This is a genomic window from Pseudomonas sp. SWRI154 (assembly GCF_014268645.1).
In the GTDB taxonomy this organism is placed as follows: Bacteria; Pseudomonadota; Gammaproteobacteria; order Pseudomonadales; family Pseudomonadaceae; genus Aquipseudomonas; species Aquipseudomonas marvdashtae.
In genome coordinates, this window is record NZ_JABWQW010000007.1 from 171,893 (window position 1) to 219,644 (window position 47,752).

A 47,752-nucleotide genomic window follows, 5' to 3' on the forward strand; every position below is an offset into this window, starting at 1 on the left:
TGCAACATCGCCAGGGTCGGGGTGATGCCGACGCCGCCGCTGATCAGCACCAGTGGCTTGTCGCTGGCCGTGAGGTAAAAGTCCCCGGACGGCGGGAAGAGGGGGATGCGGCTGCCAACCTGGAAATCGTCGTGCAAGTAATTGGACACGCGACCGCCCGCCTCGCGCTTGACGCTGATGCGGTATTGACCGTTGTCCGCCAGGGCCGACAGCGAATAATTGCGCCGCACTTCTTCGCCGTCCAGGACCAGCTTCAGGCCAATGTATTGGCCTGGTTCGGCTTGAAGGATCGGCCCTTTGTCCGCCGGTTCGAAGTAGAACGAGGTGATCTCCGAGCTTTCCGGCACCTTGGCCGCCAGGATGAACTCGCGCTCGCCGCGCCAGCCGCCTGGGGCCGCGGCCTTCTGGTCATACAGGCCGGCTTCGGCGCCGATGAGGATATCGGCCAACTGGTTGTAGGCGGCGCCCCACGCCGAAATCACTTCAGGCGTAGCGATTTCCTCGCCCAGCACCTCGGCGATCGCCCGCAGCAGGCAGGCTCCCACAATCGGGTAGTGCTCTGGTTGAATCTGCAAGGCAACGTGCTTGTTGACGATTTTCGCCACCAGGTCGCCCAATTGATCGAGCTGATCAATGTGCCGCGCATACATAAGCACACCGTTGGCCAAGGCACGCGGCTGATCGCCACTGGCCTGGTGGGCCTGATTGAACAGCGGTCGCACTTCTGGATACTCGGACAGCATCATGCGATAGAAGTGAGTGATCAGCGCTTCACCACCGCTCTCAAGCAAGGGGACGGTGGAACGGATGATGGCGCGTTGCTCTCGACTCAGCATAGGTGATTCCTCACATGGAACAGATAAAGATGCCTAGGCTTATCAGTTTCCATGCCAAGAATTTATTCGTTCAATTTCAATAGGTTGAAGACAAGGTAGTCATAAAGACACGATGGCGTTTATAGTCGCTATGACCAGATGGAGTCATTATGACCGCAACCTCCTTGCTCACCTCGCTGCTGCCCCTGGTGGCGGACTTGTCCCGCGAATTGCCAGAGGGCGAGCGCTACCGTCGCCTTCTTGGCGCCTTGCGCGCCCTGCTGCCATGTGACGCCGCCGCGCTGTTGCGCCTGGACGGCGACTGCCTGGTGCCACTGGCGGTGGATGGCTTGAGCACCGACACGCTGGGTCGGCGATTTCGCATCAGCGAGCACCCGCGCTTCGAGGCGCTGTTGGCCAGTTCGCAGCCAACGCGCTTCGCCACCGACAGCGACCTGCCCGATCCGTACGATGGGCTGGTCGAGGGGCTGAACGAGCATCTCGAAGTCCACGATTGCATGGGGTGCCCGCTGTTCGTCGATGAACGGCCTTGGGGGCTACTGACCCTCGATTCCCTGGACCCGGAACGTTTCGAGCCCATCGACCTGAGCGCCTTGCAAGCCTTCGCGAGCCTCGCCGCCGCAACGGTCAGCGCCGCCCAGCGTATCGAGCACCTGGCCTTGAGGGCCGAAGACGAACACCACCGTGCCGAGGTTTATCGCCAGGCCAGCGGCCAGCAGCACCGCGACATGGTCGGCCAGAGCAAGGCCCATAAACGCTTGGTGGAAGAAATCAATCTGGTGGGTGGCAGCGACCTGACGGTGCTGATCACCGGCGAAACCGGTGTCGGCAAAGAGTTGGTGGCCCAGGCGATTCACGCCGCGTCCCAGCGCGCCGACCAGCCGCTGATCAGCCTCAACTGCGCGGCCCTGCCGGACACTCTGGTGGAAAGCGAGCTGTTCGGCCACGTACGCGGCGCCTTCACCGGGGCCACCAACGACCGGCGTGGAAAGTTCGAACTGGCCGATGGCGGCACGTTGTTTCTCGATGAAGTCGGTGAACTGTCCCTGACCGTCCAGGCCAAGCTGTTGCGTGTGCTGCAGAGCGGGCAGTTGCAGCGGCTCGGCTCGGACAAGGAACACCGCGTCGATGTGCGCCTGATCGCGGCGACCAATCGCGACCTCGCCGAGGAGGTGCGCAATGGCCGTTATCGGGCCGATTTCTACCATCGGCTGAGCGTGTACCCATTGCAGGTGCCACCGCTGCGTGAGCGCGGACGCGATGTGCTGTTGCTCGCCGGGTTCTTCCTCGAACAGAATCGTTCGCGCATGGGCCTGGGCAGCCTTCGCCTGACCAGCGATGCCCAGGCCGCATTGCTGGCCTACGATTGGCCGGGCAACGTGCGTGAGCTGGAACACCTGATCGGTCGCAGCGCCTTGAAGGCACTGGGTAATTGCAAGGTACGACCGAAGATTCTCAGCTTGGGCGCCGGGGATCTTGACTTGCCCCATGCAACCGCAGAAAACGTCCCGGCGATCAGCCTTGCGCCGGAGTCCACGGTGACAGTGTCCGGTGACTTGCGCCAGGCCACGGAAAATTATCAGCGGCAAATGATCGGCGCCTGCCTGGAACGCCACCAGCACAACTGGGCCAGCGCCGCCCGGGAGCTGGGCCTGGACCGGGCGAACCTGGGGCGGATGGCGAAGCGGTTGGGCCTCAAGTAGTGGCCTGTGACGCCACCTTTCACCAGTGGCCGTTATAGCGATCCTCGTTATTGACTGGTTTTCGCCCTAAAGCCTGCCCCCGACAAGTCGATAACCCATTATCAAAGCTGTCTTGGCGATGTTCACGCTCGCCTCACCTTTTTCCATAGAAGGTTTTTATGTCTTCAAACAAAGCCCGCGCAGATTCACTTTCGCTTCTGCTGTTTACCTTGCGCAGCGGCAAGCTGATGGCGATCAACCTGCTCAAGGTCAGTGAGATCATCCCCTGCCCGCCGCTGACCAAGCTGCCGGAGTCGCATCCACACGTCAAAGGCATCGCCACGCTGCGCGGGGCATCGCTGTCGGTGATCGACCTGAGCCGCGCCATCGGCGAGCGGCCGCTGGAAGATCCGGACGGCGGCTGCCTGATCGTCACCGATGTCAGCCGCTCCAAGCAGGGCCTGCACGTACAGGCCGTGAGCAAGATCGTCCATTGCCTGACCACTGACATCAAACCGCCGCCCTACGGCTCCGGCGGTGTGCGGGCGTTCATTACCGGCGTGACCTCGGTGGACGGTACGCTGGTGCAAGTGCTGGACATCGAGAAAGTAATCCACGGCATCGCCCCGGCGCAGATCGAGACAGCGCCGACCGAACTGAGCATGGAAGACGCCGAAGTGCTGGGCAACGCACGCATCCTGGTGGTCGATGACAGCCAGGTGGCGCTGCAACAATCGGTGCATACCCTGCGTAACCTCGGCCTGCAATGCCACACCGCCCGCAGCGCCAAGGAAGCCATCGACTGTCTGTTGGAGCTGCAGGGCACTGCGCAAGAGATCAACCTGATCGTCTCCGATATCGAGATGTCGGAGATGGACGGCTACGCCCTCACCCGCACGCTGCGCGAGACGCCGGACTTCGCTCACCTCTACGTGTTGCTGCATACCTCGCTCGACAGCGCCATGAACAGCGAAAAGGCCAGGCTGGCCGGCGCCAACGGGGTACTCACCAAGTTCTCTTCCCCGGAATTGACCAAGTGCCTGATCACGGCGGCCAAGGCGGTTGCCGAACAAGGTCGCTGACCGCTGCCCGCTTCGAGGCTGCGGTGTTTGCAGCCTTTGAGCCGGGTCATCCTCAGGCATACTCCAGTCCTTGCCTTCGCGAACAAGGACTTCACTGATGAAAACCCCGGCCCTGATACTCTTCGGTCTGACCGCCGCCCTGACTCTCCAGGCTCACGCTTCCAGCCCCGACGCCTGGGCTGCCTACGACAAAAAAGTGCTCGCCAGTTGCCTCAAGGCCAGCGGCCTGAAAAACCCCGAACCGATTGGCACCGCCGCGCAATTCGACGACCGGGTGGGCTACACCGCGCTGTTGCTGCAAGGCCAATACCCGCAGGCCCATATGAAAGGCGCGAGCGGCACCGAGCTGTGCCTCTACCGCAAGAAAACCAAGACCTCCTTCGTGACCGAATGGGACTCGATCCGCCCGGCTGGCAATCCATGACGAATGGCGCATAACTTGCTTCGCACGGCTCATCGCGGCGCTTTTCTGTCGCTGCTTTCAGCCTATTGCTTTCGGTCGATCAATGAACACAACGTTTTCCTGTGTAGGGTGCGGTAAATGCTGTACCGGCCATCACGTTCCCCTGACCCTCGACGAAGCCAGGATGTGGGCGAATGATGGCGGGCAGGTGATCGTCCTGGTCGAGGCCTTCCTGCCCAATGGCCTCGGCCTTCCGGTGGCGCAACGCGAGCACGCCGAACGGCGTTCGGCGGTGGTGCGCAGCGGCACGAGCGAAGCGCTCGTGGCGATCACGTTTGCGGCCTACAACATCAGCCGTTGCCATAATCTGGACGCCGACAACCTGTGCCGCATCTATGAGCGGCGCCCCTTGGTGTGTCGCATCTACCCGATGGAAATCAACCCGCACATCCCGCTCGACACCGCCACCAAGGATTGCCCGCCGGAGTCGTGGGAAACGGGGCCGCAGTTGATTGTCGGCGGTGAATTGGTCGACCAGGAACTCGCTCGACTGATTGAGCGCTCACGCCAGGCCGATCGTCAGGAGATCGGCATGAAGGAACGCATTTGCGTGGCCCTGGGCATTCACACCACTGCGCTGAAAGGTGATGGCTTCACCGCGTACCTGCCGGACATGAGCGCGTTCGCCGCTGCCATCGATCAGGCCCGTTCGCAGCCGCTTGAGCAAGCGGCAGGAGAATGGCAGTTCCATCTGTCCGGTGATGACATCGCCAGCCAGGTCACTGCCGCCGGCGCATGCGTCGTCACTGAAACGCCAGTGAACTACGCCTTTATTTCGCTGCGGGCGGCATAGCTTCCATAGGGACTCGCGGTGCACCAAAAACACCGCCCCCTCTCGCCTAACCCGCGCCAGGAATGTTAGCGTGCTTGGTATTCCCTGCAGAGAGCCTTGCACGATGAAAAAAACCGTACTTGCCTTCAGCCGCATCACGCCGCCTATGATCGAGCGCCTGCGACAGGACTTCGACGTGATTGTGCCCAACCCGTCGAACGGCGACATCAACGCGCAGTTCAATGAAGCCTTGCCTCACGTCCACGGGCTGATCGGTGTCGGCCGCAAGCTCGGCCGCGAGCAACTGCAAAACGCCGCGAAGCTGCAAGTGGTGTCCAGCGTGTCGGTGGGCTACGACAACTATGACGTGGCGTACTTCAATGAACGCGGAATCATGCTTACCAACACCCCCGACGTGCTCACCGAAAGCACCGCCGACCTGGCTTTCGCGCTGCTGATGAGCAGTGCCCGTCGCGTCGCTGAACTGGACGCCTGGACCAAGGCCGGACAGTGGCAAGCGACGGTCGGGCCACAGCTGTTCGGCAGCGATGTGCATGGCAAGACCCTGGGTATCGTCGGCATGGGTAATATCGGCGCAGCCATTGCCCGACGCGGCCGGCTGGGGTTCAACATGCCAATCCTGTACAGCGGCAACAGCCGCAAGACCGAACTGGAAACCCAGCTGGGTGCGCAATTTCGCGAACTGGACCAGTTGCTGGCCGAAGCCGACTTCGTCTGCCTCGTTGTGCCGTTGAGCGAGAAGACCCGTCATCTGATCGGCCAACGCGAGCTGGGCCTGATGAAACCCAGCGCCATCCTGGTCAACATCTCCCGTGGCCCGGTGGTGGACGAGCCGGCGCTGATCGAAGCCTTACAGAACAACCGCATCCGCGGCGCCGGGCTGGATGTCTATGAGAAAGAGCCGCTGGCCGAGTCACCGCTGTTCCAGTTGAAAAACGCCGTGACCTTGCCGCACATCGGTTCCGCCACCCATGAGACCCGGGAAGCGATGGCCAACCTTGCCGTGGAGAATTTGCGAAGCGCCTTGATGGGCGAACGACCGAAGAACCTGGTCAACCCGCAAGTATTCTCCTCCCAGTAAAAGCGTGGGCAGGGACATAACTTGATAATCAGTTTCCCTGCCAACTTAACCGGCAAACTATAACCTCCAGTGCAACTGTACTAAACCTACACCACTGGAGTTTTATTATATGCACAGCCTCACCACAGCCCAACTTCTTCGCAAGAGCAAGGTAATCATTGTCATAATGGCCGGCCTGTTTGGCGTTCTGGTCATGATCAGCAACCTGACCGATTACACTAATAATCATGAGTATGTTGGCCATATCCTGAGCATGGATAGGACCGTTGGAAATGAACGACTTATGTATCGTGCGGTGACGTCGCCAATTGCCCATCACCGGATCTATTGGATGCTCATTACATTGGAGTCCATCTTTACATCCTGCTGCCTGTTGGGCGCCTATCAGATGTTGAGAAACTTGAATGCGCCACACAACGCCTTTCATGAAGCCAAAAAGTACGCGATTATCGGCTTAACCACAGCATTGTTCGTTTATTATTTTTGCCTTCAAGTCATTGCCAACGAATGGTTTGAAATGGACACTTCCGAACAATGGAACATGATTCCGTGGACGAAAGTTGCTACCGATTTTCTCTTGCCGGCACTGATTTTCGTCAGCATCAAGAATGACCACTAACGGACTGTATCAATCATCGGTGCCAATACAATCGGCTTCGGCTTGCGGAACACCAGCACGTTGCCCAGCATCACCAGCACCAGCCCGACCAACGCTGGCGCCGTCCATTGATAACCTTCGGCAAACGCCGAGACGTTCAATGCCACCACCGGGAACAGCACCGTGCAATACGCTGCCCGCTCCGGGCCCATGCGTCCGACGAGCGTCAGGTAGGCGGTAAAGCCGATGACCGAACCCGGAATGACCAAGTACAACAGCGAGCCGACGTAACGCGTGTTCCATTCCATGTCGAACGGGATGCCCTGGAACAGACACCACACGGACAGCATCGCGGCCCCGTAGGCCATGCCCCAAGCGTTGGTCGTCAGCGGCTTGAGGCCGGCTTTCTGTTGCAGGCTCGACAACATATTGCCTGCCGAGAAACACAACGTTCCCAAGAGCGCCAATGCCAATCCGAGCAACGTTTGCGGGCTTGCGCTGTGACCGGCCAGCTCCGGCCAGAACAACAGCGCCAGCCCGAACAGCCCCAGCGCACCGCCCAGCAACACGTTACGGGCAATCCGCTGACCGAAAAAAACCCGCGCATTCAGGGCGTTCCAGAGGGTGGCCGTGGAGAACACCACGGCAATCAGGCCGCTGGGAATCCACTGACTGGCGGTCAGGAAACACATGAAGTTGATGCAGAACAGGCACAAGCCCTGGGCGACGCAAATCAGATGGCCACGCCGATTCATTACTTGCAAGCGCCGGCTGAGCAAAAGCATCACGAACAGAATCAGCGCCGCGAGGCCAAAGCGATAAACGATCGACACCGGGATGGCGACCACGCCCAATTGCAATTTCAGCGCAATCCACGTGGTGCCCCAGATGATCACGGTAAGCAGGTACAGCGAGAGGTTCATGACGGCGACTCCTGGCAATGGTCCCCAGTGTCACGCCGTCATTGACCTGGCGCTTGCGTAAACTTGCGGTTTTGTCGGCTGGCAGGCTGGCACGGATCGGCCGACGGAGTAGGATGCAAGGCGTTGGAGAGAACCGATCATGTCCACACTGCAAACCTTGCAAGTCTTTCAAGCCCTCAACAGCTCGCCCAACGCTCGCCTTGAGCACAGCGCCGAGCTCGGGGACGGCTTGGCGGCCGCTTTGTGGAGCAATCACCACGACGCCCGTGACTACGAGGCGCCGACTCACCATACGCTGTCGTGCTACATCGCTGGCGGCACCGGCACGTTTCGCCGCGAACGACCCGACGCCACCGGGGCACCAGACAAACTCTGCGTGCTGCCGGCCGAGCATGAGTCGGCCTGGGTCATCAATGGTGATATTCGCCTCGCCCACCTGTATTTCAGCCCCGAACAGTTCGCTCTCGGTTGCGTCACGTTGCTGGATCGTGAACCCCGGCAAGTCCAATTGCACGAGGCAACGTTCCTTGACGACCCGCAACAGGCCCAGCGCTTTCGCCAGTTGATCGCGCTGAACTGGAACGAACCCGCCGAACGCCTGCTCTGCACCAGCCTGGCCCATGACCTGCTCAGTCATTTGCTGCTGAGTCAGGTCGGCCTGCGCCAGGGGCTTCGCCTCAAGGGCGGCCTGGCTGCCCATCAACGACGGATGCTAGTGGACTACATCGACAGTCACCTGGCCGAGGCTATCAGCCTTGGGCAATTGGCGGCGCTTTGCGCCTTGTCCGAATACCATTTCGCCCGAATGTTCCGCGAGAGCTTTGGGCTGCCTCCCCACCAGTATGTGCTGGCACGACGCTTGTCACAGGCGCGACACTTGCTGCGCAGCACTCCACAAGCGCTGGGCGATGTTGCGCTGGCCTGCGGGTTCGCCAGCGCCAGTCATTTCGCCAACCGTTTTCGCCAAGTCGTGGGCGCCACGCCCGGGGAATATCGACAGGCGTTTCTGCGCTAGACGCCGTCGCGCCCCGACCCGACAAAGAAGCAAACACTCATCCCGATTGCCGTAGCCCCCGCCGCACCCCTACAATGCGAACAATTCTTGTTCTCTAGCGCAGCCGATCGCTGTCGGAGTGATCCTGGTGCCGTCCGCCCCTACCATCGAAGTGCTTTATATCGCCCATAACAACTGGCTCAACGGCTGGTTGCGACGCCGGCTCGGTTGCCCCGAAAGCGCCGCCGACCTGGCGCAAGACACGTTCATACAGGTAATGGCGGCACGCGATCCCCAGCCGATCCTCGAACCGCGGGCCTTTCTCACCACCATCGCCAAGCGTGTGTTGTTCAACCATTACCGCCGTCAGGACCTGGAGCGCGCCTACCTTGACGCGCTTGCCCAATTGCCCGAACAGGTGGCACCTTCGGAAGAGGACCGCGCGATCATCCTGCAAACGCTACTGGAGCTCGATCAACTGCTCGACGGTCTGCCGCATGCGGTCAAGAGGGCCTTTTTACTGGCCCAGGTCGACGGTTTGACCTACAACGAAATCGCTCGCAAATTGGGTATCTCGCTGGCAACGGTCAAGCGCCATTTGAACAAAGCGGCGATGCGCTGCTATTTCGCCCTGTGAACCCGCCGATGCCCAGCGCGCCGAACGTCAGCGCGCAAGTCGCCGAACAGGCGGTGCACTGGCTGCTGGAAATGCAGCAAGGGCCGCTCGATACGCGCCAGCAGCAAGCCTGGGAACAGTGGCTCAATGCACATAGCGAACATCGCCGCGCCTGGGAGCACATCCAGCGGGTCAACCAGCGGCTGCGCAATGTGTCCGCTCCGTTAGCCCATGCGACGCTCAACCCCCCCAGGGCTGCAACGCGGCGTCGGGCGCTCAAGATGCTGTTGCTGCTGGGTGCCGGCTCGGCGGTGACCTGGGGCCTGCGTGAACGCCAGTTGTTACCGCCATTGCTCGCCGATTTCCGCAGCCCTGTGGGCGAGCGGCGGCGCCTGGCACTGGATGACGGCAGCCAGTTGCAGCTCAACAGCGGCAGCGCGGTCGATATTCGCTTCGACGCTCAACGCCGCCTGATCCGCCTGCTGGAAGGGGAACTGTTGTTGACCGCAGCCCAGGACCCGCGCCCCCTGCAAGTGCTGACTGCCCATGGCCTGCTGGAAAGCCGCAACGCCCGCTTCAATGTACGCGAGTATGCAGACCACACTCAGGTAGCGGTGTTTGCCGGCCAGGTGGACATTCGCAGCGGGCACGGCCCGGCTTTTCTGCTGACGGCTTCACGACAAGCGTCCCTTGGCATCAACGGCACCGGGCCCGCCACCGCGCTGGACGCCAACAGCGGTGCCTGGACGGAGGGCATGCTGGTCGCCGCGCACATGCGCCTGGCGGATTTCCTTGATGAACTGGGCCGCTACCGACGCGGCCAGCTGCACTGCGACGAGGCGGTGGCCAACCTTCTGGTCTCCGGGACTTATCCGCTGGACAACAGCGAACGAATCCTCGATCTGCTGGAAATCAGCCTGCCGGTAAAGGTGCGGCGCTTCACTCGCTATTGGGTCACGGTCGAAGCTCGCGCTTGAGTCATCGTCACCCACCGAAAAAAATGCTGCGCCAGTGAGCCGTTTTCCACACCTCGGGTGACAGAGAAGGAAAGCCACTTCATAACCTTCTCGGGACTCCCATCCATGTCGCAGCAACCCACCCGTCTAACTCCGCTCGCTCGCGCCGCGCGTCAACTGTTCCTGGGGGCCAGCTTGAGTTTCGTCGCACTGCCCGCCGTGCTGGCTGCAGAGACCAGGGCTTACCACATCGCGCCGTCATCACTGGAAAACGCCCTCAATCAGTTCGGCCGTGAAGCCGGGGTGCTGATCTCCTTTGGTTCGCAAATGACCGGTGGCCTGCAAAGCCGTGGCCTGGAAGGCAACTACAGCCTGGAGCAAGGCCTTGGCGCGCTGCTCGAAGGCACCGGACTGCAAGCCCGGTCCGAAGGTGATAACGCCTACAGCCTGCAACCGGCCGACAGCGCCTCACTGGATTTAAGCACCACCACCGTGGTCGGCGACTGGCTCGGCGACGCCGCACAGACCAATGTGTTCGAACACCCGGGCGCCCGCGACGTCATCCGCCGTGAAGAATTCGAGCGCCAGGGCGCGACGCAGGCACGGGATGTGCTCAATCGCATTCCCGGCGTCAACGCCCCCGACAACAACGGAACTGGTAGCCACGACATGGCGCTGAATTTTGGCATTCGCGGTCTCAATCCGCGCCTGGCCTCGCGCTCCACGGTGCTGATGGACGGCATCCCGGTGCCCTTCGCCCCTTATGGCCAACCGCAGTTGTCGTTCGCCCCGGTCAGCATGGGCAATATGGACGCGGTAGACGTCGTGCGCGGTGGTGGCGCGGTGCGCTACGGCCCGCAAAACGTCGGCGGCGTGGTGAACTTCGTGACCCGGGCGATTCCCGATGCGCCGACGGTCAAGGGCGGCTTGCAGACCGAGACGAGCCCGTCATCCAGCCACGACGGCTTCAAGACGACTTCCAATCTGCTGGCCGGTGGCACCGCCGACAATGGCTTGGGCGGTGCGCTGCTGTATTCCGGCACCCGTGGTGGGGACTGGCGCGAACACAGCGACACGCAAATCGACGACCTGATCCTGAAGGGCAATTACCAACTGGACGAAGCCAACAGTTTCAACGCCATGGCCCAGTATTACGAAGGTAAGGCCGATATGCCCGGCGGCCTGAATGTCGCCGACTACGACGCCGACCCGTACCAGTCCACCCGTCCGAACGATCGATTCTGGGGCCGTCGCACCCTGGTCAATTTCGGCTACCGCTACCAGCAGGACCGTCGGGAATTCACCGCCAGCACGTTCTTCACCAAGACCTTGCGCAGCGGTTATCTGGACCAGGGCTCTTTCCTGTCCCTGTCGCCTCGCGAATATTGGGTACGAGGCCTGGAGACCCGCTTCGCCCAAGGCTTCGACCTCGGCCCTACCCGCCACGAAGTCGGCGTCGGCTACCGCTATATCAACGAAGCCGGCCACGAGCTGCGTTATCGTACGCCCGTCGCCAGCAACGAACTGCCAACGACCTCCAGCCGCAACGACCGCGATACGCGTGGCGGCACTGAAGCCAACGCGTTTTTCATCGATGACCGGATCGACATTGGCAAATGGACCATCACGCCTGGCATTCGCTACGAAATGATCGAATCGCAGCAGACCAACAACCTGACGAATGTGAAGTACAAGGGCGACTACAACACCGCCCTGCCGGCGCTGAACGTGCTGTATCACCTGACCGACGAATGGAACCTGTACGCCAACACCGAAGGCTCATTCGGCAGCGTGCAGTACAGCCAGATGCCCAACCGCGTCAGCAGCGGTGAAGTGAAACCGGAGAAGGCTCGCACCTGGGAGCTTGGCACTCGCTACGACAATGGCAACCTGCGGGCGGAAATCGGCGCGTTCCTGATCAATTTCGATAACCAGTATGAAAGCAACCAGACCAATGACTCGGTGATCGCCCGGGGCGAGACCCGCCATCAAGGCATTGAAACCAGCATCAATTATGCCCTCGACGGCCTGAGCCCGGCGCTGGCTGGTTTCGACGCCTACGCCACCTACGCTTTCGTCGATGCCACCATCCGCGAGGACGGCCCGAACAAGGGCAACCGCGTGCCATTCTCCTCGAAACACAAAGGCACGCTGGGGATCGGTTATACCGAAGGACCCTGGAAGCTCAACCTGGACAGCACCTACCAGAGCGCGCAGTTCGCCGACAACGCCAATACCCGTGCCGAAAGTGTGGACGGCAGCACCGGAAATATTCCTGGCTACATGCTATTCAGCAGCCGCGCCGCCTATGACTTCGGCCCGCAGTTGTCGGACCTGAACGTTGCGGTGGGTGTGAAGAACATCTTCAACACTCAGTATTTCACGCGCTCCTTCGACGACAATCGAGGCAAGTACGTCGGCGAACCTCGCACGGTGTATGTGCAGACCTCCGTAGCCTTCTGATTTCAGCGCTCGTGGACCGCTAAAACAAAACGGGCCTGCAATTGCAGGCCCGTTTTTTTAGGGTGAAAAAAAAGTGAGCCAGACTCAGCCGTTGAGTGCAGCCCGTTCGTTCTCCAGGAATTCTTCTTCCAGCATCGCATCAGCGAGGGCAATCGATTCGGTCGGTCCGTTGGTGGCGGCACGCTTGCCGCGCAGTTTGCCGAACAGATGCTCCAATGCATGCTCCAGCTTGGTGGCCGCGCCTTCGATCGCAAGTTCCAGCGATTCGGCCTTGTGGGTCACGGAAATGGGCTGGTGGCCCTTTGGCCGCGCTTCCAACTGGCACCGCAAATCATGGGGACCAGGCTTGTCGCCGTTCTCATCACCCAGATGAACTTCGATCCGTGTCAGGTCTTCTTCGTAACGTTCGAGCGTGCTCTCAATGGTTGTACGTACCCACTCCTCCAGTCGGATGCTGCTTTGAATATGGTTATCGCTATTGACTTGGATTTGCATAGTTCATCCCTTATTTCGGCTAGCTCGCCAGGGGCCAATCGACGGTAGCGCAACGACCCCTTGAATACAGAGTCGGGCTGGCGACAGAACAATTCAACCCCTCAAAAAAGATAAATATTGATTTGCAAATAAAGCCGGACAACCGACAAAAGCGCTGTTAATGTCGGGAGTTGCCTCGCCTTGCTCCCCTCGCCAATTCCCCCCCCCGACCTTGCACCGCCAGCGAACACTCATCCATTCCTGCCCCGAAACGGGCAGCGCACAGACCTGCATCCCAGAGCCCTTGGTATCAAGGCGCCGCGATCATTGTCCGACAGTTCTTCCGGCATGCCCCTTGCAAAAGCCTTGATAGAGCTGCCAAGGCTGCGAACCCCCGGTCCGTCACCTGCCAGCCCCGCTATTTGATGGATGAATACGATCATGGAACAGCCGATGGTCCGGTGTTGCGAACTAATCCCGATCATGGCCGGTCAACAACTGCACGTTCAATCAGGCGGTGACGCATCATGGACAACCCTTTTCAGATCATTACGGACGCCTTCGCGCCGCAGTACCAAATCAACCTGAGCATCCAGGGCCTGGATGGCAGCATCATGCTGACCCTTTCCAAGAGCGGGCGCGTCGTCGCCAAACGCATGATCAGTGCCCAGCAGCGCAACGACCCGGAACGGCTGCGGCGCCTGGTACAAAGCATTCAATTCGGAATTGCCATCGAACAAGGCCACAGCGCCGTGGCAATCCTCGAAGCCATGACCGGCGGCGACACCATCAAGGTGCCGCCACCGCAGGTCCAAGGCCAGGCCTCCAGCGCCGCCGGTCTCTAGATTTCGCCCTTCTCCACTTCGGCATGCTCGCTCGAACCCGCGCCGACCTTGCGGTGCGGGTGTTCGATCTTCACCGAGGGAAACTGCGAAGAGGCATAGCGTACGACCAGGATCGCAAACGCCAGCAGCAGGATGCCACCGCACAAGTAGATAATTCCCAGGTCCGGCGGACTGTGGTGGGAAACATTGGAAATCAGCAGGCGCGTCAACGCGGTGATCGCCACGTAGATCAGGAACCGCACCGGCATGTGATTGGTCTTGAAGTAAATCCCGACCATCGCCCCCAGCTCCAGGTAGATGAACAGCAGCAGGATGTCATCGATCTTGATGTGCCCCTCCTCGATCATCTGCAAGAACTCCATCACCGCCGCCCACGCGGTCACCGCTCCGATGGCGAACAGTGCCAGGTAATGGAACGTCTCGACGAACAGGTTGCCCAGGGATTCGGCCAGCTGGTGTACGTTCTGGCGCAGGTTCTCGGCCCAGTTGATTTTCACGATGTAGTTTCCTTAGGTCGACTCGACCGGATGATGCGGGTTGGACGTGACGGTTGTTCTGCATGCAGAAAAAAGGCCAGCCACTGGGGTGAGATGGCGATGGGCTGGTACACGACACGTTGCGACATGAACCGGCCTCGCCGCAGACGCGATTTGCCTGCGGGACAAACCGTGAAATCGGTCTACATTAAAAAGCCACTATCCAAAGCATCAGGATTCGCTTATTCTTTTGCCTGTATATAAATACAGTAGTCGCAAAGACAAACCAATGTGAAGGCATGTGAGGTGGTGAATGGCCGTCGAAGTGGTATACCGCAGCAGCCGAGATCTGGAGCGCTTGTTCATGGATAAAGCCGAAGCTGACCGTCATGACAAAATGCTGGAACTCGCCGAATTGCTGGCCGAGGTGTTGCAAAAAGCCGTCCCATCGCTGAGCGAGAAACAGGTGGAAGAAGCAGGGATCTACATGGCGAAGAATCGCGATGTGTTTGCCAAGGCCTTCAAGAGCCAGCCGGACGCCTTGTCCGAACTGCTCAATCCGTCGGACGAGTGAGCAAAAAGACCGCAGCATGTGATAGCGGATACACGAGATGTATTAGCTATCACATGCTGCGGTCTTTTTTATCGGTACAACAAACGCTCCGCCAGCTCATCGGCTACCCGGGCTGGTGAACGCTTCTCCGCCTGGGCGTGGGCGAAGACTTCAGTGAGCCGGGCACCGATCTTCGACAGATGCGCGGTGATGGTCGGCAGTTCCTCACCCCGATGTTTCAGGGCGACGTAGATCAGCCCGCCCGAGTTGATCACGTAATCCGGCGCATAGAGTATCCCGCGTCTCTCCAGCTGATCGGCTACCTGTAGATTGCTCAACTGGTTGTGGGCCGAGCCGGCAACCGCCGAGCAGCGCAATTGCGCCACGCTGTGGCTGTTGAGCACGCCGCCGAGGCCACAAGGCGCAAGAATGTCGCATGGAGTGCTTAGCAGCGCGTCGTTGGCGATCGGATGGGCGCCCAGTTGCTCCATCGCCAGTTGCACCTTGCCAGGGTCGATATCGCTGACCAGCAATTCCGCGCCCGCGGCGTGCAGCTGTTCGGCCAAGGCATAACCCACATTGCCCAGGCCCTGGATCGCCACCCGCAGGCTTTCCAGATTATCGCTGCCCAGGCGGGCCATGGCCGTTGCACGAATGCCGGCGAAGACGCCCATCGCCGCGTGAGGCGCCGGGTCTCCCGCGGCGGTCGTACTGGTGACATGACGGGTTTGCTGGGCGATGCAGTCCATGTCCGCCACCGACGTACCGCTGTCGATGGCGGTGATGTAGCGCCCGTCCAACTGTTCGATGCATCGACCAAAGGCTTCGAACAGTGCGGCCCGGCTTTCGACGTGCGCCGGGCGCATGATGACTGCCACGCCTCCGCCCACTGGCAAGCCGGCCAGGGCGGCCTTGTAGCTCATGCCCTGGGCCAGGCGCACGGCGTCGGCCACGGCAGTTTCATCGTCGGGGTAGGAAAGATAACGACAGCCACCCAGGGCAGGCCCAGGACGGCTGCAATGAATGGCAATCACCGCCTTCAACCCGGTCGCCGGGTCCACGCTCAAGTGCAGCGATTCAAGGCGGGAGCTTTGCATGAGAGCGAACATCGACAGGCTCCCGAATCACTTTTGTCTGTTTCGCCAGTATAGGCGTGCGACCGAAAATTGCTGGAGCACGCCGGAATAAGCCTGGGCAGTTGTCAGCTTTTTAGGCATAACCTGTCATTGCGTATTCGCGAGACTGGACGAAAGCCCATGGCAGCGCTAAAACGAGACATAGTCTGGAGACTGTGATGAAGCCGCGCCAAGCCTTTTTCGAATGTCTGCACCGCTCGCCACCGGCGCTGTTCGAAGCCGCGCTGTGGATCGCCGCCGAACATGATCCTGAGGCGGACATACCGGCGTTGCTCAAGGATTTCAAGGATCTGCAGCAGTTGGTCAGCCATGGCCTGCAGATGTTACCCGTCAGCGAACTGGGCCAACCTCTGCTTCGACGCCTCAATGACCTGGGTTTCGCCCAGGACGACTTCACACCCCTACGCCCCCGTGCGGCATTGCTGGACAAAGTCCTGGCCCGTAAACGCGGCCAACCCCTGGCCCTCGGTCTGATTGCGCTGGAACTGGCCCGGGGGCTGGAAATCCCGATGGCCGGCGTCAATTTCCCAGGTCATTTTCTGCTGCGCGTGCCCGGCGCCGATCATCTGCTCGACCCATGCGGTGGCCGTCGGTTGTACCCCAATGACTGCCGGGAGCTACTGCAACGCCAATATGGCTCGAACGTGCCGCTCAAGGCCGAGCATTTGGTCAACGCCGAGCCGATGCAAATGCTGCAACGGTTGTCGCGCAACCTGCGGCAATTGCACTTGGCGAACGATGATTACATTGCGGCGCTGATCGACGCCGAACGGGTGCTGGAAATGGGCAACGCCAATGCCGCCGATTATCTGGCCCGCGCCAGCCTTTACCAGCGGCTGGACTGCCCCAACGCCGAGCGTTTCGATCTTGAGCACGCCTTGATGCTCAGCGACGATCCGATCCAGCGGATCCGCTTGACCGAGCGACTGGGGCATCTGCCGCCGAACTCCGTCGTGCATTGAGCTCCATGCCGTCGGCAGACAATTCTAAGGAGTGTCAGGCTGATTCGCCGGATGCGCCTGCTGGAACGCAACATGCCCAGCCGCCAACGCCGCAACCCGACGGATCCGCGGGTACGCTTGCAACGAAACATTGAACCGCTCGGCGGCGTACAGCTGCGGGATCAGGTAAACATCAGCCAGCCCTGGCCTGGCGCCGAAGCAATAGCCGGCGTTGCCAATCAACTGCTCCACCGCTGCCAGCCCTTGGCCGATCCAATGCCCGATCCACTCCATCACCTGCGTTTCATCGTGGCCCCACTGCCGCAGCTTGTTGAGCACGCTGACGTTATGCAGGGGATGAATGTCGCAACCGATCAGCGCGGCGACGCCACGTTCGTGAGCACGAATCGCGAGGTCGCCGCTGAGTAGCGGCATCTGGGGGTAACGCTCCTCCAGGTATTCGATGATGGCCGGTGATTGCACCAGCAACGCCCCCTCCTCGGTGCGCAACGCCGGCACCCGCCCCTGGGGGTTGATTCCCAAGTAGGCCGGCTGACGATGTTCGCCCCCCGGCGGTGCGATCAGGTTAACCGGCAGGGCCTGGTAATCCAGGCCCTTGAGTGCCAGGGCAATACGCACCCGGTAGGACGAGGTGGAACGGTAGTAGGTGTAGAGTTCCATACCCGTTCCTCACCGCGCCGGCAGAATCTTGCCGCGGCACTCGCCGAAGCCTATGGACCCGCCCGCCTCGCCTCTGCAACGGGCGCGCAGGATGATCTCGTCGCCATCCTCCAGGAACTTGCGGACTTCGCCGGACGCCAACTCGATCGCTTTTTTGCCGCCCTCGGTGATTTCCAGCAAGCTGCCGAACTGACCGCTCTCAGGCCCCGACAACGTGCCCGAGCCAAACAAGTCGCCGGCCTGTAATTGGCAACCGTTGACGCTGTGGTGCGCAACCATCTGCGCCACGGTCCAATACATGTATTGGGTATTGCTCAGCGTCAATCGATGGGCCGGCAGGTTCTGCTCGCGCATGGCTTCGGTCAGCAGCAGCACTTCCAGTTCGATGTCGAATGCACCGCCAGCCTGGTCGCGCTTGTCCAGCAGATACGGCAACGGTTGCGGATCGCCCTCGGGACGCGCCGGTTGCGGGCGTCGGAACGGTTCAAGGGCTTCGGCCGTCACGACCCATGGCGAGACGCTAGTCAGGAAGCTCTTCGACAGGAACGGCCCCAGCGGTTGGTATTCCCAGGCCTGGATATCCCGGGCCGACCAGTCATTGAGCAGGCAGAAACCGGCGATGTGTTCGGCGGCGTCGCCAATAGCAATGGGCTCGCCCAGTGCATTGCCTTTGCCGATCCAGATACCCAGCTCCAGCTCATAGTCCAGGCGCGCACAGGGGCCGAACGTCGGCTCGGTCTGACCGGCGGGCAAGGTTTGGCCGTTCGGGCGGCGCACATCAGTGCCAGACGGACGAACCGTCGAGGCACGACCGTGGTAGCCAATGGGGACGTATTTGTAGTTCGGAAGCAGCGGATTGTCAGGCCGGAACAATTTGCCGACATTTTGCGCGTGCTCGATACCCACGTAGAAATCGGTGTAGTCGTTGATCTTCGCTGGCAGATGCATCTGGCAATCGGCCGCCAAGGGCAGCAGCGTTTCGCCCTGGGCCTGGATCTTGTCCTGCTGTGCACTGCCCTCGCGCAGCAGTTCCAGCAGCCGTTCACGCAAGGCAACCCGGGCGCTGCGGCCCAGGTCGAAGAACGCATTCAACTGGCCGTTCTCCATCGCCGCGACGGCTTCGCCTGCGGCGCCATCGAACAAGCCGGCTTGCAGCGCCGCCTGTAAATCGAAAATCCGCTCGCCAATGGCAACACCGCTGCGTGGAGCGCCGCCAGCAATACTGAAAATGCCCAGCGGCAGATTCTGCAAGGGGAAGTCGGTATGGCCATTGGCGGATTCGACCCAGCTACGGGTGAAGGAAACTTGGGACATGGGTTATCTCCGGGTCGGATCAAAATTGACCGGCAGCGAGGCCCAGCAGGCGTCGTAGTCAGTTTGCAGTTGCGGGCAGTTCAAGGCGAAACGGCTCGGACGCAGCACTTGGCTGGTCTCGAACATGAAGGCCATGGTGTTATCGATTTTTGCCGGCTTGAGCTCAGCATTGATCGCCTTGGTGCAGGTTTCGCCATCAGGACCATGGGCACTCATGCAACTGTGCAACGACGCGCCTCCCGGCAGGAAGCCTTCGGCCTTGGCATCGTAGGCGCCCTGGATCAGTCCCATGAACTCGTTCATCAGGTTGCGATGGAACCAAGGCGGACGGAAGGTGTTTTCCGCCACCATCCAGCGTGGAGGGAAGATCACGAAATCGAGATTCGCCAGGCCGTGAACACTGGTAGGCGATGTCAACACAGTGAAAATCGACGGGTCCGGGTGGTCGAAACTGACCGTGCCGATGGTGTTGAAACGGCGTAGGTCGTACTTGTAGGGGACATTGTTGCCATGCCAGGCCACCACGTCGAATGGCGAATGATCCAGCTCGCAAGCCCATAACTCTCCCAAGAACTTCTGCACAAGCGTGGTCGGCTGTGTGAGGTTTTCGTAATGGGCGACGGGCGTCAGGAAGTCGCGTGGATTGGCCAAGCCATTGCTTCCGATAGGCCCTAGATCCGGCAGCCGCAATGGCGCACCGTGGTTCTCGGCGATATAGCCGCGGGCTTGCGGGTCGAGCAATTCGACGCGAATTTTCAAGCCCCGAGGCAACACGGCGATTTCCAGCGGCGCCACTTCCAGCACGCCCAATTCGGTGGTGATCCTCAGCCGCCCCAACTGCGGGACGATCAGCCATTCGCCATCGGCATTGAAGAACACCCGCTCCATGGAACGGTTGGCCCGGTAATGATAAATGCTGATGCCAGCCGGTTTGTCAGCGTTGGCATTGGCCGCCATGCGCACCAGCCCATCGATGAAATCGGTGGGCTCGGAAGGGATCTCCAACGGGTTCCAGCGCAGGCGATTAGGCGTGACGTCACCCAGCGGACCACCCGCCAATTGAGCGCCAAGCTTGGCAAACGCCGGATGATGAGCCGATGGCCGGATGCGGTATATCCAGGTCCGGCGCGCTTCGCTGCGGGCCATGGTAAAGGCAGTGCCGGAAAACAGTTCGGCATACAGGCCATAGGGCGCTTTTTGCGGGGAGTTCTGGCCGACAGGCAATGCGCCGGGCAGCGCTTCGCTGGCGAATTCATTACCAAAGCCGGACAGATAAGCCAGTTCTGACGCGGTGGAATCGAGGTTCATGGAGCCTCCTGGGATGCGGCCCGTCATTCAACGAAAAGCTTGAGGCGCACCGGGTTGTTTTTATCGTAATCAAATTACGCATAACGTAATTTGCTCGACAGCGACCGTCAAGCTATAAAGACGCCCATTCGCCTCTCCGGACCTGCCTTCCATGGAAAACCCGCCCAGCAACGGTAAACAGAAAGTCCGCTCCGCTGAGGTCGGCACCGACATCCTTAAAGCGTTGGCCGAGCTGTCTCCCTCAACATCGCTGTCGCGCTTGGCCGAACATGTGCAAATGCCGGCCAGCAAGGTCCACCGCTATTTGCAAGCGTTGATCGCCAGCGGATTTGCTGAACAAAACACCGCCACCAATCACTACGGCCTGGGCCGCGAGGCATTGCGGGTGGGCCTGGCGGCGTTGAATGGCATGGACGTACTGCAAGTGGCTGCCCTGCCCTTGGCCGAACTGCGCGATGACTTGAACGAAACCTGTTTTCTGGCGGTATGGGGCAATCACGGCGCAACGGTGGTGCGAATCGAACCCGCCGTGCGAGCCGTGACCGTGGTGACGCAACTGGGCTCGGTGCTACCGTTGCTCAGCTCCTCCACGGGGCTGGTTTTCGCGGCTTATCTGCCAGAACGGGAAACCATCGAGCTGCGTGTGGATGAAGTAAAAAATATCAGCGGGCATGCACTGGCCGACGACCAGGCCTATGCGCTCTTGTGCGAGCAGATTCGCAGTCGTGGCCTGCACCATGTGCATGGCTTGCTGATGCCCGGCGTGGACGCCTTGTCCGCCCCGGTATTCAACGCCGTCGGCCAGGTGACGGCGGTGATGACCATCGTCGGTCCGACTTCGCTGTTCCACGCCGACGAAAACGGCCCGGCGGCGCAGCGTTTGTTGGCAGCGACGCGGGCAGTGAGCTGGCGGATGGGGTATGAGGCAGCGCCCGGATCAGTCCAGGAAGTCCGCGACGATCCGTATCACTAGATCATTCAGATGATGGATGCCCAACCGCGGATGCAGATCGCGGTCTTCCCCACTGAAGGCAGCCGTATAAATACCTTGGTGATTGCCTTTGACGTGGTAGGGAATATCGTCGTTGATAAAATGGTCCAGTAAATATTCAACCAACGATTTAGATGAAGATATCACCTGCGTGTCGACGTCATGCGGCACAAAATCGGTGACGTAAACTTCATTCAGATCACTCCCGGGCAAGTGAGCTTTCAATGCACCATGAAGCTCTTCGGCGGACAAAGACCTGATAGGACGCAGCGATAACTCCATGGGCGGCTTTTCGGTAAGTTCCAGGACGATATCAGTAACGATTTTTTCAAAGGCTATTATATCCAGCGCTTTGACACGGTCTTCATCGGCAAAGGAATAGCGCTTGTTGAAAATATTACTGATGCCTTGCGTGTAGTGAGGAAGCCGCTGTTTTTCCACGCAAGCCAGCGCCTCATCGAACAGTGTCCTGGAAGTCGCCGAGGTGACGTCCGCCAAGTCGGTCAATGTATTCAGATAAGTACTATGAGGGCTGAGATCCAGGACCTCCAGGCGATCACCCAACAACACCTGCACGGCAAAATCCACACGAGTGTTTTTTAGTGCCACAAGCCTTTCGGAATAAGAAGAAAATAATGGGGTATTCATAAGCGTCCTTGTCATGTTCATGATCTCGAACTTCCTGTTCGGTCGGTTACTTATACATAGTTCAACCTGCCAGTGCAGGAACACAAATGTAAGAATCCGTAAGGGCATCAGCGACCGCTTGAATTCAATTCATGACCCCCATGAGTTTTGCCTTCGCCACTGCTTGAGTACGCCGTTGTACACCCAACTTACTGTGGATTCGACGCGAGTGTGTTTTTACAGTGTGCAAGGAAATGAATAGTTGCTCGGCGATCTGCTGATTCGAATACCCCTGCGCAATCAGCTCGAGCACTTCCAGCTCGCGCTGGCTGAGCACGGTTTCTTCAGCCGTGGTTATGGGTGGCGCGACTTGCCCTGAGGATGGGATCGCGCCGCGCACCAGATCAGGTTGGCGCAGACACAGTTCGCGCAGCGCTTGTTGCGCCCGCCAGCAGGCGACACGCTCGATACCTTCTTGCAGGAGAGCGCGCGCCTGGGGACGGTCAGCAGACAACCAGACCACTTCCGCCAACACCAGATGCAGTTCGGTTTCCAGGGCATGCATCTCGTAGCGTTGCGCCTGGGCAATCATTTCCCTGAGGCGAGCCTGTGGGTCTTGGGCCCGACCCAGGTAGACTTCGGTCAGCACCAACAAATATTCAAGACGCGGAATCAGCTCCAGGGTTGCAGGGGGCGCCTGCTTGGCCTGCGGCCCGCTAAAATGCCGCAACACACGGGTCAAGACTTCAACGGCCAATTCCGGTCGCCCCTGCTGCAACCAGAATTGACAGCTGGTTTGCAGCAATACGCCTCGATATACCGTGTCGGGAATATGCCGTTGCTGCATGATCCGCTCGGCGTCACGTAGCTGCATGAACGCCTCGCCGTAATCACCCTGGTTGGCTGCCAGGCAGGCTTTGCCGAGGAAGCCATAGAGCACTTGTTTGTCATGATTGCGCAGGCCCGCTTCGAGGCCCGTCTGGAAATGCTCGGCGGCCTGCTCGTCAAAGCCCATGCGTAACGCCAAGCGCCCTCGTCGCAAGGCAATCCGCCCCAGCAGCGCGGAAAAATCCTGCCCCGGCTTATCGAGCAATGCCTGGACGGCATCCAGCAAGTGGTCGGCCCGGTGGGGGGCACCGCGCTGCTCGAGAATCTGGGCGTGATCCAACTCCAGCAGCCCTTCAAACACCAGTGAACCTTGCGCGCGGGCCACGCATAACGCTTGGCGGTTGATCCATTGCGCAGACGTCAAGTCACCTGCCAGCAGCGCCTGTTGCGTCTGTCCGATCAGGCACAGCACTTTCAGGGCCCAGGCCTGCGGATCCAAGCCGATTTGGGCCTGGAGGAAATGTTCACGCGCAGGCAAGCCATCGCCGCTCAGGTGCAACAACCAACCGCGCAAGACCTGCCATCGGGCGATCAGTTGGCGCTGCTGGCAAGCCAAGGGTTGCGGCACGAACCGGGCCAACTGTTCGATGCAAGCCTGCGCCTCGTCGAAGCGTCCGGCAAACAGCAAGGCGGTGGTGACCAACCCCACCGATTGCGGCGTCCCGAGTGACAGCGCGTCACCCTGCTGGTCATGCAAGGCCAGCAATAGCTGGGCGTTACTGCCCTGCAGCACATGTTCGAAGTTCAGATGCTGCAAGGAACTGACGGCGGCCTCGAACTCACCAGCCTGCATGGCCTGCGCGAACGCCATTGGCCAGTCCTGCTCGGCGGCGAACCATTGGCAGGCCCGTCGATGCCAGGAACGGCCCTGCGGCCAGGGTTCGTCCCGCACCAGCCGGGCCAGGGGCGGAAAAATCTGCAGCCAATCCGAGGATTGCTCCCAGGGCTCGATAAAACACCCCAGGTCCAGCAGCAATGGCAGGCATTCGGCGCCCACCGTGTCGCCGAACAAATGCGCGCAGAGGCGGGCGTTGAAGCGCGGCAGATGCGCCAGCACGCGCCAGGCTTGAGCCAGTTCTGGAGTCAACGTACCAAACAGTTCGTATTCGAGGTAATCGAGCAATGTGCCGGCCCGACCCGGCGCAGCGTGCCGGCGCGCCCATTCACAGCGTTCAAGCAATGTGATGCGCACCCCGGCACACCAGCCACCGCTGCGCTGGATCACTTCACGGGCCGTACGCGCCGCCAACGCATCGGGCAAGTGACTGAGCAATTGCTGGACATCAATATCGGTGAACACCAGGGCCTGGGCATCGAACTCGTACAATTCGTCATCGAGCAACAAGCGCGGCCAATTGCAGTGAGGACGACGGCGGCCATTCAACCACAGGTGCAGCAGCGGACTGCTGGCGTTCAACAAACGGTCGAGCAGTTGGTCGAGTTCCGGATTGGGCACCCGGCAATAGTCATCCAGGAACAGCCAGGTAGGCGTCTGCAAACGCGCCAGATGGGCCAACAGGCTCGACTCATCCGTGACCGGTAATCCGAGGGCCTGCGCGAGGCATTCACACAGTTGCGTCGTATTCATGGCGGCACCCGCCAACGGCAGCCAATGCAACCGGCACTCCGCTGGCGCCTGCAGGAAACACTCGGCGTACAAGGCGCTCTTGCCACTGCCAGCCGGTGCGCAAAGCAGCTTTACGCGGGCCTCGGAAGCCAACAAAGGTTCGCTCAACGACTTGCGCGGCACATGCGTCGAAGACAGCCGCGGCAGCAGCCCAGGACGGTCCGGACACGGGGTCATGGCAGTCATTGTGCGAGGTCCCTTTTATTGTTGTTCCTTCACCCTAGCCCTGTGTCGACCACCTTAGGAGAAGTATTCAGCGCGCTGATTGGCGCCCATAAAAAAATGACCGGCAGGAGGTGCTGCCGGTCATTCACAACTATCTCAAGTCAGGCACAGTTATCTTTCCAACAATCGGACCTTATCGAACCCCACTCGAACGCAACGCCGCCGGGGTGTAGTCGGCTGCCCGTGCCTCGAAACCGTACTCGTAGGCGTGTTTCTCTTCGTTCTTCATGCCCAGCGCAATGTAGCGACCGGCAATGATGTCGTAGAGCGCCTCGAGCGTGTAGCCCGGGTTCTGGTGGTCGTAGTAGAACTGGGCATGACCTTCCGCCACGCGCCACAACTGGCCGCGACCGTCATAGTGGTCCACCAGCGCCGCTTGCCAGCTGTCTTCGTCGAAGTACATGTGGCGCTTGGCATAGATGTGCCGTTCGCTGGGCTTGACCGTACCCACCACTTCCCAGACCCGGTGCAATTCGTAGCGGGTCAGGTCCTGATTGATGTGGCCGGCCTTGATCACGTCATCGTACTTGAGGCTCGGGGAATCGAGTTTGTAGCTGTTGTACGGGATGTACATCTCCTTCTTGCCGACCAGTTTCCAGTCGTAGCGATCCGGCGCGCCGGAGAACAGGTCGAAGTTATCGGAAGTGCGCAAGCCGTCCGCAGCGGTGCCTGGGCCGTCATACGCCACTTGTGGGGCGCGACGCACGCGGCGCTGGCCGGCGTTGTAGATCCACGCCAGGCGCGGCTCCTTCACTTGGTCGAGGGTTTCATGCACGAGCAACACGTTACCGGCCAGTCGCGCCGGGGCGGTTACCGACTGTTTGAAATAGGTCAGCACGTTGCTGGCCTTTTCCGGGTCGGCGTCCTTGATCAGGAACGGCACGGCGATTTCTTCTTCGAAGCGGATCGGCGTGAAGCTGCCGTTGGTCTGCGGCGTGGCCTGGGTGATGATGCGCCGCACGTTGCCGCCGTGATAGCGGGTGACATGGTTCCAGAGCACTTCCACGCCGTTCTTGGGAATCGGGAACGCGTAGTAACGGTTGCCAGTGAAGTTGGCCAGGCCGTTGCCCTCGTTGATGGCGTTCACATTGAGCGCACTGCGCTTGGCCGACTCATAGATTTGCGGCGGCAGGCCAACGCTGCGATGGGTCGGGTAGACCGGGATCTTGTAGGTTTGCGGATAGCGCTTGAACATCGCGATCTGGCCTTCGGACAGCTTGTCCTTGTACTTTTCCACGGTCGCGGCAGTGATGGTGAACAGCGGTTTTTCATTGGCGAACGGGTCGGCCAGGAAGCCTTTGCCGTCCACGGCACCGGCGTTTTTCGGGATGCCGCCGGTCCAGGCCGGAATCGAGCCATCGGCGTTGCCAGCCTTCTCGGCGCCCAGCGGCGTGAGGCTGGTGCCCAGTTTGTTCGCTTCCTCCGGCGAAACCGCCGCCATCACATTCGCTGCCAGCAGGCTCAAGGCCAGGGCACCGCATTGCAGGATCATCTTGCGCATTGGGTTTTCCTTGTCAGCCAGATCAGAAGTTCACGCCGAAGCTCAGCGCGAGGAAGTCGCGGTCTTCGAGAACGTTGTAATCGCCGCCGAAGAAATCGGTGTAGCTCAGGCTGGCGGTATAGGTGTTGCGGTAATCGGCATCGACACCCACGCTGACCGCCTTGGCGCCTTCGTTGAACAAGCCGTTGGGGCCATAGCCGGCCACGTCATGGGACCAGGACAGGTTTGGCTTGAAGTTCACCCCGCCGATCACGTTGGAGTAATCGAGAATCGCCCGGGCGCGATAACCCCACGACGTCGAAGTGACGAAACCGTCGGTGTCGCCTTGGAAGCCATATTGGCCATAGACCGAATCGCGGCCATAACGCAGTTGGTCTTTCGATTCGAGTCCGCCGACGTGCACGACTGCCGCCTCGCCCACCACGGTCAGGCGATCGGCGCCCAGTACCTGGTCGAAGAAGTGGGTCAGGGTGCTCTGGACCTGGGTGACTTCCTTGCGGCGGTAGCCGGTGTTATCGGCACCCGGCGAAGTGGCTATGGGGGATGCGGCGCCACCGGCAATCGGATTCACCAATGCGAGGGTCAGGTCGTTGGTGCTGAGCTGCACCGGTGCGTTGGGGCGATAGCTGATTTCGCCGGTCCACGCGGTGCCGGTGGGAAGCGTGGTGGAGAAGCTGGCGCCATAGAGGCGGATGTCCTCAGGGTATTCGAGATAGTAGCCACCGCGACCAAGCATTACGCTTTGCGCCAAGCCCGCGCCGCTGCCAGGCGCGATCCCCTCGGCAATCGCAATCATGCCAGGCAACGCGGACAGCGTGGACAGTCCCGCCGTAGTGGTGCCAACAGTCGGCGTGCGGCTGTGATAGTTCATGAAGTACAGGCCGTACTCGGTATCATCGCCGAGCCAACGCAACGCCGTGCCCCACTGGCCGGAATCCCGTGCATCGCGGTCACCGCCGCGAGGAATGACAACCCCTTCGCTGGTCACCTGGATGCCCTGCCCGAATGCCTCGGTCAACGGCACGAATGGCGCAATCGCCGGGCTGCCCACGGTGTAGCCGCTGGTGCAACCGTCCGCCACTACATCGTTACCAAAGAACGTGCCGCAGTTGTCGACGACCGTCTGGTCCCACTCCAACTGGTAGAAGCCTTCGATGGTCAGTTTGTCAGTCAAGCCCTGGGAGGCGAACAGCATGTTCACCGGGATCAGGCCTTCCTTGATCTCCGCGCCCGGACGACGGAACGCCGACACGTCCACCGGATTGATGCTGTTGATGGAGTTGCCGATGAAAGTACTCTCACCCCAACTGACCACCTGCTTGCCGGCGCGCACCGTGCCTGGCAAATCGGCAATGGAATAGTTGTGATAGACGAAGGCATCGAGAATCTGTGCCCCTGATGACTTGGCGCCCTCCTTGCGATTGCTGTCGCTGATGTCCTTGAACTCGCGGTTTTCATCCTTGAGTTCGAAGTCATACCAATACTTGCCCCGCACGAACACGCCAGTGTCGCCGTACTTGAGTTCGAGGTCGTGCAGGCCCTTGAAGATTTTCGAAAAGGTCTCGCCTTTCTTGAAGTTCAGCCGCCCATCGTCACCGGTGGAGGACTGGCCCCGACCGCCATTGACCGTGCCGACAAGGTCACTGTCGGCATCGCGCATGCCCCAGCTTGCGCCCACGGACAGCGATGAATCGAACTGACCCTCGATCTCGCCGATGTTGAATGAAACGGCCTGCGCCTGGGCACAGCAACCCAAGGCCACCGCGGCGGCCAGCGCCTGCGGCTTGAAGATGGCGCGCATTGTTATTGTTGTCATGCGTCTTCCCCGGTGAGTGACAGAGGCTTCACCCTACTGCTGCGCGCCATGGGCGATAAGCGCACCAAGGAGGTATTCGCGCTGTACCTAAAAAGGATGACAGCCCATGCGGGACCGACGTCTGCGCGGCGCATGAACGGAACGGATGATGGGTTATCAGCGCTGCGCATAACTGTCGTGGTGCTTGCTACTGTTGCGCGCACTGCAACAGTGCATGTCCGGATCCGGGCTGTTTCCAGAGGCGTCCGATCCTTATGCTGGCCGGGCTTGCAGGACAACGGGCCAGCAAGCACCAAGTCGTCGTGGCGTCCCTCGCGCCCGGCGCACCGTCATTCGGATGGATTGCGCATCAATCCATCATCCCCGTGTTGACTGACGTTGATTTGTAGCTCCTTTACAATGTCATGCTTAGGCCGCTGCTTATTTGCAGCGGCTTTTTTTATGTGCGGGTTATTTCCGAGGGGAAACTTCTTGTTTCCTACATTTTTATCGGAAAGGCTCACCTGCCTCAATTAAGCAATAGAACCTATAGTCGCATTGTCGCCCCGGATGGCGCTAATGCATATAACGATGCACGACATCATAACTATCGGCATCAATTTACCAAAATACGGCTCGAAAGGAACTCATATGCCGCAAGAAAAAAATATCATTGTAAATAGAGGTATACCTCGAACGCCTTCATCCTCTTCAGGTTTCGGATTTAGCGTCGGGAGAGTCTCAGGTCCCGATCATGGTGATCGTGCATACGATGCAGTCGATTATGCCTTTGAGTGGCTTTATGAAAGCAATGAATCAGTTGAGGAGAGCTTTAAAGAAAATATTAAAAACATCAAATATATAACTGATGCCGAACTCGCAAAAACAAGGGCGACCGTCAGGGCTACTGCTGCGGCAGGCACCGCTGCCTTCGACATTGAGCTGCGAGCACTTAATCTGCAACTCTCCCAAAAAAAGGCAGATCATCAACAACAACTAAAAACCGCCAACCTTTACTATGGCCATGACCCACTCACCCATAAGGCTCGAGATTCTTTCCATAAAGGTTTCGAGCTGAATGGTCGCCGCGGTGGGCCAAGAGGCTATTACAAAGCAATTGCTCAATGGAATGTATCTTACGCAGCAGCTTACCAAGCGAAATTTCTCGCTGAACAGATAAAGCTGTTGAACGGTCGCTTAGCTACGCAAAACAAAATCATTGCGCAGACCAAGGCAAAAGCGGCGGCTGCCGCTCAAGCGAAGGCTCAAGCTGAAGCTGAAGCTGAAGCTAAACGTGCGGCAGCAGAAAAAGCGCGCAAGGCCGCCGAAGCCGAGGCTAAGCGCGCTGCTGAAGAACGAGCACGAATTGCCGCAATCGTAGCGGCTAAACAAGCCCGCGAGGCCGCCATGGCGTTATGGGACGCCGAAAGATGGGCCGAGGCTGACGAACTGGAGGCGGAGGAAGCGAGGCGTCAGGCAGAAGTTCAAAAGGCACGTCAACCAGCCCGGGCTACCCGTACATTTCCGGTATCGGGCTCCGCGGCAGCCGTTGGCCCTGTATTTACAATTGCTGGCGGGACCCTTGCTCCCAACCCTGCGACCGCCTCGGGCATCACGGATGAGTTACGCTCCGCGGTTTCGGCGATCCTGGAAACGGTTGCCGCAACGGCATTACCCGCTGTTGCATGGTTTGCGGCACTGGCTGATCCCTCGGAGCTGGGCAACGGAGAACGCTACGCTCTGAGTATTCCGCTGTCAGAACTTGCTCCGGCCAACACCGATGATTTGCTGGCAGTCGCAACATCGAAAGGCGAAATCAAGCTCCCGGTTGTGCTGGGCTCCATGACCACCGACGACGAAATGGTATTCGTCGTCGCGGGGTTCGACGGAACATCGGTGCCCTCCAGCGTGCCGGTCAGGCTTGCGACACTCGATCCCCACAGCAACGTCTACAAGTCCTACAGTCCAGATGGCTCATCCATCTTGATGACCTGGACGCCTATCGTAAAAGAGACGGATGCATCCACGACACTGCCATCGAGCGTGCCAAATATCGTCCTCTATGAGGGCGGGACTCCCTGGGCCACAACCAGCTGGCTCGGGAAGGATCCGGATCTGGAGGGCTACGATTTTGGTAATGGGTTCGTCACGGTGTTCCCGGTTGAGTCGGGTATTCCGCCCATCTATACCGTCTTTAACAATTCTTCTGAATGGGCTTCCGCGGAAGAGGCACGCAAGGCAGCCGAAGCCGAGATCCTACGCATAGCCCAGGCACAAGCACTGGAACAAGTCCTGGCGGGGGGCGCCTATCCGATATCGGGCGCGACGGCCGCAGCCGGTCCGGCGTTCACGCTCGCCGGCAGTAGCCTGGTCATAAGTTCGGAAGCGACCTTGGCAATCCAGGCCGCGCTACGAGCCGCAGTCGCCATGGCTATCGAGTCGCTCACCGCAGTGGCTGTGCCGACCTTGGCGGGTTTTGCGGCGCTGCTCTATTCACCCAAGCTGGCGAACGGTGAATTACCCGAGCGATATGCGTTCAGCACGCCACTCTCGGAGCTCGCACCGATCCAACACCACGACTTTCATGCAATCGCGGCGGCCGATGGAGTCGTTGACTTGCCGGTACGCCTCACTTCTCAAGCGACCGTGGATGGTCAATCCGAAATCCTCGTGATCAACACCGACGGCATAACCCATCCGTCGAAAGTCAAAGTGGTTCCGGTTACCTATAACGCACAACAGAACCTCTACATCGCTACAACTGAACAAACCCCACCCAGAACCTTGATGTGGACGCCGGTCGTTCAACCCGGAAACAGTTCCACGGCCCTTCCCGCCGAGCCGCCCGCCCCGCCTGTTTATACAGGCGCATCGGTAACCCCTATAGAGGGAAGGATCGATCCGTTCCCCGAAGTAACCGCAAACAGCTTCGATGATTATGTTTTCGTTTTCCCAATCGACTCAGGCCTGCCGCCTCTGTACGTCATGTTCAGGGATCGACGGGAGGACCCTGGGGTTGCGCTGGGAACGGGGGCTCCGGTTTCAGGCGTGTGGACGGATGCAGCATCGAAAGGTGAAGGGGCAGCCATTCCGTCGCAGATTGCGGATCAGTTGAGGGGGAAGGAGTTTAGGAATTTCAGGAAGTTTCGGGAAGCTTTTTGGAAGGCCGTCGCTGGCGATCCTATACTTTCTCAACAGTTTGATCCGGGCAGCCTAGCTCATATGAAAAACGGATATGGGGCATTCGTCAAAAAAAATGAGCGAGTTGGCGCTCGCATTAAATACGAGCTGCATCACAAGCAATACATTTCCATGGACGGAGAGGTTTACCACCTTGAAAACATCAGGCTAATGACGCCTCGAAAGCACATCCAAACGCATCGGGAGAACAAAATATGAACTCAACAATAAACGATATGAGCGAGTCAGAGTTTCTGGCTTTTGTCAGAAAAATATATGAGGCTGACTACTACCCGGAAGAGGCCCATACTAACGCAGTTTTAGAGTTTGAACGAATTTCAGAACATCCTTCCGGATCAGATTTATTGTATTACCCAGAAGCAGGGAAGAGCGGACCTGAGGCTGTGGTGAAGGAAGTAAAGAAATGGCGTTCTGCTAATGGAAAACCAGGTTTCAAGCAACCCTAATCCTATTTAAATCGGTGCCCTTTCGCGGTTAATAGATGTAGCGAAAGGGCTCATTGAGCATGATATAAGAGTGATGCCGGTTACCTAATAACGCACAACAGAACCTCTACATCGGGAAAGCGGTTGCTGCTGACCCGTGATCCAGTAGAAATGAAAAAAGGCCGTTCTGCCTATACCAAGGAAACTGAACGGATTGGCGCACAAACCAAATATTAGCCTCACCACAAACAACATATCTCTTTGAATGGCGGAGTTTACGACATAGGCAATATTACGCTTGCCAGCCCTAAACGACACATTGAAATTCATAGAGAGCACAAGCAATGAAGAAATCGATAACCGAAATAACTGAAAAAGAATTTCTCGCCTTCGTAATAAAAATTTCAGAAGGAGATTTTCCTTCTGAAAAAGCACACAACAACGCCGTCTTGGATTTCAAGCGTATCTCAGAGCATCCCGCCGGATCAGATTTACTATTCTATCCAGAGCCTGGCAAGGAAAGCTCTGAGGCGATAGTCGACGAGATAAAAAACTGGCGTGCAGCCAACGGTAAATCAGGCTTCAAGCAACCCTGACTCTGTGTAAAACAACGTCCTTTTGCTGCCGCTAGCCCGCAGCAAAAGGGCTTTTTTTGTCGACATTAAAAAATCCTTAGCCTCTAAGCGCCCGTTCCTACAACAAAGCCAGAATCCAACTACGCGCACATAAAAATCCCACTGTTACGCTGAAAGCAATCGCAGCATTTCGCTCCGATTTATTTCCCAGTGAGTTATCGACAATGCAAATAAACAACACAAGCTATCGTTCAAAAAAAGGCTATAACAGCCGTGTTCGCTTTTTAGTCTTCCATTACACCGCCGGCAACTTTTCATCTTCGATAAATACACTGACCGGCCCTTCCGTCAGTGCCCATTACCTCATCCCGGACTTTGCCGATCCCACTTATCTGAAGGCCTGCTTCAAAGAACCACAAATCTTCAACCTGGTAGACGAGAACCAGCGAGCCTGGCACGCCGGCGTGAGCAGTTGGGGTAATCGCAACAATCTGAGCGACACCTCGATCGGCGTGGAGATTGTGAACCTGGCCACCGATAACCAAGGTCAATTTACTTTTCCGCCCTACAAGGCCCAGCAAATAGAGGCGATCGAATACCTGGCGGCGGACATTCTCAAGCGATATCCGGATATCAGTCCGGTCAATGTGGTGGGCCACTCCGACATCGCCGCCGGGCGCAAGAGTGACCCTGGCCCGATGTTCCCCTGGCACGCGTTGTATCTCAAGGGCATTGGTGCATGGTTCGATGACACCACTCAAGAAGAATTCATGCAGGCGTATCAAGCCAACGGAGTTCCTCTTCGCGAACAATTGATCGGGCTATTCAAACGATACGGCTATGACACTTCGGCTGCCACGACAGGTGCCGGCTTCCAGCGTTTGGTACGAGCTTTCCAACTGCACTTTCGCCCGACCAAGTATGACGGTGTCATGGACATCGAGACGGCCGCGAACCTGGCAGCCCTGGTGAAAAAGTACTTTCCGTGAGCCGGCTGCTGCTGACAGCAACCGTCCCGGGCGATAAGACTTAGATGGCGTGACGCTGCAGGTTCGCCATCATCTCTTTCAAGGCTTCCAGATTGTCGTTCGGGTGTACCGCATCCTGGAAATCGCAGATCTGCTGCCAATGGGCGGCGACATCTTCAGGGGAAAAACCTTCGCGCGGATCGAATCCCGCGCCCAGGCTGCGCTCCCAACGCACCTTGCCCATCCAGCCGCCGCCCACTTCGAACAACCCGGAGGTTTCCTGGCTGGCCTCACTGGCGAGGTACACCACCAGCGGACTGACAAGTTCAGGCTTGAGTTGCTCGAACACCTGCGGCGGGATCAAGCCTTCGGTCATGCGCGTGCCGCCCGTGGGCGCGATGGCGTTGACGAGGATGTTGTTCTTGCGGCCTTCGATGGCCAGGGTACGAGTCAGGCCATAAAGGCCAAGCTTGGCCATGCCGTAGTTGGACTGGCCGAAATTGCCGTAGATACCGGAGGTGGACGCGGTGAAAATCACTCGTCCGTAGTTCTGCTCGCGCAAATGTGGCCAGGCGGCACGGGTGACTTTATAGGCCCCTTCGACATGAACGCGGTAAACCAGGTCCCAGTCGGCATCGTCCATCTTGTGGAAAGTCTTGTCCCGCAGGATCCCGGCGTTGTTGACGACCACATCAACCCGACCGAACGCATCCAGCGCGTTCTGCACAAGCTTGTCACCGTCGGTGACGGAGTCGTGGTTGGCCTCGGCGATGCCGCCGGCCTCGCGGATTTCTGAAACCACGCGATCGGCTGCCGAAGCGTTGGCGCCCTCCCCTTGAGCCGAGCCGCCCAGGTCGTTTACCAGCACTTTTGCGCCATGCCTTGCGAACAGCAACGCGTGGGCACGCCCCAGGCCACCACCGGCTCCCGTAACGATTACGACTTTATCCTCGAAGCGCACAGACTCATTCATGGAAGAACTCCAGCAGGCCAATAAGACGACGAACAGGAGTGTCCGGTACAAACCCGCCGGTCACAATCAACTCGGCTGAGAGTGAATGGCGCGCGATAAGGTGAGGGGATGATGCAGGCGATACGTCACGAACAAGCCATTTGCCTGCAAGGCGCGGCAATGACTTCGCGAAACGCCAGGTAATGCTTGAGGACCTGTACCGGTGCCTCGGTGTGCGGATAGTGACCAATGTCGGGTAGCAGCACCGTGTCGGCATTCGGGATCAGGGCGCGGTAGCGCGCGACCATATGCGCACCGGAAATCGGGTCGAACGCGCCATCGATGACCCGCATGGGCACACCGCCTCTCTGCATCGCGTGGACCCAGCGATCACGCTGCACGCGACGTTCCGGAACATACGTGATTAGCCTGTGCATGATCCGCGGTCCGCGATGGGATTCGACCAGGCTCCAGTAATCATCCAGCTCGCTTTCGGAGGGACCGGTCCTGGGGCCGAAGATCTGCCGGAAGCTTTTAACCAGGCCGTCCCGTGAGAACGCCCGGCCAATCAGCCAACCCAAAGGGCTGAGCAACAGTCTTTGCATCAGCACGGGACGATGGGTTTCCGGGAACAGGCCACCGTTGAGAAACACACAACTGGCGACATCGATGCGTGCCTCGTGATGCCGGGCGATCAACTCTTGGGCCACGCTGTCGCCATAATCATGGGCCAGCACGTGGACCCCTTGTGTCACCTTCAGGTGCTCGAGCAAAGCCTGCTGCAAATCGGCCTGCTCCAGCAGGCTGTAGGCGTGATCTACCGGTTTGGCGGAATCACCAAAACCGAGCATGTCGCAAGCAATCACCTGGTAACGCTGTGCCAGCGGCTGCCACAGGTAATGCCAATCCCAACTGGCGGTGGGAAAGCCGTGAATCAGCAATAGCGGCTCGCCGTGCCCCGCCGTCCAGTAACGGATGGCGTGGCCGCGAAACATGAACGTCTGGCCGCGCTGACGCCAGATACGCAGGGGAATCTGGACCATGGGCATCAGCTTTTATAACCCGTATCTTGCTGATCGAGCTTACGCAGCAACGCTGGCCAGGCCAGCGCGCCGCCCATTCCCTGCGCGCTTTTAGTCACCCCGGCGACCATCGCTCGGGCCCCGGCTAGTACCTGTGGCTCGATGGCGATCAACTCGGTACCGCCCGTCTGGGCCAGGACCTGGATATCGCAGGCTCGCTGAAAAATGAACATCATCAGAAAAGTATCGGCGATGGTGCCGCCGCAGGTCAGCAGGCCATGGTTATGCAGCATGAGGAAGTTCTTGTCGCCCAGGTCCGCTTGCAGACGAACTTTTTCTCCAGGATCAAGGGCAACCCCTTCATAGGGGTGATACGCCAGGCTCGACAGCACGAACAGCGACTGTTGGCTGATCGGCAGCACCCCTTGCTTCTGTGCCGAAACCGCGACGCCGGCTGCGGTGTGGGTATGCAGCACGCACGCCACATCGTGCCGCACCTCATGCACCGCGCTGTGGATGGTAAAACCGGCAGGGTTGATCTCGAAGGGACTGTCCAACAGCTTGTTGCCGGCCTGATCGATCTTGACCAGGCTCGACGCAGTGATTTCATGGAACATCAAGCCGTACGGGTTGATCAGGAACTCTTCCGTGCCAGGAACTTTGGCGGAGATATGGGTGAAAATCAGGTCGTCCCAGCCATGCATCGCGACCAGCCGATAACACGCGGCCAGATCGACCCGTGTTTGCCACTCCGCCGCACTGACCTGATCCTTGATGCCGGGTGTCGATTGAATGGAGGTTACGCTCACGACTATGACCTCTGGCTTCTTTTTATGGAAAAGATATGCACGATTTTCATGAACAAGAAAATCAGTCTAGTCAGCTCCAGCCAGGTCGGTAGTTGCATTGGCAGCCAGCTTACTGGCCGAGCGAGTCAGCCCGAGCCTCTTTCAGAGGCGCAGGCTATGTCCTTTCAATCGCGCAACGCATCGACCAGCTCGCCCAGCCAGGGCTCGGCATCGGTTTCCGGTGTGACGCTTTCGCTGGCATCCAGGCGCAACATTGGCAGCACTTCGCGCACCCCCAATTCGGCGAACAATTCGCGCATCTGCTCGCCACCACCGCAGAACGTATCGCCATAACTGGCATCTCCCAGGCCGATGACGGCGCCGGGCAGATCGCGAAACGAGGCGGGCAATTGGTCGCGAATCGTCGAATACAGTGGCATCAGGTTGTCAGGCAGTTCACCCATGCCCGTCGTCGATGTCACCGCCAACAGGGCTTGCGGTTCGAACGCCTGAATATCCGCCAGTGTCGCCCGAGGATTGTGGAATGTTTCGAAACCGGCATCACCCAGCATTTTGGCAGCATGCCGGGCAACTTCTTCGGCCGTGCCGTACACGGAACCGGAAAGGATGGCGACTTTCATCAATGTGATCCTGAAGCAGCATATAAAGAGTCGGAATAGTAACAGGGCGGCCTGCTTAAGTTGCGATTGGCTCTCAACAACAAATAATGGCAAGTGGACGCCACGGAGAATTCTTCTAGAATGCAACGCACATGGATGTTTCAAGGGGAGTTTCGATGGTTAACGCGCACCTGATGCAACTCGTGATCAACGCTTCCAATGACGGTATTGTCATTGCCGAAAAAGAAGGCGATGAAGACAACATCCTGATTTACGTCAACCCGGCATTCGAGCGGCTGACAGGCTACAGCCGCGACGAAATCCTCTATCAGGACTGCCGCTTCCTGCAGTCGGGCGACCGCGACCAGCCTTCCTTGGAACGGATCCGCAGGGTTCTGAAGCAAGGAGGCTCATGTCGGCAGATACTGCGAAACTACCGTAAGGACGGCACGCCATTCTGGAATGAGTTGTCGCTGTCCACCGTCAAGAACGAGGCGGATGGCCACACGTATTTCGTTGGCGTACAGAAGGACGTAACGGCTCAAGTAAAGGGGCAACAGCGCGTCGCGCAGCTGGAAGCAGAGTTGGCCGAAGCCCGGGCGACCATCGCACGACTCAATGCGACGAGTGGTGCAAACAAAACGGCGAATTAACGGTCAGTCACTACAATCACCCGTGAAAGTATAATTTTCGAGCACCTTATGCAGCGCGACGCCCTCCTGACCCAGGATGAACTGGACTTCATCCGGACCATGCAGCACAACCCGCAGCTCAACGAGCGGGATGTCACGTCGAGCTTGCTAGTAAACGGCGGGTCTCAGATCCGTGATCTACTGACGCGCCTGGCGGCGAATGAACAAGTCACTTTGCAGGCGAATTTCGAAAACCAGCAGATGACCTTTCCGTTGCATCTGGTTGAAGATGAATTCCACGCCATGCACCTTCGCCTGGGTGTGCCGAGCATCTACGAGGACGGACCGAAAATCCGCCCATGGCGCCTCACGCTCGACGAGCCGGTGGCCTTGGAAAATGCCAAGGGCCAGCCGGGGCCTTTATGGGTGCATGAAGTGTCTTGCAAGGGCGTACTGCTGGAAATTCGCAACCGTACCAAACCACCCAGGCAATTCGTCTCGTGGTTCAGCCCGTCAGGCTACGAGAGGATTTCACTGCGCGGTACGTTCGAGCGAGAAACAGGCCAAGGAATGTATGCCTACCATCTGAACCAGCATGACCAGGACGAAACCGAGCGCCTGCGTCAGTACATACTCCAGCAACACCGCCTGACCCATCCGGCGATGCATCTCTAGCGACGGTTCAAGTGTCCAGGTTGCCGGCCAGAAATTGACGCAAACGCTGGCGCATCACCGTACCTTCATTTCCCAGGCAAGCGATTGCTGACCCCGCCAGGCTTTCCTGCGCCAGGTCGGACGCATCGCCGGCCAGCATGACGGGGCAATCCAGGCTCATCGCCAATCGGTTAAGGCGTTTGGGCAGCTCGGCAACGGGCGCATGGTTGGAAACCAGTATCAGCGCCAAAGGCTGCATTTTCTGACAAACCAGGGTCAGCTCGTCAAAAGGTTGGCCGACCGTCATGACCCTGACGCCGACCTCAGCCTTGGACACATACAGCGCCGTTACCAGCAGCTCCAACTCACGACACTGGCCCGCAATGGCGCTGACCAGCACACGTCTCGATGAGAAATCTCGCTTGAGCAGCAATCGCTGCGTTACGCGCGAACGCAGGAAGCCATCGAAAAACAACCATTCGCTGGTCTGCCCGAACTCATGCTGACGTTGCAGCAGTTCTCGCCAAAGGGGCATCAGGATATCTTGGAACACGATGGGAACGGCGTAGCCGGAAAACACCTGTCCGTAGACGCGATCGAGTTCCACGTCGTCAAAGTTACTGACTGCGTGCAACACCTGTTGCTGCCACTGGCTGTAATCGGCACGTACCAGATCGGAGGAAATAAGATTGGAAACCGGCTGCACCGATTCCGCCTTGGCTAGAATCTTTCCCACCTTGCTCACAGCTACCCCACGCTCGATCCAGGCGAGAATGCTGCGCACCTTTTCGATATCGCTCATGGCATACAGACGATGGCCGCTTTCAGTGCGAGTGGGTTGGATCAGACCATAGCGCCGCTCCCACGCACGCAAGGTCACTGGATTAACACCAGTCAACCGCGCCACCTCACGGATAGGAACCAGATCTTCGCGCGTGAAGGCGCCGGACACCTGGAACGCTATGTTTTCCTCGGTGTTTATGCTCATTCGCATGTTTTCCCGACTGGAAAATAGGATCCCATTCTAGCTCCTCCCAAGCATGTCATGACAAGGGCATCACGCGATCAACGCGCGCAATTGTTGTTTTTTACTCGACAAGGAATAATCCTTGCCTACGTATTGCAACCAGACGCTTCCCATTACCCATGGGCGTCTCCCCGCGGACCTCTTATCCGGAGCGCCGCGCTTGTAACATGGAGATACAAATGTCCACCTCTCCCGTCACGCTAATGGTCGCCCGCCGCGTTGCCAACGGGCGCTATCAGGATTTGATTGCATGGTTGCGTGAAGGCGAACAACTGGCCACCGATTTCACCGGTTACTTGGGCTCCGGCGTGCTCGCTCCACCGCCCGACGACGACGAATTCCAGATTATTTTCCGTTTCGCCGACGAGCAGACCTTGCATGCCTGGGAGTACTCTGCCTCGCGCACGGCCTGGCTGGAACGGGGGAGCGAGCTGTTTGCCCAGCCGTCCGAACATAGGGTGCGAGGCATAGATGGCTGGTTCGGCGCGATCGGCCAACGTCCGCCACGCTGGAAACAAGCGGTGGCTATCTGGCTCGCGTTCTTTCCTGTTTCGTTATTGTTCAATTTCATCTTGGGACCATTGCTCAACGAACTGGGCTTGCTGAGCCGCGTCTTCATCAGCACCCTTATACTGACGCCGCTGATGGTCTATCTGTTTATTCCGATGTCGACTCATATTTTGGCGAGCTGGCTCACTGGCGCACCGCAACGGCCCTTGCCAACGAAGCCTTCCACGCAGAATCATTGAAGCGACACTAAACCGGTGGGAGCCGCCTGCTTCCACAGTCTCGTCGTGGCGCCTTGCCTGATGACACCAGCCGCTCGTCATAAAGGAACGTATTCGTGAAACAGGGCACAACCGCTCCGATCCTGATCACCGGCGCAGCCCAGCGCGTCGGCCTGCATTGTGTCCGGCGGCTGCTGGAAGACGGGCACCCGGTGATCGCGACATATCGCACCGAACGTCCGGGCATACAGGCACTGCGAGATTTGGGCGCCACGGTTCTGTTTGCCGATTTCGCCAGTGAAGCGGGGATCCTCGCCTTTATCGATCAGCTCAAGCAGCACACCAACCAACTGCGCGCCATTGTGCACAACGCCTCGGCCTGGCTGGCCGAAGCCCCGGGCAGCGAAGCGGATGCCCTCCACGCCATGTTCAGCGTGCACATGCTCGCGCCTTACTTGATCAATCTGCATTGCGCCCAGTTGTTGGAACGTTCGGTCCCAGCGGACATCGTGCACATCAGTGACGACGTGACGCGCAAGGGTAGCAGCAAGCACATCGCCTATTGCGCCACCAAGGCCGGCCTCGAAAGCCTGACCCTGTCCTTTGCAGCCAAGTACGCGCCTGCAATCAAGGTCAACGGTATCGCCCCGGCCCTGCTACTGTTCAATCCCGACGATGATGCGGCCTACCGTGCCAAGGCGTTGGCCAAGTCCGCGCTGGGCTTCGAACCCGGCAGCGAAGTGGTTTACCAGAGCCTGCGTTATCTGCTGGATAACCCTTACGTTACCGGCACGACTCTCACCGTGAACGGCGGGCGGCACATCAAATAGTCCTGCTTCGAGGAAGCACCATGGCGTTATCGCCCCAGCATTACCGCGATATCCTGATCGGCCTGGGCGAAGACCCGGAGCGCGAAGGCCTGCAGGACACGCCGGTGCGTGCAGCCAAGGCCATGCAGTATCTTTGCCACGGCTACGAACAGAGCGTCGAGCAGGTGGTCAATGGCGCTTTGTTTGCCTCCGACAACGATGAAATGGTGATCGTTGCCAATATCGAGCTCTACTCATTGTGCGAACATCACCTGCTGCCCTTCATCGGCAAAGCCCATGTGGCTTATATTCCTACCGGCAAGGTCCTGGGACTGTCGAAGATCGCCCGGCTGGTGGACATGTTCGCCCGCCGCCTGCAGATCCAGGAAAACCTCACCCGGCAAATCGCTGACGCGGTGCAACACGTCACCCAGGCCGCCGGTGTGGCGGTGGTGATCGAAGCCCAGCACATGTGCATGATGATGCGCGGTGTCGAAAAACAGAATTCGACCATGAACACCTCAGTGATGCTCGGCGCCTTTCGCGAGTCCAGCAACAGCCGCCAGGAGTTCCTGCAATTGATTCGACGGAGCCAATAAATGCCACAACTTCAGCCCGCCATGGCGCGCATCAAGGTCAAGGACCTGCGCCTGCGTACGTTCATCGGCATCAATGAGGATGAGATCCTCAACAAGCAGGATGTGTTGATCAACCTGACCATTCTCTACGCCGCCCAGGATGCGGTGCGCGACAACGATATCGAGCATGCGCTGAACTACCGCACCATCACCAAGGCGATCATCGCCCACGTGGAAGGCAACCGTTTCGCCCTGCTCGAACGCCTTACCCAGGAGCTGCTTGACCTGGTCATGGCCAACGAGTCGGTGCTGTACGCCGAAGTCGAAGTGGACAAGCCACATGCCTTGCGATTTGCCGAGTCGGTGTCGATTACCCTTGCGGCAAGTCGGACTACTTCGTAGCCGCTACAAGCCTCAAGCTGTAAGCTTCAAGCCTGACCACCGCAAACCCACTTGCAGCTTGAAGCTTGCCACTTGAAGCTGTCTCGCAGAGACCTCCATGAACGACCAACAACGCCTCGAACTCGAAGCCGCCGCTTTCCGTCGGCTGGTTGCCCATCTGGACAGCCGCAAGGATGTGCAGAACATCGACCTGATGAACCTCGCCGGCTTCTGCCGCAACTGCTTGTCCAAGTGGTACAAGGCCGCTGCCGACGAGCGCCAGATCGAGGTCAGCCTCGACGAAGCGCGTGAAGTCGTCTACGGCATGCCGTACGCCGAGTGGAAAGCCCAATACCAGAAAGAAGCCAGCGCCGAACAGCAAGCGGCGTTTGCCAAAGGAACTCCCAATGCCTGACCTGAACACCTTCCGCGCCAGCCTCAAAAGTGGCGAACATGTTTTTGCCGATACCCTGGCCTTTGTCGCCGATGGCTACGACTACCAGCCCCAGGCTTTCAACAACGGTGGCGTCGAGAACGCCGCCGGGCAGAACGAGGGTTCCTGCAAGACCTTGGGCCTGGCGCTGCTGGAAAGCTTGAGCGATGAAGAGGCGCTCCTGGCGTTTGGCGAACATTACCGATCGGTACTGAGCACGCCTGAAGGCAGCGACCACGCAAACATCCGCGCGTTGATGGTTCATGGTCTCGCCGGCGTGAGGTTCGAGGCGCAGCCACTACGGGCGTCGCTGATCCGCTTTCCGTGGCGAGGGAGCTTGCTCCCGCTGGGCTACGAAGTAGCCCCAAGCAGTCAGATTCAATTTGCCTGACACACCGGGTTGTGAGGTTTCGGGGCCGCTTCGCGCCCCAGCGGGAGCAAGCTCCCTCGCCACAGAGAACTTCGCAAGACTCTGCCACATCCCGACTTTTAAGATTGACCCGGCAACTTTATTTCGTTTGCCGGTTCTCTCTGCTCACGGCTTAGATAAAGGACATCTTTCCTTCCTCCGAGCCGTCCTCCATGAGCAGCGAAACCATCAGCCAATCGATTTCCTTCGTCCACCCCGTCAGCCTCAGCCACGGCAGGAACGCCGAAGTCTGGGACGCTGACGGCAAGCGCTACATCGATTTCGTGGGTGGCATCGGCGTGTTGAACCTCGGCCATTGCCACCCACGCATCGTCGAGGCCATTCGCGAGCAAGCCACCCGCCTGACCCACTACGCCTTCAACGCCGCGCCTCATGTGCCTTACGTGCAGTTGATGGAACGCTTGGCCGCATTCATCCCGGTGGATTACCCGATCAGCGGCATGCTCACCAACAGCGGGGCGGAAGCTGCGGAAAATGCCTTGAAAATCGTCCGCGGCGCCACGGGTCGCACCGCGGTGATCGCTTTTGACGGCGGTTTCCACGGTCGAACCCTCGCCACGCTGAACCTCAATGGCAAAGTCGCCCCATACAAACAAAAAGTCGGCGTACTGCCCGGGCCGGTTTATCACCTGCCCTACCCCAGCCAGGACAACGGCGTAACGTGCGCCGAGGCGTTGAAAGCCATGGACAGGCTGTTCAGCGTCGAGATCGACGTGAACGATGTGGCCTGCTTCATCGTTGAACCGGTGCAGGGCGAAGCCGGGTTCCTGGCGATGGACGTGAGCTTCGCCCAGGCGCTGCGACAATTTTGCGACGACAAGGGCATCGTATTGATCGTCGATGAGATCCAGTCCGGCTTCGGCCGCACCGGCCAGCGCTTTGCATTCCCTCGACTGGGCATCGAGCCCGACCTGATCCTGCTCGGTAAAAGCATTGCCGGTGGCGTCCCGCTGGGGGCGGTGGTGGGACGTAAATCACTGCTGGACACCTTGCCCAAGGGCGGGCTCGGCGGCACTTATTCGGGCAACCCCATCGCCTGCGCCGCAGCCTTGGCGACCCTGGACGAAATGACCGATGCGAACCTGCGGGCTTGGGGCGCCCAGCAGGAAGAAGCGATTGTCAGCCGTTACCAGTCATGGCGCGACCGTAGCTTGTCACCGTACCTGGGCCGGTTGACCGGCGTCGGCGCGATGCGCGGCATCGAGCTGGCCAATGCCGACGGTACGCCGGCCACGGCGCAACTGACCCAACTGCTGGCCCTGGCACGCGAGTCGGGCTTGCTGCTGATGCCCAGCGGTAAATCGCGGCACATCATTCGTCTTCTGGCGCCATTGACGACTGAGCCGACGGTGTTGGAAGAGGGGTTGGATATTCTGGAGGACTGCCTGGCGAAGCTGTCCTGAAATCCAGGATGCGCTGAGGGACTGACATAACGAATTATGTTCGCTTGTGGTAGCCGATTACGGCTGGCAATACTGGCCAACTGTCCTTTTTGCCGGAAGAGATCGCTGCCACCCCACACGCCCGAGGCACCCATGTATCACGACAATATAATTTATAAGAAAAAGTCCAATGATCCTCGATTCCTGCTGGGTGTAGCCGTGGTGCTGTTCCTGGGTTCATACGTGATGAACCTTGGCAACAGCGCCCTCAGCCACTTTTTGCAACCGCTGCTGGGGAACGCACCGGACAGCCTCGGCGCCCGCAACATCGCCATCGGCCTGGGGATCGCCCTGCTGGGCACGCTGAATTTCCATGTCCTCGGTCGGCTGAAGTTCAAGGTGCAGACCACCGTGGTCTGGGTCGAGTTGCTGGTACTGTTCCTGGCGTTCTTCGACACCTTCAACCTCTCCTACAGTTTCATCCTCGACAAGGTCGGTTTCCTGATCATTCAGGGCGCGGCCACCACACTCTACATCTCGGCCATCGCCATTGTGATTGCCTTTGTCCTGGCCCTGGTCGGCGCAGTCGCCAAGCTGTCCAACAACGGTCTGGCCAATGCCTTGGCCTCGTTCTATACCTCGTTCTTTCGTGGCGTGCCGCTGCTGATCCAGATCTACCTGATCTACCTGGGCCTGCCGCAACTGGGTTATGTGGTCGATGCGGTACCCGCCGGCATCCTGGCCCTGGCCCTGTGCTACGGCGCCTACATGACAGAGATTTTCCGCGCCGGCATCCAGAGCATCCCGGTGGGCCAATGGGAGGCCTCGCGGGCACTGGGCATCAGCCCGTTCAAGACGCTGAGCCGGGTGATCATGCCTCAAGCCCTGCGCGTCATCATCCCGCCTACCGGCAACCAGTTCATCGCGATGCTCAAGGACAGCTCCCTGGTGTCGGTGATTGGCGTCTGGGAACTGATGTACCTGGCCAAGACCCAGGGTCGCGCGGACTTCCGCCACCTGGAAATGCTGATCACCGCCGCGATGATCTACTGGGCCCTGTCGTTCGTACTTGAACGGGTGCAGGCGCGGATTGAAAAACGGGTCAATCGATCCACTGCAAGGGGTTGATGCGTGATGACTCGAACCGATACCGCCCGGCATCTCGACCCGGCAACCACTGCCCAGGCCGACGCGCCGATGATTGCCATCAAAGGGCTGAACAAGTGGTATGGCAATTTCCATGCATTGCGTGACGTCGACCTGAATGTCGCACCTGGCGAAATCCTGGTGGTCTGCGGCCCGTCGGGCTCGGGCAAGTCGACGATGATCCGCTGCATCAATCACCTGGAAAACTTCCAGAAAGGCCAGATCCAGGTCAACGGCATCGTCCTCACCAGCGAGGCCGAAAGCGTCAGCGCCGTGCGCCGCGAAATCGGCATGGTGTTCCAGAGCTTCAATCTTTTCCCGCACCTGAGCGTCATAGACAACCTGACCCTGGCCCCGCAACTGGTCCAGGGCGTGTCCAGCGCCGAAGCGAAAAAACGCGCCCGGGTCTACCTGGAGCGGGTGCGCATCGCCGAGCACGCCGACAAGTACCCCTCGCAACTGTCCGGCGGCCAGCAGCAGCGCGTGGCGATTGCCCGGGCGTTGTGCATGAACCCGAAAGTCATGCTCTTCGACGAGCCCACCTCGGCCCTCGACCCGGAAATGGTCCACGAAGTGCTGGACGTCATGGGCGAGCTGGCCGGCGATGGCATGACCATGATCTGCGTGACCCACGAAATGGGCTTCGCCAGCAAGGTTGCCGACCGGGTGCTGTTCATGGACCAGGGCCAAGTGATCGAACAGGCCACGCCCGCCGAATTCTTCAACAACCCGCAGACCGAACGCGCGCAAAAATTCCTGTCGCAGATCATCGGTCACTGAGAACCGCTTTACCCCGCATAACAATAACGAAAAGTGGAGATGCACATGCTCAGTCAAAAACGCACGATCACCCTGGCAGCCGCCCTGTCCCTGCTGTTCGTCGGCGCCGCCAACGCCGGGGCAGTCCTGGACAAGATCCAGAGCAGCAAGCAAATGACCGTCGCCACTTCGGCGACATGGCCGCCCCAAGGTTTCATCAACGACAAGAACGAAATCGACGGCTTCGACATCGACGTCTCCAAGGAAATCGCCAAGCGCCTGGGCGTCGCGGTCAAGTTCGTCACGCCGGATTGGGACGTCATCACCGCCGGCAAGTGGAACGGGCGCTGGGACATGTCGGTGGGTTCGATGACCGCCACCACCAGCCGTGCGCGCATCCTCGACTTCCCCGCCACGTACTACTACGTGCCCTATGTGTTCGCGGTCCACAACGACTCGACCTTGACCAACCGCCAGGCACTCAACGGCAAGACCATCGGGGTCGAGGGTGGCACAACGTCCGAAGACTACCTGAACCAGCAACTGGCGATCGAAGCGACCGACATGCCGCCGGTCAACTATGACGTGAAGGCCGGAAAGATGAAGACCTACGCCGGCTCCCTTGGCCCGCTGGATGACCTGCGCCTGGGCAACGGCGTGCGCCTGGACGCGATCCTTACCCAGCGCAGCACCCTGGAAGCGGCCATCAAGAAGAACTACCCATTGCGGGCGGTCGACGCGACGGCGGTGTTCTACGAACCGCTGGCCATCGCGACCGACAAGGGCGACCCGGAGCTGAAAGCCAAGCTTGCCGAAATCGTTGGGCAGATGCACAAGGACGGCACGCTGACCCAGTTGTCGACCAAGTGGTACGGCGTCGATTATTCAGTCGTCAAATAACACTTCGTGCGAGAGCGGGTGTGCTCGCTCCCACTCAATGACTTCAAGGATCGATCATGTCCTTTCCCGCCACCTGGTACTCCCAAACCTCGCTGCCCCGTACAGCCAGGCCCGGACTCGGCAGCGCCGAAGACTGCGACGTCTGCATCATCGGCGCCGGTATAGCCGGCCTCACGGCGGCGCTGGAACTGACGCAGCGCGGCAAACGCGTGATCCTGCTGGAAAGCCATCAAGTCGGCTGGGGCGCGTCGGGGCGCAACGGCGGCGTGGTGTCGCCGGGCTGGGCCGAAGGCTCGACGGCCATTCGTAAAAAAGTCGGGCTGGAGCAGGCCAAGGCACTGTTTCAAATGTCGGTGGAAGGCGTTGAGATCGTGCGCCATAACATGACCAGCCTGGCATTGACCGGCTGCGATCCGTCCGCCGGCACGATCCGGGTCAAGCGTTACGATGACAGCGCCGGTGTAAAAGCCCATATCGAAAACATGCGCCGGGATTTCGGTTACGAACTCAATTTTCTCGACGTCGCCCAAGTGCGCGAACGGGCCCACACCCAACGCTACTTCCAAGGCATCGAAGACCCCAACGCCCTGCACTTCCATCCCCTCAACTATTGCCTCGGGCTGGCTTCGGCCATCGAAGCGGTGGGTGGACGGATCTACGAAAACAGCAAAATGCTCGCCTGGCACCGCGAGGGGGTCGACAAGGTCATCCGCACCGCCCACGGCTCTGTGCGGTGTCGGGACCTGGTGTTCTGCGCAGGCGGCTACGGTGGCCCGGAACTGCAAAAACTCAGCCGCGCCTACTTGCCTATCGCGACCTATGTGGTACTGACCGAGCCGCTGGGCGGATTGATCAAACAAGTGCTCAATTCCAGCGCCGCCTTTTCCGACGACCGTCGCGCCTCGGACTACTATCGCGTCGTCGAGGGTGATCGCCTGCTCTGGGGCGGACGCATCACCACCCGCAACGAACAGAACGAAACGGCCCTGGCGACCATGCTCAAGGCCGACATGGTCTCGGTTTATCCGCAATTGGCGTCGGCGAAGATCGAGTTGGCCTGGTCCGGACTGATGGGCTATTCCACCAACAAGATGCCCAACCTGGGCATGCTGGAACCAGGCGTGTGGGCCTGCACATCATTTGGTGGACACGGCCTGAACACCGGCTCCATCGGTGCCCGGATCATCGCCGAAGCCGTGTGCGGGGAGAGCGAACGCTACAAGGCCTTCAGCCCTTACTGGCTCGATTGGAACGGCGGGCCGTTCGGGCGCGTCGCGGCGAATGCCATCTATCAATCGTTGAAGGTGATGGATTTTATTCAAGAGCGGTTGCGCGGGTGACGGGCCTCGCGCGGTTATCCACCGCCCATGAAAAAACCCGCCGAACAGACTGTGTGAAAACCTAGCAATCTGTTGGTCGGTTGAAGAAAATGCCCGTATCGCAAGATACGGGCATTTTTCTTATGCGCTATAT

The 47,752-nt window shown here is 59.2% G+C and carries 47 protein-coding genes and 2 pseudogenes (1 of these 49 only partly in view); 32 read left to right on the plus strand and 17 right to left on the minus strand.

The window, feature by feature from the left end:
• On the minus strand, positions 1–836 hold the 5' portion of the coding sequence (hmpA, locus tag HU806_RS08900; RefSeq protein ID WP_186611022.1) for an NO-inducible flavohemoprotein. 346 nt of this gene lie to the left of the window's left edge; only the first 836 of its 1,182 coding nucleotides appear in the window; the start codon lies at positions 834–836; its stop codon lies beyond the left edge, outside the window.
• A 149-nt stretch (positions 837–985) separates the two neighbouring features.
• Here hmpA and norR point away from each other — a divergent pair, with 149 nt between their 5' ends.
• From norR to HU806_RS08930, 6 genes are all read left to right on the plus strand, one after another.
• A complete protein-coding gene (norR, locus tag HU806_RS08905) occupies positions 986–2,539 on the plus strand; it encodes a nitric oxide reductase transcriptional regulator NorR (RefSeq protein WP_186611023.1) in 1,554 nt (517 codons plus the stop codon).
• 158 nt (positions 2,540–2,697) lie between these two features.
• Complete coding sequence (locus HU806_RS08910; RefSeq protein ID WP_039591605.1) at positions 2,698–3,600, plus strand: chemotaxis protein CheV; 903 nt, start codon at positions 2,698–2,700, stop codon at positions 3,598–3,600.
• A 97-nt stretch (positions 3,601–3,697) separates the two neighbouring features.
• Positions 3,698–4,024, plus strand: coding sequence for a hypothetical protein (locus HU806_RS08915; RefSeq protein ID WP_186611024.1), 327 nt, complete (start codon positions 3,698–3,700; stop codon positions 4,022–4,024).
• 82 nt (positions 4,025–4,106) lie between these two features.
• A complete protein-coding gene (locus tag HU806_RS08920) occupies positions 4,107–4,856 on the plus strand; it encodes a YkgJ family cysteine cluster protein (RefSeq protein WP_186611025.1) in 750 nt (249 codons plus the stop codon).
• A 103-nt stretch (positions 4,857–4,959) separates the two neighbouring features.
• Complete coding sequence (locus tag HU806_RS08925) at positions 4,960–5,937, plus strand: 2-hydroxyacid dehydrogenase (protein WP_186611026.1); 978 nt, start codon at positions 4,960–4,962, stop codon at positions 5,935–5,937.
• A 109-nt stretch (positions 5,938–6,046) separates the two neighbouring features.
• Positions 6,047–6,556, plus strand: coding sequence for a DUF2165 domain-containing protein (locus HU806_RS08930; protein WP_186611027.1), 510 nt, complete (start codon positions 6,047–6,049; stop codon positions 6,554–6,556).
• On the opposite strand, the gene HU806_RS08935 is transcribed toward HU806_RS08930, so the two are convergent.
• Positions 6,553–7,458, minus strand: a complete 906-nt coding sequence (locus tag HU806_RS08935) for a DMT family transporter (protein WP_186611028.1) — start codon at positions 7,456–7,458, stop codon at positions 6,553–6,555. The genes HU806_RS08930 and HU806_RS08935 overlap by 4 nt on opposite strands.
• 139 nt (positions 7,459–7,597) lie before the next feature.
• Here HU806_RS08935 and HU806_RS08940 point away from each other — a divergent pair, with 139 nt between their 5' ends.
• The 4 genes from HU806_RS08940 (at position 7,598) to fecA (ending at position 12,487) form a co-directional block, all read left to right on the plus strand.
• A complete protein-coding gene (locus HU806_RS08940; RefSeq protein ID WP_186611029.1) occupies positions 7,598–8,473 on the plus strand; it encodes an AraC family transcriptional regulator in 876 nt (291 codons plus the stop codon).
• Between the two features lie 127 nt (positions 8,474–8,600).
• Positions 8,601–9,089: a sigma-70 family RNA polymerase sigma factor gene (locus HU806_RS08945; RefSeq protein WP_186611030.1), complete on the plus strand. Its 489-nt coding sequence runs from the start codon at positions 8,601–8,603 to the stop codon at positions 9,087–9,089.
• An 8-nt stretch (positions 9,090–9,097) separates the two neighbouring features.
• A complete protein-coding gene (locus HU806_RS08950) occupies positions 9,098–10,045 on the plus strand; it encodes a FecR domain-containing protein (RefSeq protein ID WP_186611031.1) in 948 nt (315 codons plus the stop codon).
• 105 nt (positions 10,046–10,150) lie between these two features.
• Positions 10,151–12,487 carry a TonB-dependent Fe(3+) dicitrate receptor FecA gene (gene fecA / locus HU806_RS08955; protein WP_186611032.1) on the plus strand — a complete coding sequence of 779 codons (2,337 nt, stop codon included), beginning with the start codon at positions 10,151–10,153 and terminating at the stop codon, positions 12,485–12,487.
• An 84-nt stretch (positions 12,488–12,571) separates the two neighbouring features.
• Here fecA and HU806_RS08960 read toward each other — a convergent pair whose 3' ends face one another.
• A complete protein-coding gene (locus HU806_RS08960) occupies positions 12,572–12,982 on the minus strand; it encodes an HPF/RaiA family ribosome-associated protein (RefSeq protein ID WP_186611033.1) in 411 nt (136 codons plus the stop codon).
• A 506-nt stretch (positions 12,983–13,488) separates the two neighbouring features.
• Between HU806_RS08960 and HU806_RS08965 the strand changes: the two genes are divergently transcribed.
• Positions 13,489–13,806 (plus strand): DUF3509 domain-containing protein, encoded by a 318-nt coding sequence (locus tag HU806_RS08965; RefSeq protein WP_186611034.1) that lies wholly within the window; start codon positions 13,489–13,491, stop codon positions 13,804–13,806.
• Here the strand turns inward: HU806_RS08965 and HU806_RS08970 are convergent.
• Positions 13,803–14,303 (minus strand): phosphate-starvation-inducible protein PsiE, encoded by a 501-nt coding sequence (locus tag HU806_RS08970; RefSeq protein WP_186611035.1) that lies wholly within the window; start codon positions 14,301–14,303, stop codon positions 13,803–13,805. The two genes, HU806_RS08965 and HU806_RS08970, sit on opposite strands and share 4 nt — an antisense overlap.
• Before the next feature lie 292 nt (positions 14,304–14,595).
• Here HU806_RS08970 and HU806_RS08975 point away from each other — a divergent pair, with 292 nt between their 5' ends.
• Positions 14,596–14,856, plus strand: a complete 261-nt coding sequence (locus tag HU806_RS08975) for a YebG family protein (RefSeq protein WP_014340121.1) — start codon at positions 14,596–14,598, stop codon at positions 14,854–14,856.
• A 68-nt stretch (positions 14,857–14,924) separates the two neighbouring features.
• Here the strand turns inward: HU806_RS08975 and HU806_RS08980 are convergent, their stop codons facing one another.
• On the minus strand, positions 14,925–15,944 hold the full coding sequence (locus HU806_RS08980; protein WP_186611036.1) for a Glu/Leu/Phe/Val dehydrogenase family protein: 1,020 nt from the start codon (positions 15,942–15,944) through the stop codon (positions 14,925–14,927).
• A 185-nt stretch (positions 15,945–16,129) separates the two neighbouring features.
• Between HU806_RS08980 and HU806_RS08985 the strand changes: the two genes are divergently transcribed.
• Complete coding sequence (locus HU806_RS08985) at positions 16,130–16,933, plus strand: SirB1 family protein (protein ID WP_186611037.1); 804 nt, start codon at positions 16,130–16,132, stop codon at positions 16,931–16,933.
• Positions 16,934–16,957: 24 nt separating this feature from the next.
• Here the strand turns inward: HU806_RS08985 and maiA are convergent, their stop codons facing one another.
• Genes maiA through hmgA form a run of 3 tightly spaced genes read right to left on the minus strand, consistent with a single transcriptional unit; the run spans position 16,958 to position 20,215 of the window.
• Positions 16,958–17,593, minus strand: coding sequence for a maleylacetoacetate isomerase (gene maiA / locus HU806_RS08990; RefSeq protein ID WP_186611038.1), 636 nt, complete (start codon positions 17,591–17,593; stop codon positions 16,958–16,960).
• Positions 17,594–17,602: 9 nt separating this feature from the next.
• Positions 17,603–18,907 carry a fumarylacetoacetase gene (gene fahA / locus HU806_RS08995; protein WP_186611039.1) on the minus strand — a complete coding sequence of 435 codons (1,305 nt, stop codon included), beginning with the start codon at positions 18,905–18,907 and terminating at the stop codon, positions 17,603–17,605.
• Between the two features lie 3 nt (positions 18,908–18,910).
• On the minus strand, positions 18,911–20,215 hold the full coding sequence (gene hmgA, locus HU806_RS09000) for a homogentisate 1,2-dioxygenase (protein ID WP_186611040.1): 1,305 nt from the start codon (positions 20,213–20,215) through the stop codon (positions 18,911–18,913).
• A 151-nt stretch (positions 20,216–20,366) separates the two neighbouring features.
• Here hmgA and HU806_RS09005 point away from each other — a divergent pair, with 151 nt between their 5' ends.
• On the plus strand, positions 20,367–21,188 hold the full coding sequence (locus tag HU806_RS09005) for an IclR family transcriptional regulator (protein ID WP_186611041.1): 822 nt from the start codon (positions 20,367–20,369) through the stop codon (positions 21,186–21,188).
• On the opposite strand, the gene HU806_RS09010 is transcribed toward HU806_RS09005, so the two are convergent.
• From HU806_RS09010 to HU806_RS09025, 4 genes are all read right to left on the minus strand, one after another.
• Positions 21,153–21,854 carry a hypothetical protein gene (locus HU806_RS09010; RefSeq protein WP_186611042.1) on the minus strand — a complete coding sequence of 234 codons (702 nt, stop codon included), beginning with the start codon at positions 21,852–21,854 and terminating at the stop codon, positions 21,153–21,155. The genes HU806_RS09005 and HU806_RS09010 overlap by 36 nt on opposite strands.
• A gap of 124 nt (positions 21,855–21,978) precedes the next feature.
• Positions 21,979–24,534 (minus strand): helix-turn-helix transcriptional regulator, encoded by a 2,556-nt coding sequence (locus HU806_RS09015; RefSeq protein WP_186611043.1) that lies wholly within the window; start codon positions 24,532–24,534, stop codon positions 21,979–21,981.
• 172 nt (positions 24,535–24,706) lie between these two features.
• The gene (locus tag HU806_RS09020) at positions 24,707–26,074 is read right to left on the minus strand and encodes a DUF1329 domain-containing protein (protein ID WP_186611044.1); all 1,368 of its coding nucleotides are present in this window, start codon (positions 26,072–26,074) and stop codon (positions 24,707–24,709) included.
• Positions 26,075–26,096: 22 nt separating this feature from the next.
• Positions 26,097–27,890: a DUF1302 domain-containing protein gene (locus tag HU806_RS09025; RefSeq protein ID WP_186611045.1), complete on the minus strand. Its 1,794-nt coding sequence runs from the start codon at positions 27,888–27,890 to the stop codon at positions 26,097–26,099.
• 570 nt (positions 27,891–28,460) lie between these two features.
• Here HU806_RS09025 and HU806_RS09030 point away from each other — a divergent pair.
• The 5 genes and pseudogenes from HU806_RS09030 to HU806_RS09045 all read left to right on the plus strand — a co-directional run bounded on the left by HU806_RS09030 (position 28,461) and on the right by HU806_RS09045 (position 33,059).
• Positions 28,461–31,268 carry an S-type pyocin domain-containing protein gene (locus HU806_RS09030; protein WP_186611046.1) on the plus strand — a complete coding sequence of 936 codons (2,808 nt, stop codon included), beginning with the start codon at positions 28,461–28,463 and terminating at the stop codon, positions 31,266–31,268.
• Positions 31,265–31,516, plus strand: coding sequence for a bacteriocin immunity protein (locus HU806_RS09035; protein ID WP_186611047.1), 252 nt, complete (start codon positions 31,265–31,267; stop codon positions 31,514–31,516). The genes HU806_RS09030 and HU806_RS09035 overlap by 4 nt, the downstream gene beginning before the upstream one ends.
• A gap of 231 nt (positions 31,517–31,747) precedes the next feature.
• Positions 31,748–31,843 (plus strand): annotated as a pseudogene (locus tag HU806_RS26815) (hypothetical protein); the annotation flags it as partial.
• Complete coding sequence (locus HU806_RS09040) at positions 31,840–32,091, plus strand: bacteriocin immunity protein (RefSeq protein WP_186611048.1); 252 nt, start codon at positions 31,840–31,842, stop codon at positions 32,089–32,091. The pseudogene HU806_RS26815 and the gene HU806_RS09040, both read left to right, overlap by 4 nt.
• A gap of 203 nt (positions 32,092–32,294) precedes the next feature.
• Positions 32,295–33,059, plus strand: coding sequence for an N-acetylmuramoyl-L-alanine amidase (locus HU806_RS09045; RefSeq protein ID WP_186611049.1), 765 nt, complete (start codon positions 32,295–32,297; stop codon positions 33,057–33,059).
• A 40-nt stretch (positions 33,060–33,099) separates the two neighbouring features.
• On the opposite strand, the gene HU806_RS09050 is transcribed toward HU806_RS09045, so the two are convergent.
• From HU806_RS09050 to HU806_RS09065, 4 genes are all read right to left on the minus strand, one after another.
• The gene (locus HU806_RS09050) at positions 33,100–34,011 is read right to left on the minus strand and encodes an SDR family oxidoreductase (protein ID WP_186611050.1); all 912 of its coding nucleotides are present in this window, start codon (positions 34,009–34,011) and stop codon (positions 33,100–33,102) included.
• Positions 34,012–34,136: 125 nt separating this feature from the next.
• Positions 34,137–35,039, minus strand: a complete 903-nt coding sequence (locus HU806_RS09055) for an alpha/beta fold hydrolase (protein ID WP_186611051.1) — start codon at positions 35,037–35,039, stop codon at positions 34,137–34,139.
• Complete coding sequence (locus tag HU806_RS09060; protein ID WP_186611052.1) at positions 35,039–35,821, minus strand: class II aldolase/adducin family protein; 783 nt, start codon at positions 35,819–35,821, stop codon at positions 35,039–35,041. Before HU806_RS09060 ends, HU806_RS09055 begins: the two co-directional genes overlap by 1 nt.
• Before the next feature lie 164 nt (positions 35,822–35,985).
• Positions 35,986–36,441, minus strand: a complete 456-nt coding sequence (locus tag HU806_RS09065) for a flavodoxin (protein WP_186611053.1) — start codon at positions 36,439–36,441, stop codon at positions 35,986–35,988.
• 155 nt (positions 36,442–36,596) lie between these two features.
• On the opposite strand from HU806_RS09065, the gene HU806_RS09070 reads away from it, so the two are divergent.
• On the plus strand, positions 36,597–37,073 hold the full coding sequence (locus HU806_RS09070; RefSeq protein WP_186611054.1) for a PAS domain-containing protein: 477 nt from the start codon (positions 36,597–36,599) through the stop codon (positions 37,071–37,073).
• Between the two features lie 48 nt (positions 37,074–37,121).
• Positions 37,122–37,727, plus strand: coding sequence for a hypothetical protein (locus HU806_RS09075; RefSeq protein ID WP_186611055.1), 606 nt, complete (start codon positions 37,122–37,124; stop codon positions 37,725–37,727).
• Between the two features lie 7 nt (positions 37,728–37,734).
• On the opposite strand, the gene HU806_RS09080 is transcribed toward HU806_RS09075, so the two are convergent.
• Complete coding sequence (locus HU806_RS09080; protein ID WP_186611056.1) at positions 37,735–38,694, minus strand: MerR family transcriptional regulator; 960 nt, start codon at positions 38,692–38,694, stop codon at positions 37,735–37,737.
• 218 nt (positions 38,695–38,912) lie between these two features.
• On the opposite strand from HU806_RS09080, the gene HU806_RS09085 reads away from it, so the two are divergent.
• The 11 genes and pseudogenes from HU806_RS09085 (at position 38,913) to HU806_RS09135 (ending at position 47,619) form a co-directional block, all read left to right on the plus strand.
• Entirely contained in the window at positions 38,913–39,482 is a 570-nt protein-coding gene (locus HU806_RS09085) for a putative antibiotic biosynthesis monooxygenase (protein ID WP_186611057.1), read from the plus strand.
• A gap of 95 nt (positions 39,483–39,577) precedes the next feature.
• Positions 39,578–40,291: a dihydromonapterin reductase gene (gene folM / locus HU806_RS09090; RefSeq protein WP_186611058.1), complete on the plus strand. Its 714-nt coding sequence runs from the start codon at positions 39,578–39,580 to the stop codon at positions 40,289–40,291.
• A gap of 20 nt (positions 40,292–40,311) precedes the next feature.
• Positions 40,312–40,869 carry a GTP cyclohydrolase I FolE gene (gene folE / locus HU806_RS09095; RefSeq protein ID WP_186611059.1) on the plus strand — a complete coding sequence of 186 codons (558 nt, stop codon included), beginning with the start codon at positions 40,312–40,314 and terminating at the stop codon, positions 40,867–40,869.
• Positions 40,870–41,250: a dihydroneopterin triphosphate 2'-epimerase gene (folX, locus tag HU806_RS09100; RefSeq protein WP_186611060.1), complete on the plus strand. Its 381-nt coding sequence runs from the start codon at positions 40,870–40,872 to the stop codon at positions 41,248–41,250.
• Positions 41,251–41,347: 97 nt separating this feature from the next.
• The gene (locus HU806_RS09105; RefSeq protein WP_186611061.1) at positions 41,348–41,644 is read left to right on the plus strand and encodes a DUF1244 domain-containing protein; all 297 of its coding nucleotides are present in this window, start codon (positions 41,348–41,350) and stop codon (positions 41,642–41,644) included.
• Positions 41,637–41,963: pseudogene (locus HU806_RS09110) on the plus strand (HopJ type III effector protein); the annotation flags it as partial. The gene HU806_RS09105 and the pseudogene HU806_RS09110, both read left to right, overlap by 8 nt.
• A gap of 281 nt (positions 41,964–42,244) precedes the next feature.
• Positions 42,245–43,495: a 2-aminoadipate transaminase gene (locus HU806_RS09115; RefSeq protein ID WP_186611063.1), complete on the plus strand. Its 1,251-nt coding sequence runs from the start codon at positions 42,245–42,247 to the stop codon at positions 43,493–43,495.
• A gap of 132 nt (positions 43,496–43,627) precedes the next feature.
• Entirely contained in the window at positions 43,628–44,602 is a 975-nt protein-coding gene (locus HU806_RS09120; protein WP_186611064.1) for an amino acid ABC transporter permease, read from the plus strand.
• Positions 44,603–44,671: 69 nt separating this feature from the next.
• On the plus strand, positions 44,672–45,400 hold the full coding sequence (locus HU806_RS09125; protein ID WP_186611080.1) for an amino acid ABC transporter ATP-binding protein: 729 nt from the start codon (positions 44,672–44,674) through the stop codon (positions 45,398–45,400).
• Between the two features lie 45 nt (positions 45,401–45,445).
• Positions 45,446–46,279, plus strand: a complete 834-nt coding sequence (locus tag HU806_RS09130) for a transporter substrate-binding domain-containing protein (RefSeq protein ID WP_238350142.1) — start codon at positions 45,446–45,448, stop codon at positions 46,277–46,279.
• 56 nt (positions 46,280–46,335) lie between these two features.
• Complete coding sequence (locus HU806_RS09135; protein WP_186611066.1) at positions 46,336–47,619, plus strand: NAD(P)/FAD-dependent oxidoreductase; 1,284 nt, start codon at positions 46,336–46,338, stop codon at positions 47,617–47,619.
• Positions 47,620–47,752: the final 133 nt, after the last annotated feature.

Excerpts from the sequence above, each read along its gene's own strand:
- HU806_RS08980 (WP_186611036.1), bottom strand. The coding sequence starts at position 15,944 with ATGTTCGCTCTCATGCAAAGCTCCCGCCTTGAATCGCTGCACTTGAGC.
- HU806_RS09065 (WP_186611053.1), bottom strand. The coding sequence starts at position 36,441 with ATGAAAGTCGCCATCCTTTCCGGTTCCGTGTACGGCACGGCCGAAGAA.
- HU806_RS09070 (WP_186611054.1), top strand. The coding sequence starts at position 36,597 with ATGGTTAACGCGCACCTGATGCAACTCGTGATCAACGCTTCCAATGAC.
- HU806_RS08985 (WP_186611037.1), top strand. The coding sequence starts at position 16,130 with ATGAAGCCGCGCCAAGCCTTTTTCGAATGTCTGCACCGCTCGCCACCG.
- HU806_RS09135 (WP_186611066.1), top strand. The coding sequence starts at position 46,336 with ATGTCCTTTCCCGCCACCTGGTACTCCCAAACCTCGCTGCCCCGTACA.
- fecA (WP_186611032.1), top strand. The coding sequence starts at position 10,151 with ATGTCGCAGCAACCCACCCGTCTAACTCCGCTCGCTCGCGCCGCGCGT.
- HU806_RS08925 (WP_186611026.1), top strand. The coding sequence starts at position 4,960 with ATGAAAAAAACCGTACTTGCCTTCAGCCGCATCACGCCGCCTATGATC.
- HU806_RS09005 (WP_186611041.1), top strand. The coding sequence starts at position 20,367 with ATGGAAAACCCGCCCAGCAACGGTAAACAGAAAGTCCGCTCCGCTGAG.
- HU806_RS09050 (WP_186611050.1), bottom strand. The coding sequence starts at position 34,011 with ATGAATGAGTCTGTGCGCTTCGAGGATAAAGTCGTAATCGTTACGGGA.
- hmgA (WP_186611040.1), bottom strand. The coding sequence starts at position 20,215 with ATGAACCTCGATTCCACCGCGTCAGAACTGGCTTATCTGTCCGGCTTT.
- HU806_RS09120 (WP_186611064.1), top strand. The coding sequence starts at position 43,628 with ATGTATCACGACAATATAATTTATAAGAAAAAGTCCAATGATCCTCGA.
- HU806_RS08920 (WP_186611025.1), top strand. The coding sequence starts at position 4,107 with ATGAACACAACGTTTTCCTGTGTAGGGTGCGGTAAATGCTGTACCGGC.
- fahA (WP_186611039.1), bottom strand. The coding sequence starts at position 18,907 with ATGTCCCAAGTTTCCTTCACCCGTAGCTGGGTCGAATCCGCCAATGGC.
- HU806_RS09010 (WP_186611042.1), bottom strand. The coding sequence starts at position 21,854 with ATGAATACCCCATTATTTTCTTCTTATTCCGAAAGGCTTGTGGCACTA.
- HU806_RS08960 (WP_186611033.1), bottom strand. The coding sequence starts at position 12,982 with ATGCAAATCCAAGTCAATAGCGATAACCATATTCAAAGCAGCATCCGA.
- HU806_RS08930 (WP_186611027.1), top strand. The coding sequence starts at position 6,047 with ATGCACAGCCTCACCACAGCCCAACTTCTTCGCAAGAGCAAGGTAATC.
- HU806_RS09115 (WP_186611063.1), top strand. The coding sequence starts at position 42,245 with ATGAGCAGCGAAACCATCAGCCAATCGATTTCCTTCGTCCACCCCGTC.
- HU806_RS09075 (WP_186611055.1), top strand. The coding sequence starts at position 37,122 with ATGCAGCGCGACGCCCTCCTGACCCAGGATGAACTGGACTTCATCCGG.
- norR (WP_186611023.1), top strand. The coding sequence starts at position 986 with ATGACCGCAACCTCCTTGCTCACCTCGCTGCTGCCCCTGGTGGCGGAC.
- HU806_RS09055 (WP_186611051.1), bottom strand. The coding sequence starts at position 35,039 with ATGCCCATGGTCCAGATTCCCCTGCGTATCTGGCGTCAGCGCGGCCAG.
- HU806_RS08915 (WP_186611024.1), top strand. The coding sequence starts at position 3,698 with ATGAAAACCCCGGCCCTGATACTCTTCGGTCTGACCGCCGCCCTGACT.
- HU806_RS08965 (WP_186611034.1), top strand. The coding sequence starts at position 13,489 with ATGGACAACCCTTTTCAGATCATTACGGACGCCTTCGCGCCGCAGTAC.
- HU806_RS09085 (WP_186611057.1), top strand. The coding sequence starts at position 38,913 with ATGTCCACCTCTCCCGTCACGCTAATGGTCGCCCGCCGCGTTGCCAAC.
- HU806_RS09025 (WP_186611045.1), bottom strand. The coding sequence starts at position 27,890 with ATGACAACAATAACAATGCGCGCCATCTTCAAGCCGCAGGCGCTGGCC.
- HU806_RS08910 (WP_039591605.1), top strand. The coding sequence starts at position 2,698 with ATGTCTTCAAACAAAGCCCGCGCAGATTCACTTTCGCTTCTGCTGTTT.
- HU806_RS09030 (WP_186611046.1), top strand. The coding sequence starts at position 28,461 with ATGCACGACATCATAACTATCGGCATCAATTTACCAAAATACGGCTCG.
- HU806_RS09035 (WP_186611047.1), top strand. The coding sequence starts at position 31,265 with ATGAACTCAACAATAAACGATATGAGCGAGTCAGAGTTTCTGGCTTTT.
- folE (WP_186611059.1), top strand. The coding sequence starts at position 40,312 with ATGGCGTTATCGCCCCAGCATTACCGCGATATCCTGATCGGCCTGGGC.
- HU806_RS09015 (WP_186611043.1), bottom strand. The coding sequence starts at position 24,534 with ATGACTGCCATGACCCCGTGTCCGGACCGTCCTGGGCTGCTGCCGCGG.
- folX (WP_186611060.1), top strand. The coding sequence starts at position 40,870 with ATGCCACAACTTCAGCCCGCCATGGCGCGCATCAAGGTCAAGGACCTG.
- HU806_RS08940 (WP_186611029.1), top strand. The coding sequence starts at position 7,598 with ATGTCCACACTGCAAACCTTGCAAGTCTTTCAAGCCCTCAACAGCTCG.
- HU806_RS09040 (WP_186611048.1), top strand. The coding sequence starts at position 31,840 with ATGAAGAAATCGATAACCGAAATAACTGAAAAAGAATTTCTCGCCTTC.
- HU806_RS08975 (WP_014340121.1), top strand. The coding sequence starts at position 14,596 with ATGGCCGTCGAAGTGGTATACCGCAGCAGCCGAGATCTGGAGCGCTTG.
- HU806_RS09045 (WP_186611049.1), top strand. The coding sequence starts at position 32,295 with ATGCAAATAAACAACACAAGCTATCGTTCAAAAAAAGGCTATAACAGC.
- HU806_RS09105 (WP_186611061.1), top strand. The coding sequence starts at position 41,348 with ATGAACGACCAACAACGCCTCGAACTCGAAGCCGCCGCTTTCCGTCGG.
- HU806_RS09130 (WP_238350142.1), top strand. The coding sequence starts at position 45,446 with ATGCTCAGTCAAAAACGCACGATCACCCTGGCAGCCGCCCTGTCCCTG.
- HU806_RS08935 (WP_186611028.1), bottom strand. The coding sequence starts at position 7,458 with ATGAACCTCTCGCTGTACCTGCTTACCGTGATCATCTGGGGCACCACG.
- HU806_RS08950 (WP_186611031.1), top strand. The coding sequence starts at position 9,098 with ATGCCCAGCGCGCCGAACGTCAGCGCGCAAGTCGCCGAACAGGCGGTG.
- HU806_RS09125 (WP_186611080.1), top strand. The coding sequence starts at position 44,672 with ATGATTGCCATCAAAGGGCTGAACAAGTGGTATGGCAATTTCCATGCA.
- maiA (WP_186611038.1), bottom strand. The coding sequence starts at position 17,593 with ATGGAACTCTACACCTACTACCGTTCCACCTCGTCCTACCGGGTGCGT.
- HU806_RS09080 (WP_186611056.1), bottom strand. The coding sequence starts at position 38,694 with ATGAGCATAAACACCGAGGAAAACATAGCGTTCCAGGTGTCCGGCGCC.
- HU806_RS09020 (WP_186611044.1), bottom strand. The coding sequence starts at position 26,074 with ATGCGCAAGATGATCCTGCAATGCGGTGCCCTGGCCTTGAGCCTGCTG.